At 63.4% G+C, this 57671-nt stretch carries 50 protein-coding genes (1 of these 50 running past the window's edge); 22 read left to right on the plus strand and 28 right to left on the minus strand.

Translation table 11 applies throughout. From position 1 onward, the window contains the following. On the minus strand, nt 1-299 hold a 299-nt coding region (locus BR71_RS05220), incomplete at its 3' end, for an IS5 family transposase (RefSeq protein WP_043634343.1). A gap of 432 nt (nt 300-731) precedes the next feature. On the opposite strand from BR71_RS05220, the gene BR71_RS05225 reads away from it, so the two are divergent. Continuing rightward, nucleotides 732-4619 (plus strand): non-ribosomal peptide synthetase, encoded by a 3888-nt coding sequence (locus BR71_RS05225; protein WP_043633702.1) that lies wholly within the window; start codon nt 732-734, stop codon nt 4617-4619. Between the two features lie 85 nt (nt 4620-4704). Here BR71_RS05225 and BR71_RS05230 read toward each other — a convergent pair whose 3' ends face one another. Beyond that, nucleotides 4705-5064, minus strand: coding sequence for a translation initiation factor Sui1 (locus tag BR71_RS05230; protein ID WP_043633705.1), 360 nt, complete (start codon nt 5062-5064; stop codon nt 4705-4707). 154 nt (nt 5065-5218) lie between these two features. On the opposite strand from BR71_RS05230, the gene BR71_RS05235 reads away from it, so the two are divergent. The 4 genes from BR71_RS05235 (at nt 5219) to BR71_RS05250 (ending at nt 7615) form a co-directional block, all read left to right on the plus strand. Further along, nucleotides 5219-5569, plus strand: coding sequence for a thioredoxin family protein (locus tag BR71_RS05235; RefSeq protein WP_052370351.1), 351 nt, complete (start codon nt 5219-5221; stop codon nt 5567-5569). 175 nt (nt 5570-5744) lie between these two features. Further along, nucleotides 5745-6155 carry a VOC family protein gene (locus BR71_RS05240; RefSeq protein ID WP_019102151.1) on the plus strand — a complete coding sequence of 137 codons (411 nt, stop codon included), beginning with the start codon at nt 5745-5747 and terminating at the stop codon, nt 6153-6155. Nucleotides 6156-6420: 265 nt separating this feature from the next. Continuing rightward, on the plus strand, nt 6421-6879 hold the full coding sequence (locus tag BR71_RS05245) for a MarR family winged helix-turn-helix transcriptional regulator (protein WP_043633708.1): 459 nt from the start codon (nt 6421-6423) through the stop codon (nt 6877-6879). Between the two features lie 163 nt (nt 6880-7042). After that, nucleotides 7043-7615, plus strand: coding sequence for a cysteine hydrolase family protein (locus BR71_RS05250; protein ID WP_043633712.1), 573 nt, complete (start codon nt 7043-7045; stop codon nt 7613-7615). 153 nt (nt 7616-7768) lie between these two features. Here the strand turns inward: BR71_RS05250 and BR71_RS05255 are convergent, their stop codons facing one another. Together BR71_RS05255 and BR71_RS05260 are read right to left on the minus strand one after the other, a co-directional pair. Beyond that, complete coding sequence (locus BR71_RS05255; protein WP_039755311.1) at nt 7769-8686, minus strand: bestrophin family protein; 918 nt, start codon at nt 8684-8686, stop codon at nt 7769-7771. A 226-nt stretch (nt 8687-8912) separates the two neighbouring features. Continuing rightward, nucleotides 8913-9812 carry a LysR family transcriptional regulator gene (locus tag BR71_RS05260; protein ID WP_043634348.1) on the minus strand — a complete coding sequence of 300 codons (900 nt, stop codon included), beginning with the start codon at nt 9810-9812 and terminating at the stop codon, nt 8913-8915. 127 nt (nt 9813-9939) lie between these two features. On the opposite strand from BR71_RS05260, the gene BR71_RS05265 reads away from it, so the two are divergent. Continuing rightward, entirely contained in the window at nt 9940-10698 is a 759-nt protein-coding gene (locus BR71_RS05265) for an SDR family NAD(P)-dependent oxidoreductase (RefSeq protein WP_043633717.1), read from the plus strand. A gap of 237 nt (nt 10699-10935) precedes the next feature. Next, on the plus strand, nt 10936-14784 hold the full coding sequence (locus BR71_RS22765; protein ID WP_052370352.1) for an EAL domain-containing protein: 3849 nt from the start codon (nt 10936-10938) through the stop codon (nt 14782-14784). Between the two features lie 218 nt (nt 14785-15002). Here the strand turns inward: BR71_RS22765 and BR71_RS05275 are convergent, their stop codons facing one another. The 8 genes from BR71_RS05275 to BR71_RS05310 form a co-directional block, all read right to left on the minus strand. Then, nucleotides 15003-15416 (minus strand): hypothetical protein, encoded by a 414-nt coding sequence (locus tag BR71_RS05275; protein ID WP_043633721.1) that lies wholly within the window; start codon nt 15414-15416, stop codon nt 15003-15005. A gap of 155 nt (nt 15417-15571) precedes the next feature. After that, nucleotides 15572-16636, minus strand: coding sequence for a beta-N-acetylglucosaminidase domain-containing protein (locus tag BR71_RS05280; protein ID WP_043633725.1), 1065 nt, complete (start codon nt 16634-16636; stop codon nt 15572-15574). Between the two features lie 165 nt (nt 16637-16801). Then, nucleotides 16802-21430: a PAS domain S-box protein gene (locus tag BR71_RS22770; protein WP_081862560.1), complete on the minus strand. Its 4629-nt coding sequence runs from the start codon at nt 21428-21430 to the stop codon at nt 16802-16804. Between the two features lie 133 nt (nt 21431-21563). Continuing rightward, nucleotides 21564-22796, minus strand: a complete 1233-nt coding sequence (locus BR71_RS05290) for a serine hydrolase domain-containing protein (RefSeq protein WP_043633727.1) — start codon at nt 22794-22796, stop codon at nt 21564-21566. 133 nt (nt 22797-22929) lie between these two features. Beyond that, nucleotides 22930-24165, minus strand: coding sequence for a hypothetical protein (locus BR71_RS05295; RefSeq protein WP_052370354.1), 1236 nt, complete (start codon nt 24163-24165; stop codon nt 22930-22932). 2 nt (nt 24166-24167) lie between these two features. Beyond that, on the minus strand, nt 24168-24938 hold the full coding sequence (locus tag BR71_RS05300) for an outer membrane lipoprotein-sorting protein (protein ID WP_244269590.1): 771 nt from the start codon (nt 24936-24938) through the stop codon (nt 24168-24170). 22 nt (nt 24939-24960) lie between these two features. After that, nucleotides 24961-26337, minus strand: a complete 1377-nt coding sequence (locus BR71_RS05305; protein ID WP_043633737.1) for an ABC transporter permease — start codon at nt 26335-26337, stop codon at nt 24961-24963. Further along, complete coding sequence (locus BR71_RS05310; RefSeq protein ID WP_244269591.1) at nt 26334-27041, minus strand: ABC transporter ATP-binding protein; 708 nt, start codon at nt 27039-27041, stop codon at nt 26334-26336. Before BR71_RS05310 ends, BR71_RS05305 begins: the two co-directional genes overlap by 4 nt. Before the next feature lie 349 nt (nt 27042-27390). Between BR71_RS05310 and ppk2 the strand changes: the two genes are divergently transcribed. Next, nucleotides 27391-28242, plus strand: a complete 852-nt coding sequence (gene ppk2, locus BR71_RS05315) for a polyphosphate kinase 2 (RefSeq protein ID WP_203391094.1) — start codon at nt 27391-27393, stop codon at nt 28240-28242. 14 nt (nt 28243-28256) lie between these two features. On the opposite strand, the gene BR71_RS05320 is transcribed toward ppk2, so the two are convergent. From BR71_RS05320 to BR71_RS05340, 5 genes are all read right to left on the minus strand, one after another. After that, nucleotides 28257-29027 carry an outer membrane lipoprotein-sorting protein gene (locus tag BR71_RS05320; protein WP_052370356.1) on the minus strand — a complete coding sequence of 257 codons (771 nt, stop codon included), beginning with the start codon at nt 29025-29027 and terminating at the stop codon, nt 28257-28259. 33 nt (nt 29028-29060) lie between these two features. After that, nucleotides 29061-30425 carry an ABC transporter permease gene (locus tag BR71_RS05325; RefSeq protein WP_043633743.1) on the minus strand — a complete coding sequence of 455 codons (1365 nt, stop codon included), beginning with the start codon at nt 30423-30425 and terminating at the stop codon, nt 29061-29063. Beyond that, nucleotides 30422-31060: an ABC transporter ATP-binding protein gene (locus BR71_RS05330; RefSeq protein WP_231138220.1), complete on the minus strand. Its 639-nt coding sequence runs from the start codon at nt 31058-31060 to the stop codon at nt 30422-30424. Before BR71_RS05330 ends, BR71_RS05325 begins: the two co-directional genes overlap by 4 nt. Nucleotides 31061-31434: 374 nt before the next feature. Beyond that, nucleotides 31435-31905, minus strand: a complete 471-nt coding sequence (locus BR71_RS05335) for a hypothetical protein (RefSeq protein ID WP_019104524.1) — start codon at nt 31903-31905, stop codon at nt 31435-31437. 121 nt (nt 31906-32026) lie between these two features. Further along, nucleotides 32027-32917, minus strand: coding sequence for a LysR family transcriptional regulator (locus BR71_RS05340; RefSeq protein WP_019104525.1), 891 nt, complete (start codon nt 32915-32917; stop codon nt 32027-32029). Between the two features lie 478 nt (nt 32918-33395). Here BR71_RS05340 and BR71_RS05345 point away from each other — a divergent pair, with 478 nt between their 5' ends. The 7 genes from BR71_RS05345 to rraA all read left to right on the plus strand — a co-directional run bounded on the left by BR71_RS05345 (nt 33396) and on the right by rraA (nt 41109). Continuing rightward, nucleotides 33396-33707, plus strand: coding sequence for a DUF485 domain-containing protein (locus BR71_RS05345; protein WP_019104526.1), 312 nt, complete (start codon nt 33396-33398; stop codon nt 33705-33707). Beyond that, entirely contained in the window at nt 33704-35383 is a 1680-nt protein-coding gene (locus tag BR71_RS05350) for a cation acetate symporter (RefSeq protein WP_019104527.1), read from the plus strand. Before BR71_RS05345 ends, BR71_RS05350 begins: the two co-directional genes overlap by 4 nt. Before the next feature lie 111 nt (nt 35384-35494). Next, complete coding sequence (gene acs / locus BR71_RS05355) at nt 35495-37459, plus strand: acetate--CoA ligase (RefSeq protein ID WP_043633746.1); 1965 nt, start codon at nt 35495-35497, stop codon at nt 37457-37459. 131 nt (nt 37460-37590) lie between these two features. Next, nucleotides 37591-38301, plus strand: coding sequence for an electron transport complex subunit RsxB (rsxB, locus tag BR71_RS05360; RefSeq protein WP_279625727.1), 711 nt, complete (start codon nt 37591-37593; stop codon nt 38299-38301). Then, on the plus strand, nt 38298-38945 hold the full coding sequence (gene nth, locus BR71_RS05365) for an endonuclease III (RefSeq protein ID WP_043633752.1): 648 nt from the start codon (nt 38298-38300) through the stop codon (nt 38943-38945). The genes rsxB and nth overlap by 4 nt, the downstream gene beginning before the upstream one ends. 69 nt (nt 38946-39014) lie before the next feature. Next, on the plus strand, nt 39015-40496 hold the full coding sequence (locus BR71_RS05370; protein WP_043633755.1) for a DegQ family serine endoprotease: 1482 nt from the start codon (nt 39015-39017) through the stop codon (nt 40494-40496). A gap of 124 nt (nt 40497-40620) precedes the next feature. Further along, nucleotides 40621-41109: a ribonuclease E activity regulator RraA gene (rraA, locus tag BR71_RS05375; protein ID WP_043633757.1), complete on the plus strand. Its 489-nt coding sequence runs from the start codon at nt 40621-40623 to the stop codon at nt 41107-41109. 56 nt (nt 41110-41165) lie between these two features. On the opposite strand, the gene BR71_RS05380 is transcribed toward rraA, so the two are convergent. The 7 genes from BR71_RS05380 to pcnB form a co-directional block, all read right to left on the minus strand. After that, a complete protein-coding gene (locus BR71_RS05380) occupies nt 41166-41579 on the minus strand; it encodes a GFA family protein (protein ID WP_019104533.1) in 414 nt (137 codons plus the stop codon). 227 nt (nt 41580-41806) lie between these two features. Then, complete coding sequence (gene panD, locus BR71_RS05385) at nt 41807-42187, minus strand: aspartate 1-decarboxylase (RefSeq protein ID WP_019104534.1); 381 nt, start codon at nt 42185-42187, stop codon at nt 41807-41809. 22 nt (nt 42188-42209) lie between these two features. Beyond that, complete coding sequence (gene panC / locus BR71_RS05390; RefSeq protein ID WP_019104535.1) at nt 42210-43043, minus strand: pantoate--beta-alanine ligase; 834 nt, start codon at nt 43041-43043, stop codon at nt 42210-42212. Between the two features lie 25 nt (nt 43044-43068). Further along, nucleotides 43069-43860: a 3-methyl-2-oxobutanoate hydroxymethyltransferase gene (panB, locus tag BR71_RS05395; protein ID WP_043633760.1), complete on the minus strand. Its 792-nt coding sequence runs from the start codon at nt 43858-43860 to the stop codon at nt 43069-43071. A 192-nt stretch (nt 43861-44052) separates the two neighbouring features. Next, entirely contained in the window at nt 44053-44688 is a 636-nt protein-coding gene (locus tag BR71_RS05400) for a deoxynucleoside kinase (protein WP_019104537.1), read from the minus strand. A gap of 13 nt (nt 44689-44701) precedes the next feature. Beyond that, complete coding sequence (gene folK, locus BR71_RS05405) at nt 44702-45190, minus strand: 2-amino-4-hydroxy-6-hydroxymethyldihydropteridine diphosphokinase (protein ID WP_043633763.1); 489 nt, start codon at nt 45188-45190, stop codon at nt 44702-44704. Then, on the minus strand, nt 45191-46549 hold the full coding sequence (gene pcnB / locus BR71_RS05410; RefSeq protein WP_043633766.1) for a polynucleotide adenylyltransferase PcnB: 1359 nt from the start codon (nt 46547-46549) through the stop codon (nt 45191-45193). Between the two features lie 204 nt (nt 46550-46753). On the opposite strand from pcnB, the gene BR71_RS05415 reads away from it, so the two are divergent. From BR71_RS05415 to BR71_RS22775, 5 genes are all read left to right on the plus strand, one after another. Continuing rightward, nucleotides 46754-47512 carry a hypothetical protein gene (locus BR71_RS05415; RefSeq protein WP_081862561.1) on the plus strand — a complete coding sequence of 253 codons (759 nt, stop codon included), beginning with the start codon at nt 46754-46756 and terminating at the stop codon, nt 47510-47512. A gap of 327 nt (nt 47513-47839) precedes the next feature. Beyond that, entirely contained in the window at nt 47840-48139 is a 300-nt protein-coding gene (locus BR71_RS05420) for a hypothetical protein (protein WP_043633772.1), read from the plus strand. Nucleotides 48140-48286: 147 nt separating this feature from the next. After that, nucleotides 48287-49693: an MATE family efflux transporter gene (locus BR71_RS05425; RefSeq protein ID WP_043633775.1), complete on the plus strand. Its 1407-nt coding sequence runs from the start codon at nt 48287-48289 to the stop codon at nt 49691-49693. Continuing rightward, nucleotides 49690-50715, plus strand: a complete 1026-nt coding sequence (gene murB / locus BR71_RS05430) for a UDP-N-acetylmuramate dehydrogenase (RefSeq protein ID WP_043633778.1) — start codon at nt 49690-49692, stop codon at nt 50713-50715. Before BR71_RS05425 ends, murB begins: the two co-directional genes overlap by 4 nt. Before the next feature lie 44 nt (nt 50716-50759). Next, nucleotides 50760-51377 (plus strand): HAD family hydrolase, encoded by a 618-nt coding sequence (locus BR71_RS22775; protein ID WP_052370357.1) that lies wholly within the window; start codon nt 50760-50762, stop codon nt 51375-51377. Nucleotides 51378-51379: 2 nt separating this feature from the next. Here BR71_RS22775 and BR71_RS05440 read toward each other — a convergent pair whose 3' ends face one another. Both BR71_RS05440 and BR71_RS05445 read right to left on the minus strand, forming a co-directional pair. Then, entirely contained in the window at nt 51380-51760 is a 381-nt protein-coding gene (locus tag BR71_RS05440) for an MAPEG family protein (protein ID WP_043633781.1), read from the minus strand. Between the two features lie 164 nt (nt 51761-51924). Continuing rightward, on the minus strand, nt 51925-52599 hold the full coding sequence (locus BR71_RS05445) for an energy-coupling factor ABC transporter permease (RefSeq protein WP_043633784.1): 675 nt from the start codon (nt 52597-52599) through the stop codon (nt 51925-51927). A 100-nt stretch (nt 52600-52699) separates the two neighbouring features. Here BR71_RS05445 and nadC point away from each other — a divergent pair, with 100 nt between their 5' ends. Next, nucleotides 52700-53545, plus strand: a complete 846-nt coding sequence (gene nadC, locus BR71_RS05450; protein ID WP_043633787.1) for a carboxylating nicotinate-nucleotide diphosphorylase — start codon at nt 52700-52702, stop codon at nt 53543-53545. Between the two features lie 89 nt (nt 53546-53634). Further along, nucleotides 53635-55515, plus strand: a complete 1881-nt coding sequence (locus BR71_RS05455) for a sensor domain-containing diguanylate cyclase (RefSeq protein WP_043633790.1) — start codon at nt 53635-53637, stop codon at nt 55513-55515. Here BR71_RS05455 and BR71_RS05460 read toward each other — a convergent pair. Both BR71_RS05460 and rho read right to left on the minus strand, forming a co-directional pair. Further along, nucleotides 55493-56191, minus strand: coding sequence for a CoA pyrophosphatase (locus tag BR71_RS05460; protein ID WP_244269592.1), 699 nt, complete (start codon nt 56189-56191; stop codon nt 55493-55495). The genes BR71_RS05455 and BR71_RS05460 overlap by 23 nt on opposite strands. 311 nt (nt 56192-56502) lie before the next feature. Next, nucleotides 56503-57671 carry the 3' portion of a transcription termination factor Rho gene (gene rho / locus BR71_RS05465; RefSeq protein WP_043591613.1) on the minus strand. The gene runs 88 nt beyond the window's last position, so the window shows 1169 of its 1257 coding nt (coding positions 89-1257); its start codon lies off the right edge, out of view; the stop codon is at nt 56503-56505.

Here is a 57671-nt window from a genome sequence, read left to right on the forward strand (position 1 = left end):
CGGCTCCAATCAATTTGATCGTGTTGGCGCAGTTGTATCAGCAGGGCTAGGTGTAGGCGGTCCCAAATGCCTAGCGCTTGCCAATCGCGCAGTCTTCGCCAGCAGGTCATACCGCTGCCAAAACCGAGTTCCTGTGGGAGGTCCTCCCAAGGAATGCCGGTAGTGAGAACAAACAAGATGCCGTTGAGGGCGGCAAAATCATCCAACCGCGGCCGCCCACCCCGGCGGGAACGCGGTGGTGGAGGAAGTAGTGGTTGCAATGACTTCCAGAGCTTCTGACTGACGACTTTCCGTTTCATCTTCGCCAAATGCGGGCATACGCATCTGACATCAAGAGGTTTTGTTAGCGGGTCTAAGGCGGCTAACAAACCCCTGATGCTGCGTTGCGCCGACTTGCCGTACTCAAGTACTGCCTGCGTCGGCGCGCCTTGCCCCAGCCCTAAAACTGATTTTTGTTAGCCGCTCTAGAGAGCCTGTTCAAAGCCTGCTGCGCTTCGTGGAGCGTTGCACGGTGAGTACAAGCTCAACATGCTCATGTACCACTCGACTATTCCGCTTTTTTGCTCGTTTTCGCCTTGTCTCGCTCTTGCTCGCGAGACTTTGAACAGGCTCTAAACCGCCGCAATAGCGAAACGCGCGCTTTTTCTGTCTTTGTAGCCACACCCGTATCTGCCATTGACTTAATTTTAAACACATTAAATTAACTGCAAATACAATATATTGGAAATATCATGCTAGAAGATAAATCAATCTGCCCGCTGAGCGCCGCTCAGCAAGAAGTCTGCCTGGCCATCGCTCAAGAAGGCCGCAACCTTCATTACCACCTGTGCGATGTGATCGAATTCAACGGCGATTTGCAAACGCCCTTGCTGGAACAAGCCATCAGAACCGTGTGCCAACAGGTGGACACCCTGCGCGCCACTTTCGAAACGGACCCGTCCACCGGGCAATACCGGCAACGCCTCCGCCCCCAATTGCACGACGACTATTTTTCCTGGCACGACCTGTCCGCCAAACCGGATCCGGAGCAGGCCTACTCGGCCATGCTGGAAGAACTGCTGGCCGACGATATGGACCTGGCCGGGCAACCGCTGATCCGCTATCTGATCGTCAAGCTGGCCGACCGTCGTCATCGCATGATAGAGCTGGGCTCCCACCTGGTGGTGGACGGTTTCGGCCACGCCATCTTGTTCAAACACATTACCGACGGCTATGTCCGGCTGGCGCGCGGAGAAGCCATCGAGCCGCTGCCGGCGCAGCCGCTAAGTCAGGTGTTCGAAGCGGAGCAGGCCTATCGCCAGAGCGAGTCCTATCTCAAGGACCAATCCTATTGGCGCCAGTACTGCCTGGATCTTCCCGACCCCACCCAGCTGGTGCCGGGCGAAGCTCCCCTACGCAAGCTGAACCGGCTACGCAAGGTCTTCTCCGGCGCGGCGGTGAACGGACTGCGGGAAACCGCTTCCCTGCATCGGCTCCGCCTGTCCAGCGTGCTGCTGGCGGCCTGCGCCACCTATCTTCACAGAATGACCGGACAAAGCGAGCTGGCGGTGGGCATGCCGGTGGCCGCCCGCCAATTGAAAGCCTTGCGCGAGATTCCGGCCATGGTGGCCAACATCCTGCCGCTGCGCATCTCGTTTACGCCGGAATCCACGGTGTTGTCCATCGCGGCGGACATCCAACGCCAGTTGCGGCGTCATCTGTTGCATCAGGGCTACCGCTCGGAAGCCATGATCCGCGACCTGTACGCGGAGCGCGGCCACAAGCCGCTGTTCAACACTCTGCTCAATATCGTGGCCTATGACCAGGAAGTGGACTTCGACGGCTGCGAAGCCACGGTTCAGAACGTCGCCAACGGCCCCGCCGACCATCTCGGCATAGACATCTTCGACCGCAACGCCGACGGCCGGCTGGAGATAGGCTTCAACGCCAACGCCGATCTTTACCCGCTCGAGGCGCTGGAGCTGCATTACGCGCGGATGACTTTATTGCTGGAGCGTTTCGTCGACGCGCCGGAAACCTTCGCCTCAGACTACCAACTGCTGCTGCCCGGCGAGCTCGAGCGCTGCTATCCGCTGCCGGCGCGCGCCGACGCGCCGCCTGTCTTCGCCGACGCCTTCGCCGCCTCCGCGCGGAGCCACGGCCACCTGCCGGCCCTGCGCCAGGGCGAACGCGAACTCAGCTACGCCGAGCTGGACGACCGCGCCGACCGTCTGGCCAGCCTGCTGCTGACGCGCGGCGTGCGACCCGGCGACGACGTCGCCGTCATCGTATCGCGCAGCATCGAATGGGCGGTTGCGGCGGTGGCGCTGTTCAAACTCGGCGCCGGTTATGTGCCGGTTGACCCCGATCTGCCGGAAGCCCGCATCGAATACATTCTGGCCGACGCCTCGCCGGCCGCGGTCATCGTCGCCGCCGGCGGCGCCGTCAAAACCGAGCTTGCGCCGGAGAAGCTGCTCTATCTGGACGCCGATGCGCTGGACGCGCTGCCGCCTGCCGCTCTCCCGCTCCCTCGCGTGCCCCCCTCCGCGCCGGGCTATCTGATCTACACATCGGGCTCCACCGGCAAGCCCAAGGGCGTGGAAGTGACTCACCGCAACCTGGTGCCCATCGCGGATACCGCCATCCGGGCGGCGGGGTTGCAAGCCGGCCAGCGCGTGCTGCAATTCATCGCGGCCGGTTTCGACATGTCGGTTCTGGAAATCATGATGACGCTGCTGGCCGGCGCCACCCTGGTCCTCTGCGATAAAGTCTCCAGCGCGCCCGGCAAGCCGCTAGCCGCGCTGGTGAAACGGGAAAACATCAAACTGCTGGTGATGACGCCCAGCCTGCTGGCCTATCACCAGACCGAGGACTTCCCCCGGGACACCGTCCTGATGCTAGGCGGAGAGCCGTGCACCCCGGCGCTGCTGGCGCGCTTCTCCCACTGCCGTCTGCTCAATGTCTACGGTCCGACCGAAACCTCCTTCGCCACCTCGATCAACGCCGACTACGGCGACGGCGACCTGTCCATCGGCCCCGCTACCGCCAACACCCGGCTCTACGTGGTGGACCCGCGGCAACGGCTGTTGCCGCCCGGCGCCTGGGGAGACTTGTTCATCGGCGGCCCCGGCGTGGCCCGCGGTTACCGCAACAGTCCGGAGCTGACGGCCAAAGGCTTCGTCCCCGATCTGCTGGACCCCGCCGACACCATGTACCGAGCCGGCGACCGCATATTCTTTGACCACGCTGGCCGCATTCACTATCAGGGCCGCCAGGACAACCAGATCAAGCTGCGCGGGCTGCGCATCGAGCTGGACGAGATCAAAAACGCCTTGCTAGGCTGCGGTGGCGTAGAGGACGCCGTGGCCTTGCTGCGCGATCTGCCGCACGGCCCGGCCATCGTCGGCTATGTGGCCAACCAGCAGTTGGAGCTGGACAGCGAGGGGCTGAAACAGGCGCTAAGCCGTCAATTGCCCCATCACATGATCCCCAGCGTCATCATGGTGGTGCCGGCCTTTCCGCTCACGCCCAACGGCAAGCTGGCCACCAGCGAACTGCCCACGCCGACGCTGCAGGACGACGGCGAGCAAGCGCCGCCGCGCACCCCGGAAGAAGAAATCATGTGCCGGCTGTTCGCGACAGCGCTGGAATGCGGGGAGGTCTACGCCAATCAGAATTTCTTCGCGCTGGGCGGGCATTCGCTGCTGGGTCTGCAGCTGATCAACACTATCAGGGAAACCTTCGGCGTCTCTCTGGGCATCGCCGACTTCCTGGCAGCCCCCACTCCGCGCCAACTGGCTCAGCGGCTGGAGCGGCCAGCCGCTTTCAGCGATCCCTTCGACGCCATGTTGCCGCTGCGCGTTCAGGGCGGCCGGCCCCCGCTGTTCTGCATCCATCCGGGCGGCGGCATCGCCTGGCCCTATGCCGGCCTGCTGCCCTTCCTGCCGGAGGATCAGCCGCTATACGCCATCCAGTCGCCGATACTGCGCGACCCGGACCGTGTCATTGAATCGCTGGATGAGTTGGCGGAGGAATACCGGCAGCGCATCCAGGCGGTGCAGCCGCGCGGGCCGTACCAACTGGCCGGCTGGTCGGTGGGCGGCAACCTGGCGCTGCGCCTGGCCGCCATGCTGCAGGCCGACGGCCATGAGGTCAGCTTCCTGTGCATGTTCGACAGCTACCCGCTGCAAGGCGGGCCGGCTTCTCTGAAGCTGGACGACGCCACCATCATCACCCGGATGACGCGCGCCATCGTCGGCGCGCCGCGCGCCGGCATCAAGGGGCTGAAGAGCGCCATGGAGGAAGTGCTGGGCGGCAGCCAGGTTGGCGATGAGTTTCTGACCCGCCTGGTGAACGACTCCAAGCTGATGCTGGAGCTGCTCGCCCGCTGCCGCTATCAACGCTACGACGGCGACTTGATCTTCATCCGCGCCACCACCGACATCCTGCGCCCCGAGGATCAGCAGCCGTCGCTGTGGCAGCCTTACATCTCCGGCAAGCTGATCGAGTATGAAGTGAACGCGCCGCATGAATGTCTGCTGCAGCGCCAGTATCTGGAACAGTTCGGCGCTCAATTCGCCGCCGAACTACAACGGCGGACCTCGCTCGGCGTCGGCCAGGCTCAGGCGCAGCCGGCGTAGTCCCCCAGTATCAGCCTTGGCCCGCGGCTTGCCGCGGGCTTTTTCATTCCAACGAGGGCAGGGCGCCGCGTGCGGGGAACGGCTGCTAGCCGCCTGCGCGCTTCACCGTCCAACCGCGCTGCTTGAGCAGCCCAACCACCTGTTCGCAGTGATCGCCCTGGATCTCGATCACACCGTCCTTGACCGTGCCGCCGCTGCCGCAGGCGTTTTTCAGCTGCTTGCCCAGTTGCGCCAACTCCAGCGCGTTCAGCGGCGCGCCCTGGATCACGGTGACCGCCTTGCCGTTGCGGCCCTTGGTTTCTCTGCGCACCCGCACCACGCCGTCGCCGGCCGGCGTCTCTTGCTTGCCGCATTGGCATTCGGCAACGGCGAAGCCGCACTGCGGACACATGCGGCCGTGTTCGGTGGAGTACACCAAGCCGCCGGAAACATTGCGCGATTTCATGATTTCAAACCCTGGGCCATTGACGAAACGGCCTGCATCGTCGCGGTTTTGCCCGGTTTTGGCAAGCCCGTGCCGCTACCCCCTGCATCAAAAGCGCTGGCAAACGCATCAGTCTTTTGGCATATTTAAAATTCACCCCAGCCCCTCCCAGACCATGGACCAACTCTACCGCGACCCGGCGCCGGAACGCGCCCAACTGGATGCCCAGCCCGGCGTCACCGTGCTGGAATTCGGCGCGCCCTGGTGCGGCCATTGCCAGGCGGCCCAGCCCTTGATTCAACAAGCGTTGGCGGAATGCCCCGGCGTCCGTCATCTGCAAATCGAAGACGGGCCGGGCCGCCGCTTGGGGCGCAGCTACCGCGTCAAGCTGTGGCCTACGCTGATTTTCCTGCGCCACGGCCAGGAAGCCGCCCGGTTGACCCGGCCCGCCACCGCGGCGGCCGTCAGCGACGCGCTGCGGCAATGCTTGCCGCCCGAAGCGCCTGTTTACGATATCGGGAGCTAAGAGCCTGTTCAAAGTCTCGCAAGCAAGGGCGAGACAAGGCGAAAACGGCTGAGAAAGCAGAGTGTATATGAGCATTTCAAAGATACGGTTCAACGCCGTATCGCCGACGCGCAGCAGATCGTGAACAGGTTCTGAAGCAAAGCCGGCCTCTCCCCCACCACCAGGAGTCTCTCTGATGAAAACCCTGCTGCCCTACATCAACTTCCACGGCCAGTGCGAACAGGCGCTGGCCTTCTACCGCCAATGCTTCAACGGCGAGATTGTGGCGCTGATGCGCTTCGGCGACGCGGACTTCCCCAGCCCGGACGAAGCCAAGAACAAGATTCTTCACGCGGAGTTCAAAGCCGAAGGCGTTCATTTCATGGCCTCCGACGGCATGCCGGGCCGCACGCCCGTTCTGGGAGAAAACATCACGCTGAACTTCATGCTGGACAGCGAAGCGGAGCAGACGGCGATCTTCGAAGCCCTGGCTCAAGGCGGCCAGATCAACGAACCGCTGCACGACGCCTTCTGGGGGGCCCGCTTCGGCATGCTGGTCGACCGCTTCGGCATACGCTGGATGAGCAACTGTCCGAAGCCGAGTTAAGCCTCCGCTCAATGCGGGCCGCGAGGCGGCAAGCACGGCCCTTCGAACGTGTTTACGATCTCGCGAGCCAGAGCGAGACAAGGAGAAAACGGCTGAGAAAGCGGAGTGTATGCACAGTACATGAGCATTTCGAAGCGGGACTCACCCTGTCACGTCTCACAACGCGCAGCAGATCGTAAACAGGTTCTTAAGCCGCTCGGCAACCATCCTCGCGCGGCTCCCTCCGCATTTATCTATATAAACATAGCTATGCTAAAATAGCGGAATGCCACACCTGACCGTCACACCGGAAGCCGCTTCCCGGCTGCGCCTGCAACTGATGGCCTTGACGCGCCGGCTGCGCCTGGAAGCGCAGGACGACGAACTGCCCTTCGCCCAACTCTCATTGCTCGCCTGCATCGAACGTGCCGACGGCGCAGCAACGCCGTCGGCGCTGGCTCGCGCGGAAAAGCTGCGCAGCTCCAATCTGGCCAGCCTGCTGCGCGAGCTCGAGACCGGGGGGCTGATTCTGCGCGCGGCCGATCCCGAAGACGGCCGCAAGGTCCGGATCCGTCTGAGCGAAGCCGGCCACAGCGTCCTTGAGGCTCACCGCCTGCGCAAAGACGATTGGCTGCGCGCCGCGCTGGCCGGGCTGCCGCCGCAACGCCTGGAGCTGCTGCTTGCCGCCGGCGAGGTACTGGCGGAGTTGGCCGCCGCTGAACCGCCGACCGCGCGCCAGCCTTGATCAATACGTAATTAGAGCCGCTAACAAAACCTCACAGAGAACCTGAGCCAAAGCGCGCCGACGCAGAAAACGAAGTTTCTGCGAAGCTACAGTACAAGTCGTACGACAAGGAGGCGCAACGCAGGATCAGGGGTTTTGTTAGCGGGTCTTAAGGAGCTCAGCGATGAACACCGCTTTTATTGGTTTGGACTACATCCACGACATCATGGTAGACGGCGGCAAGGTTGCCCGCTGCGCCGAGCACGCACGCCAACGCGGCGTCATCGCCGCCGCCAACCAGGCCATTGCCGAGGCGCGCCGCCGCGGCTGGCTGGTGGTACAGGTGAAAGTGGGCTTCTCGCCCTCCTATGTGGAGCAAGCCAAAAACTCGCCGCTGTTTGGCCGCGCGCACGAATTCGGCGCGCTGGACCTGTCCGGCCCCGGCACCGCCTTCCATCCGGATCTGGACGTGAGGCCGGAAGACGCCATCGTGATCAAGCCCCGCGTCAGCGCGTTTTACGCCACCTCGCTGGAAGCCGTGCTGCGCGCCCACCGCATTGAACGCCTGATCCTGTCCGGGGTCAGCAGTACCTGGGCGGTGCAGGCCGCCGCGCGCGACGCTCACGACCGCGATTATCAGGTACTAGTGCTGGAAGACGGCTGCGCCGCCGCCAGCGAAGAAGAGCATCGAACCTCGATGCGTCAGTTGGAGACGATAGCGCGCATCATTCGCCTGGATGAGCTGGCCGCGCTATAAGAGCCTGTTCAAAGTCCCGCGAGCCAGAGCGAGACAAGGCGAAAACGAGCGAAAAAGCGGAATGGTCAAGGGGTAGATGAGCATTTTGAGGGTGTACTCACCGTGTAACGCTCCGCAACGCGCAGCTGATCGTAAACAGGCTCCAAGTCCCGATCAATACAAATAAATGCCCTGCTGCTCCGGCGCCGGCGCGGCCACGTCCTCGCCCTGCATCTCGCGCAGCGAGGCCTCAATGCCGTGGCACAGCGCGGACAACGGCAGGTCGTTGCCCTCCTTGCCAAACGGCTCTTCCAGCTCCTCGCCTATCACTTCCAAGGCCAGATAGGTGTAGGCGATGAAGACGGCGATCGCCGGCGTCAGCCAGCCTATGCTGGTGACCAGGCCGGCCGGCAGCAACAAGCTGTACACGGTGACGGTGCGGTTGAGCAACACCCGGTAAGTGAAAGGGATGGGCGTGGAGGCGATGCGCTCGCAGCCGCCCAGCACTTCGGACAAGGAGTTCAGATTGCGGTCCAGCGCATGCCATTGCATATCGCTCAACGCGCCGTCGCGGCGCATGCGCGCGGTCAATTGTCCCAACCAGGCCAGGATCAACGCCGGCTTGAAGCGTCCCGCCAACGCCTTGTCCAGGATCTCCTCCGGCAGCAACCGCCGCAAATGCGCGTCGGCGTCGTCGCCGCGCAGCTGCGCCTTCAGCGCGTAAGCGAAGGCGCAACAGCCGTCTATCAAGCGCCGCGCGTCGGCGTTGTCCGGCGCCAGCGACAAGGCCTGCCGCGCCAGCGAGCGGTTGACGATCAGTAAGCTGCCCCATAGCTTGCGCGCTTCCCAGAAACGTTCGTAGCTGACCGAGTTGCGAAAGCCCAGGAAGATGGCCAGCGACACCCCCATCAGGGTGAAGGCGGGAATGCTGAGCGCCGAATCCGCGTGCTCGCTCAACCACCAGCCGCGCACAGCGGCGGCGGCGATGGAAATGAAGAAAACCAGCAACAGGCGCGGCATGATGCGCGGCAACACCGAACCGTGCCAGACAAACAGCAAGCGCAGCCAGGAAGAGGTGGATCTAACAATCATGGTGGGAATATGACGAAGTAAGAACGTGTTTACGATCTCGCGAGCTAAGGCGAGACAAGGCGAAAACCGCTGAGAAAGCGGAATGTACACACGGTGCATGAGCATTTCGAAGGGGTTTTCAACGCCGTATCGCCAACGCGCAGCTGATCGTAAACAGGTTCTAAAATGGTTGACCGGCCTACATGATAGGGCAGCTTGCCCCTGCGCCGCCATGTTTGCGCCGGATTCAGAGCAAGTGGGGCGCCAGCGCCTCCGCCAGCCAATCCATGAATATCCGTGCGCGGCGCGGCAGGTTGCGTCGATGGGCATACAGCAAGGTCACCGGCATCGGCGCGGCGCGGAATTCCGGCAAAACTTCCACCAGTTCGCCTCTGTCCAGCAAATGACGCACTCCTGACTCCGGCGCCTGGATCAGTCCCAAGCCGGCCAGGCAGGCCGCCTGGTAGGCGTCGGCGTTGTTGACGATGACGCTGCCGCTCATGGCCAGCCAATGGCTGCCGCTATCGTCCCGCCATTCCCAGCCGGCCGGGCGCGCCCCCAGGGTGGAGACATAATGGACCAACCTGTGCCGCGCCAGGTCCTCCAGGCCGGCCGGCGTGCCATGGCGCGCCAGATAAGCCGGGCTGGCGCAATTGAGCTGCCGGAAGCGTCCCAGCGGCCGCGCCACCAGGCTGGAGTCGCTAAGCTCCCCCACCCGCAACACGCAATCGAAGCCCTCGCGCACGATGTCCACCTTGCGATCGGTGCTGCTCAACTCCAGCTCCAGCCTCGGGTGGCGTTGCAGAAACTCGTCCAGGCGCGGCAACACCTGGTAACGCGCCACGCCGCTGGGCATATCCACCCGCAGCCGCCCGCTCAGCGCCTCTTCGCCGCGCTGAAACATGCCCTGCAGCTCGTCCATCTCCGCCAGCACATCCTTGCAGCGTTCGTAAAAAGCCTGGCCGTCCTGGGTCATCTGCACTTTGCGCGTGGTCCGATGCAACAAGCGCGCGCCCAGCCAGGCTTCAGTCTGTTTAACCGCCACCGAGATGCTGGCCTTGGGCAGGCCCAGGCTGTCCGCCGCCTGGGTGAAGCTGGATAGCTCGGCTACCCGGACAAAAATCTGCATTGCTTCCAGCTTGTTCATCTTCACCGCCAATTGTTATGAATATACGAACACTATAATTAAATAACCCATATTTGTTTATTGAAAACCACACAATAAACTGAGCTCATCGGGTCCAAACCTGCACCCGCCCCTACAGGAGATTCCCATGAGCAAGAAGATCGCAGTCATCACCGGCGGCAGCCGCGGCCTGGGCAAAAGCGCGGCTCTGCACCTGGCGCGCCAGGGCGTGGACGTAGTCCTCACTTATCAAAGCCGCGCCGCCGACGCCGAGGCGGTGGTTGCCGAAATCCGGGCCTTGGGCGGCAACGCCGCCGCGCTGCCGCTGGACGTCGGCCAGAGCGCAAGCTTCGGCGCCTTTGCCGCCCAGTTGCGCCAGACGCTGAGCGAACAATGGCAGCGCGCCGACTTCGACTTTCTGGTCAACAATGCCGGCATCGGCATTCACGCCGCCTTCGCCGACACCAGCGAGGCGCAGTTCGACCAATTGATGAACATCCAGCTCAAAGGACCGTTCTTCCTGACCCAGACACTGCTGCCGCTGATCGCCGACGGCGGCCGCATTCTCAACGTCTCCACCGGCCTGACCCGCTTCGCCCTGCCCGGCTACGCCGCCTACGCGGCGATGAAGGGCGGCGTGGAAGTGCTGACCCGCTACCTGGCCAAGGAACTGGGTCCTCGCGGCATCGCGGTCAACGTCATCGCCCCCGGCGCGATTGAAACCGATTTCGGCGGCGGCCTGGTGCGCGACAACGAGCAGGTCAATGCCCATATCGCCGCGCAAACCGCGCTGGGCCGCGTCGGCCGGCCAGACGACATCGGCGGCGCCATCGCCACCCTGCTCAGCGACGGCGCGGCCTGGGTCAACGGCCAACGCGTGGAAGCTTCCGGCGGCATGTTTCTGTAAAAGTCCGCCCCATATCGGCGCATGCCAAACGGCGGCGTCAGGTTTTGTCAGTCGGCCAAGTGGAAGTACTTAGCGCGCGATCCATCCCCCCGCGCAAGCCTTGCCAGACAAGGCTTGTGCGGGGGGACGCCGCGGCACGCCAACCCCGCATTACGCATTCGACATGGCGGCGGCTTGCCCCCTTCTCCGGCAGGAACTAATTTTCGATTATTCCCTGTCCCGGAAAGTAGCCGCCACATGCGCGCAGGCCTAAACCGCACTCTGTCCGCCGTCAGCGGGCTGGGCCTGCGAACTCAATTACTGCTGTTCGCACTGGCCTGCCTCCTTCCCGCCGCCGTGCTGATTGGCATCGGCGCCTATGAATCCGCCCGCGATCTGCGCGACGCCGCGCAAATGCAAACCCGCATCGTGGCCAACCAAGTGGATCAAACCCTGGCGGACAAGATCGTCGAACTGGAACGGCTGCTGGCGCAGCTGAGCCAACGGCCGCCGCTGCGCCGGCTCAACCCCGCCGAATGCGCCGACGCCTATCACGATCTCACGCTGAGTTTTCCCTCCATCACCCAGCTAACGCTCAGCAACGCCGCGGGGCAGCCGGTCTGCCGCCATGCGCAAAACCCCGCCATGCATGCGCCCCCGCCCAACCATGGATGGTTCTCCCGCGCGCTGGACGCCCCAGGGCTGATGCTCAGCGAACCGCTGCAAGAGCCCGCTACCCGGCGCTGGATCATCATGCCCAGTTATCCAGTTCGCGATGAACAAGGCCGCCGCGTGGGGCTGCTGACACTGCAACTGGATCTGCTGGCGCTGCAGTCGCACGTGCTGCCGGCCACGCTGGACCGCAAACTGACCATCGCGGTGCTCAGTTCGCAAGCGGCCTTTTTGCTGCGCTATCCGGACCCCTCGCTCTGGCACGGCAAAACCTCGTCCAATGTCGTCCGCACCATCTCGCGCATCCGCGGCAACGCCTCCGGCTTCGAACTGGGCGTCGGACGCGACGGCGTGTCGCGCCTCTACTCCTATCGCAAGTTCTCCCAAGCCGACTGGCTGATCATCGCCGCCTTGCCGGAACAGGATGTCTTCGCGTCTTACTACAACCGCCTGCGCTGGGGCGCCGCCAGCAGCATCGCCACCTTGCTGCTCTGCGGCTTGCTGGCGCAAAGCTTCAGCCGCGCGCTGACCCGCCCTGCAAGACAGCTGGCGGAGACGGCGCAAGCCGTGGCCAGCGGCGCCTCGCAGGCGCGGGCGCAGGAACTGGGGCCACGCGAACTACGCACGGTGTCTCGCCAGTTCAATCACATGCTGGACCAGCTGCAAGCTCACGAAGCCGCCATCCGCCTCAGCGAAATGCAACGCGCCGGCATCATCGACACTGCGATGGACGCCATCGTCACCATCGACGCCGATTTGAACATCATCTTGTTCAATCCCGCCGCGGAACGAGCCTTCGGCTACCGAGCCGAGCAAGTGCTTGGTCAACGGGTCGACATGCTGGTGCCGGAATCCTTTCGTTCCCACCACGCGCGGCTGATCCGCGATTTCGGCCGGAACGGCCCGATCAGCCGCCGTCTTGCGCCGGCCGGCGGGATACGCGGCCTGCGCGCCGACGGCAGCGAGTTCTATGCGGAAGCCTCGGTATCCCAGCTTGAGGTGGGCGGCCAGAAATACTACACCGCCATCATGCGCGACATCACCGAGCGCCTGAAAACGGAACAGAAGCTCAAACGCCACAGCCAACAACTGGAGTCGCTGCGCGATATGGGGCTCACCCTGCTGTCCGCCGCCAGCCCGAAGCAAACCGCGCAGGAAGCGCTGCGCATGCTGGCGCGACTGGTGCCGTTCTGGGGCGCGTCAGCCACGGTGTTCGACTGGCGACACGAGGAGATCATCTTTTTGGCGTTGGAATGCGACGCCAAAGACGAAATCCCGATCGACAGCCGCTTCCCCTTCTCCAGCTTTGGTTTAAGCGACCTGGAGCAGCTCAAACGCGGCGAGCCCAGCTTCATGCACGACATCGCCACGCAGGCGCAACCGCCCGCGCTGGTCAAATGGCTGCGCAGCCACGGCGTGCGCGCCTATCTGCGGCTGCCGCTGATGGCGGAAGGACAGTTGCTGGGGTCCCTGAACCTCGCTTTTCAGACCATCGCCCGCCACGACTTTGAACATCTGGAGGTTTCGCGGGCCTTCGCCCAACAACTAGCCATCACCCTGCAGCACTCCTTGCTGCGGCTGCGCATAGAACGGCTCAACCGCGTCTACGCCATCCTCAGCGGCATCAATATGCTGATCGTGCGCTGCCACGACCGCCAGGAACTGTTCCAGGAAACCTGCCGCATCGCCACCCATAGCGGCGCGTTCAAAATGGTCTGGATCAGCTTGATGGACCAGAGCGACGGCCAACACCGCCTCGCCGCGCTGCAAGGGCAAGCGGAACCGTCGCCCGACCCAGAGGCGCTGCTGCAGTTGTCCGCCGTCGCCATCAACAGCGGCGGCAACCTCGTCTGCAATCAGCTTGGCGCGCCGCTGCCCTACACGGCGCGCGAACAATTGCTGGCGCAAGGCATCCGTTCGCTGGCCTGCCTGCCCTTGCCGCTGCCCGGACAACACGCCGCCTCGTTAACGCTGTGCTCCAACGAGGCCAACGTCTTCGATCACGAAGAAATGCAGCTGCTATCCGAACTGGCCGGCGACATCGCTTTCGCGCTGGACCACATCGAAAAAGAGGAACGGCTGCATTTCCTGTCCTACTACGACGAGTTGACCGGCCTGGCCAACCGCAGCCTGTTCCACGAGCGCCTGGCGCAGCAAATCAGCTCCAGCCATCATGAACAACGCCGTCTGGCGGTGATCTTCCTCGACATTGAGCACTTCAAATCCATCAACGACGTCTATGGCCGCTGGGCCGGCGACCAAGTGCTGCGCCTGCTGGCGGCGCGGCTGGAATCGTTTACCGAGGAAGCCCGGCTGCTGGCCTGCGTCAAGATAGACCGTTTCGCGCTGATGATCCCCGAGGTCAAAAGCGAGGAGGACATCGCGCGACAAGTCATGCAATTGCAAGAACGCTGCGTCGCCCAGCCCATCGCCATCCTGGACAAGCAGCTGCGCGTTTCCGCCAAATTCGGCATCGCCACCTTTCCGGAAGACGGCGACAACGCGGAAAGCCTGCTGGAGAAGGCGGAAGCCGCGCTCAAACTGGCGCAAAACACCAATGAGCGCTATTTGTTCTACCGCCAGGAGATGAGCGAACGCGCCGCCGTGACGCTGGAGCTGGAAAATCGGCTGCGTTTGGCGCTGGAGCGACAGGAGTTCGTGCTTCACTACCAGCCCAAAGTGGACGCGGTGTCGCGGCAGATCATAGGCGTGGAAGCGCTGTTGCGCTGGCAGAGCCCGGAGCGCGGCCTGGTATCGCCGGCGCAGTTCATCCCCTTGCTGGAAGAAACCGGCCTGATCCTGGAGGTGGGCGCCTGGGCGCTGCGGCAAGCCGCGCGCGACCATCTGCGCTGGCAGCAAACCGGCTATCCGGCGCCGCGCATCGCGGTCAATGTTTCGCCGCTGCAATTACGGCAGGCAGACTTCTCCGAACAGCTGCAAAAAGCCCTGAGCGCAGGCGCCGCCGTGCCGGGCATCGACATCGAAATCACTGAAACCGTGGTGCTGGACAACCTGGATACTTGCGGCGAAACGCTGCGCCGCATCCGCGACATGCTGGTGGGCATTTCCATCGACGATTTCGGCACCGGCTACTCCTCGCTGTCCTACCTGGCCAAGCTGCCAACCCAGGAACTGAAGATCGACCAGTCCTTCGTGCGCGCAATGCTGGAAGATCCGGACGCGATGACTTTGACCGGCGCCATCATTGCGCTGGCCCATTCCCTGCAGCTCAAAGTGGTGGCGGAAGGCGTGGAAACCGATGAACAAGCCACCGCCTTGACTTATATGTTCTGCGATACCCTGCAAGGGTACCTATTTTGCAGGCCTCTGCCGGCCGCGGAATTGGAGCGCCGCTTCTGGCTGGAGCGGCCCGACCCGCGCGCGCCGCTGCTCAATATCGTGCAGGAGCCCGCCGTCACCCCGGCCGCCGGCTAAGAACCTGTTTACAATCTGCTGCGCGTCGGCGATACCGGGGTAAAAACCGCTTCGAAATGCTCATGTACCCTGTGCACGCTCTGCTTTTTCAGCCGTTTTCGTCTTGTCTCGCCCTTGCTCGCGAGATCGTAAACAGCTTCTAAGCACGCAAAAAAGGGAGGCCTCGGCCTCCCTTCATCCCCGTTTGGGCCGCGCTGCGCGCGCCCTCGTTCTTCAGCTTACTTGGCTGCGGAAGCCGCGGCTTTCTTGTGGGTTTTCTTGGCGGCGTGCTGCTTGTGCTGAGCCGGCTTCTTGGCGGCCTTGGCCGGAGCGGAGGCTTCCGCCTTGGCGGCTTGAGCCTTTTGAGCCGGAGCCGAAGCAGCCTGCTTGTGGGCTTTCTTGGCGGCGTGCTTCTTGTGCTGAGCCGGCTTCTTGGCGGCCTTGGCCGGGGCGGAGGCTTCCGCCTTGGCGGCTTGCGCTTTCTGCGCCGGGGCGGAAGCGTGCTTCTTCACGGCCTTGTGCTGCGCTTTCTTGGCGGCGGGCGCGGCTTTGGCAACCGGGGCGGAAGCCGGCTTGGCGGCTTCGGCGGCGAAGCCGGCGGCGGAGCTCAGGGCGAAAGCGGCGGACAGTACGATCAGGCTCAGTTTTTTCATGGTGACATTCTCCAGTCGGGTCAGGGGGGCGTCCGTCTGCTCAAGTGCTGCCGTGACGCCGGGGCTTTGGTGTTTCCTTGCTGCGTATCCTAGGCGTCCCGGCTCGCCCCCGTCTGTGAGTCAGTTGTAAAGGCATGTAACGCAAAGTAGCCTTCCTACTGAGTCTGCACCTCAAGCTCGCTGATCCGATACTCTCCATCCAGCCAGGCCACCACCTCCCGCGCGCAGGGATGATCCACCGCCGCGTAACGCGCGCGCAGCGCTACGGCGCGCTCGCCCAGCTGATCCAGCCCCACGTCTTGCAAGGTCAGCAAATCCCGCCACAACATGTCGGCCAGTTCCTCCCCAGCCACCACCTGGGCGGCGCGGCGCATCGAAGCGCCGTATTGATAGCGCGGCCCCAGCCTGTAGCTGTCCGCCAGCGTCAACGCGGGAATCAGGCTGAGCGCGGCTTGCTGCGCCGGATTGATCCCGTGCGCCGCCAGCAGCTCGGCGTTGGCCGCGGACCGGCCGGTGAAACCGCGCACATGCAGGTATTGCGACATCCGCGCGCCGTCGTTCACCGGGTAGTTGTCCCACAGCACCGGCTTGCGACCCAGCCATTTGCCCACTTGCAGCAAATGTCCAGGCGAGATTTCACGGGAGCACACCTCCTCGCCGGTCCAGAAAATGTCGATGTCCGGCGCTAGCCACTGGCCCAGTTGCTGCAGATAACCGGCGGGACGCTGGCCGAACACCCGGTCCAGTACCGGGTCGCTGGAGTAGTAGCTGGGGCAAACCAGCAAGCGTTCCACTTCACAGCGCTGGCGCACCCAGGCGACGATCTCCGCCTGGCGCTCCGCCAGATCAGGCAGATCGCCGCGCATATCGTCGAACAGGATGGCCAATTGGCGGATGCCGATGCGCTGCATTTGCTCCAGCTTGCGCGCCAGCGCCCGGCCGGCCTCGTCGTTGAAGTTCAGATACGCTTCGTAGGGGCTGAGCCCCATGCCGAAGCTGACTTCCTGCCGCTGGCAATGAACGGCGAACGCCGCTAACCGCGCCTCCTGCTCCGCCGGGTAGTCCTGTTGCCACTCGCGGCGCAGATACGCGTCCGCTTTCGGCGCGTACAGATAGAAACGATAGCCGTGCGCCGCCAGCGTGGTGACCAACAGCTCGCGCTGCGCCCAATTCCATGGCTTGCCGTAGAAGCCTTCGATAATGCCTAAAGGGATATTCATTTAGTGAAACCTTCCGCGTCCTCGATGCATCGGGGCCAGGCTGGCTCTTCGCGCCCGACCGGCAGCCGGGCTGGCCCGCCAGTCATCGGAAAATGATGACTTCATGCTATTGATTGACTCAATAAGCAGCGTCAAGTTGCATTAAAAGTCGAGAACATGCCTCGCTTATGCCATAGCCGGCAATGCGTCCAATGCCGCGCACAAGGCGGTCAGTTCGCGGCCCAAGGTCTGGATGCGGGCCGGGGTCGCGTCTTCGGCCCGCCCTTGTCTCAAAGCGGCTTCCAGCGCGGCGGCCTCGGCCTGAACGCGGATCAGCCCCAAGGACCCTGCGGCCCCTTTCAGCGAGTGGGCGATGCGGCACGCCTCCTCGCTTTCTTCCGCGCGCGCCGCGTCCTCCAACTTGGCCGCGTCGTGGCGATGAAGGTCCGCGAACTTGCGCAGCAAACGTTCAAAACGCTCCAGATCGTTCCCAACGGTGCGCAGGCCCGCCGCCAGATCCACACCGGGCAGGCCCATCAACTGCTCGCGTCGCCCGGCGACCGGCGGCGGATCGGGCGGCATGATCCCAGGCGGCGCAAGCGACGGCAGCCATTTCAACAGCAATCCGAACAGTTGCTCCGGGTCCACCGGCTTTGCCACGAAGTCATTCATGCCGGCAGCCAGACAGCGTTGGCGGTCCTCTTCGAAAGCGTTGGCGGTCATGCCCAGGATAGGGATGTGCTCCCAGCGCGGCAAAGCCCGGATCCGACGCGTCGCCTCCAATCCGTCCAGTTCCGGCATCTGCACGTCCATCAGCACCAGATCGTATACTCCGGCGGCGGCGCGCTCCACGGCCTCCCGGCCGTTGCGCGCCAGCTCGGCCTTCAGACCAACGCTGTCCAACAGCCAGAGCGCCACTTCCTGATTGATAAGGTCGTCCTCCACTACCAGCACCCTCGCGTCCGCGCGCAGCCGTAATTCGGCCTCAACCTTGTCAGGCTCCACGCCGGCCGGCTCGGCGGCAACGCTATCCCCCTCCGTCAGCCAGGCGGTCAGCCAAAACACGCTGCCGTGCCCCTCTTGGCTTTCCGCGCCCACTTCGCCGCCCATCAACGCGGCCAGGCGCTGGGTAATCGCCAAACCCAGGCCGGTGCCGCCGTATTTGCGGGTGGTGGAATCGTCCGCCTGCTGAAACGCCTGAAACAGGCTGGCCAGTTTGTCGGCGGGAATGCCGATGCCGGTGTCGCGCACCTCGAAACGCAGCAGCAGGCGCTCGCCTTCGCTCCGCAACAGCCGCGCACGCATGGTGATCGTTCCCCGCTCGGTGAATTTGACCGCGTTGCCCGCGTAATTGAGCAAAGCCTGGCGCAAGCGGGTGGAATCGCCACGCAGACACGGCGGCACGCCCGCGTAATCGATCTCCACGCGCAAACCCTTGGCCTGCGCCGGCTCGTCGATCAGGGAACGCACGTGATCGAACAGCGCGCCGATGGAAAAGTCGGTCCGCTCCAGCGACAACTTGCCGGCTTCGATCTTGGACAGGTCCAGAATGTCGTTGATGATGCCAAGCAGATGCCCGCTGGCCACCAGCACTTTTTCCAGCTTGGCCTGCTGCTCCGGCCGCGGCTGAGTGCGCATCAGCAAATGGGTGAAACCGATGATGGCGTTCAAGGGCGTGCGGATTTCATGGCTCATATTGGCGACGAAGGCGCTCTTGGCCAGATTGGCCGCCTCCGCGTCTTCCTTGGCGCGCACCAGGGCCTGCTCGGTCTCCTTGCGCCGGGTGATGTCGGTGACGAAGCCGATGATTTTGTCCGAGCCCCCCGGCCTGTCCGGCAGGTAATACGCCGTCATTTCCACTGCCACCAGCCGCCCGTCCCGGGTTCGTTGCTGGGTTTCGAACTGCGCCCGGCTTTGCTGCCGCAGGCGCTCCACGGTGTGCGCGTAGATTTCGGGCGTGGTATTGGGCACGATGTCCGATACGTTCAGGCTCAACATCTCATCGACGCCGTAGCCCAGCAGCTCCGCCGCGTAACGGTTGACGTAGATCAGCCGCCCGCTCGCCGCATCCACCCAGTGGATGCCGATGCCCACGCTGTCCATGGCGAACTGGGTGGTTTGCAGCTTGGCGCTGGTGGCGCGCACCTCCGCGGTGCGCACCGCCACCAGTTCTTCCAGGTGATGACGGTGCTGATCCAGCTCCATGGCCAGCCGCTTTTTCTGGGTGATATCCTCTTGCAAGGACAGGTAATGACTGATCCTGCCGTCCGGTTGACGGATAGGCGAGATGTGGGCGAAGTCGACGTAATCGCTGCCGTCCTTGCGCCGGTTGAACAGCTCGCCTTTCCATGGCTGACCGGCCCGCAGCGCGCTCCACAGCTCCGCATAGGTGTCCGCTGGAGTCAGGCCGGACTTGAGCAGATTGGGCGTCTGCCCCATCACCTCTTCCCGGCTGTAACCGGTATTGCGGACAAACGCTTCGTTGACGTATTCAATCCGCGTTTCCAGATCGGTGATGACGATGCTCTCCGGGCTCTGCTCCACCGCCATGGACAGCTGGCGAATCCGCTCCGCCGCCTGCCGCCGCAAGGTAATGTCGCGGAAAGCGCCGTAGACGCCGCCATCCGGCAGGCGGATCGCGTTCACCTCCACCGGCACCTCGGCGCCGTCCTTGCGCCGCAGCAGCATCTCGGCGCTCAACTGCTCGTTGGACAGCAAGCGCTGGAACAAAGACTGCGCATTATCCGCCGCGGAGCCCGCGCTGAAATCGCCCACCCGCATCGCCAGGATTTCCGGCTCGTCATAACCCAGCAACTGACAGGCCTGCAGGTTGGCGTATTGATAGCGCCCCTCCGCATCCGCCACCAACACGGCATCTGCGGCATGATCCAACACGCTGCGATAGCGCGCTTCGGCGCTGGCCAAGGCCTGGGTTTTTTCGCGCAGCGGCCGCAAATCGTTATAGGTGCCGAAAAAGCCGCAGAACGTGCCGGACAGATCGTGCATGGCGGTGACGCAGGCGTAAACCGGAATGATTTCGCCGTTGCTGGCGACCCGCGCCTGCTCGCCGGTCCAGCGTCCCTGCTGTTTCACCTGCTGCTCCAGCGCCGCCCGCTCCTCCCGGCTAACCGGATCGTCCGGAATGAAGCGTGAGATCGAGGTGCCCAGCAGTTCGCCGATCGAATACCCCATCAACTCGCCAAACGCGGCGTTGACGTACAGGATATTCTTGGATGCATCGGTCATCACCACCGGCTGCGCCGACTGATCCAGCGCCTCCGCCAACTGGTGACGCTCTTCTTCAACGGATTTGCGCGCGGAGATGTCCTCGGTGAAGATCACAATCCCCCCGATGGCGCCGTCTCGCGCGTGCCATGGCCGCACTTCCCAACACAGCCACTGCGCCGCGCCGTTCTGACGCAGAAAGCGGTCTTCCTCTTCGCGCACCACCTCCCCGGCCAGCGCCCGGCGATGAATTTCCCGCCAAGCGTCGGGGATCTCCGGGAATACCTCGTAGTGGGATCGGCCGATGATGTCCTGGCCGTCCAGTTGGTAATCGTCCAGCCAGCGACGGCTGGCCGCCAGATAACGCATATTGCGATCGAACATCGCCAGCGCCGCCGGGGCGTGTTCGATGAACAGCGATAGTCTTTCCTCGCTTTCCAACAGAGCGGTTTCCATGGCTTTTCGGTCGGACACGTCCTGCATTGCGCCCCGCACCGACACCACCTTGCCGCCCGCCAACACCGGTCTCCCGGACACTCTCACCCACTTGCGCCGGCCGGTGGCGCTGAGCAATTGCAGCTCCAGATCATAGGGCTCGGCCTCCGTCACGACGCGGCGCACCGCTTCCTCTATCCGCCGGCGATCCTCCCCATGGAAAAAATCCAACCCAATGCAGGTGTTGGCCGGAGCATCGGCCGGCAGGTCATGGATGCGGGCCACTTCCGAGGTCCAGCCGCAGTCCCCGCTTGCGGGATCAAACCACCAGCCGCCCACCCGGGCGATGGCGCTCATTTCCTGCAGCAATTGCTCGCGCTTCCCCTGCTCCGCTTCGGCGCGCTTGCGCGCGCTGATGTCCGACGCGATGCCGCACACCGCGTAGGCGCGCCCCTCGGCGTCGAACAAGGGAAATTTGTACACCAAGTAAGTATGCGGGCCATCGTCGTGCGGCACGGTTTCCTCGTATTCGCGCGCCTGACCGGTGTTCAGCACTTCCAGATCGGCCTCGCGCAACTTGGCCACCACATCGGGCGGGAACAAGTCCTCGTCGCGCAGACCGCGCATGGCCTCTACGCTGATATGGAACAAATCCGGATAGCGTTGATTGACCAGCAGATAGCGGCCATGCATGTCCTTGACGAAGATGACCGCGGTGGAGTTGTTGATGATGGCGTGCAATAAAGCTTGCTGGCGCGCCAGTTCATTCTCCGCCCAACGCGAGCGGCGACTGATGAGACGCTGGCTGAACAGGCTAAACATCAAGCCGCACAAGGCGAACAAGGCAATTGAGGCGGCATCGGACGTCCGGATAATGACGAAGCTCCACTGCGGGGGCATGAACAGATACCAGACCAGCAAAGTCGACAAGACGGTGGCGACCAGACCGCCAGTCAGCCCGCCCAGCATGGCGGATACGAAGACCGCGGGATAGAACAGGAACCAGACGTATGGGTGGATCCAGTCCCAAAACCACCACTGCGCGGCCAAGGCCAGCAAGGGCACCAGAACCCCCCCCCCCCACGCGCGCCATGGCAGGGAGGCGAGGAAAGCCCGGAATCGAGCTTTTCCCGCCTCTTGTTTAAAATCCGTCAATTCTGGGCCTCGACTCGAAAGCTGGCTTGGTTTTGTCAGTTCTCACGATAGACCATGCCCCCTACGCCGGACAAACCGCCTACTGCCGACGCAAGCGTCTGGTCTCCCCCTCGGCGTCGCGCCATTGCAGCGTTCAGCCCTCAATCAACAGAGTCTCCGGCAGCACGGCGCTGCGCGCCAGTTGCGGCGTCTGCGCCTCCACGGTCAGCGGATAGGCGATTGGCACGCCGTAACGGCGCGGGCTGCGCGCATAGCAGCCGTGCTCGTTGTAAAACAACTCCATCCAAGCGCCATCTCCACTCTCATAACGCCCCGGAACGAACAACTGCTCGTCCGGCTGCTGCCGCCCCGGCGCCGGCAGGGCTTCCCACTCCTCTCCGCTGGCGATGCGGGCCAAATCCCGTCCCAGGCGCTCCACCGGCGAGCCGAAGGCATTGGCCAACACCACCACGCCGCCCCCGCCGGGCAAGACGCTCATGAAGGAGAAAAAGCCGTTGACGTCGCCAAAGTGCTGGGCCAGCCGCAACTGGCGGCCGGCCAGCACCCAGTCCTCCCCGTAAAACCCGTAGGCGTACTCCAGAGCGCTCACGTCCAGCATCAGCGAGGCCAGCCTGGCCGGCAAGGCCTCGCCCCGCTGCAGCGCCTCCAGCCAACGGCACAGATCACCCGCGCTGGAGGCCAGATCGTAGACGCCCCACGCCACCGACATGTCCATCGGCTCCGCGTAGCGCCACGGCGCTCCGGGATGCAGGCCGCGCGCGGCCTGCGGCAGAATGACGCGGCCATCGTCGACGAAAGTGCGCTCCAGACCCAGCGGCCGAAACAGGTACTGCTGCCGATAGCTGGAGAAATCCTGATCCGCCACCCGCTCCACAATGGCCGCCAATAATAAATAGCCGGTATTGCTGTATGCGTGGGCAATGCCGGGCGGGCAAGCCGGCGGCAAAGCGTGCGCCCAATCAAGCAGTTCCTGCGGCCGATGCGCCAACCGCATCCGCGTGGGCCAATACTCCGCCGCGCTGGTGAAGTTGGCGGTGCCGGCGCTGTGATTCAGCAATTGATGCAGGCTGATGCCCGCCGCATTGGGAAAGTCGGGAAAAAACCGCTCCAGGCTGTCGCTCAGTTCCAGCCGCCCCTGGGCCACCTGCTGCAGTACCGCGGCGGCGGTAAAGCTCTTGCTCAACGAGCCGATGCGAAACACCGTGTCCGGCTCGTTGGCCACCGCCAAACCCGGATCGGCCATGCCGCCGGCCACCGCCACCCGCTCGCCGTCGGCCAGGCAGACGGCGGCCACGCCGTGCAGGCAGCCCGCCGCGTTCCAGGAACGCAGATACGTTTGCAACGCGGCCACCGTGCTCATGCCCATGCCCACCCCCTCTGTTCAGGATCGTTTCGACGACAAGCAGCGTCTCTCCGCCTCATCATCACTATGGTTTGTTTCCCCGCCGCTCGCCATGCGATCCGCGCCGCGACAGCCGCCTCCAAGCCGGCTCACGACCTCAGTAAAAGTAGTCGACCAGCAATTGCCAGACCCGCCGCGCCGGGCTCGCGCCGTAACGGCTGTCCGGCGCTCCGTCAAAACGCTGCCACTGCAAGGCCAGGTCCGCCGCGCCCAGGTGATAGCGGACCTCGGCCCAATTCATGCCGCTATGATCCACCAGGTCGAAACTGCGCATCGCGGTCAGATCCAGGTCATCCACCAGCGCATCCTGCCAATGCGCTCGCAGCAAGGCGGCACGCCGGGTGGGCAGGCCGCCGCTTGCGCCGACTCCAGCCCGATAAGCGCCATAGAGCGCCGGCTTCTCGCGCAGCGCGCGCCATTCATCGCCATCCGGTGCCGCGCCGTCCTGCTGCCCCTCCAAGGTCAGGCTCAGTTTGTTGGCGCCGGTCCAGGTCAGGCCCCCGGCCAGACGATTGCGCCAAGCAGAATCCGGCAGCCCCAGGCTTTGCCTCCAAGTAGTCTGCTGCCGCCCGCCGGCCCATTCCAGATAAACCACGGTGGCGTTGCCAAGCACGCGCGACACATTGAAGCCCAGTTGCGGAGAACGGCCTTGCTCTTGCAGCAACAGCCATTGCGGATTCAGGTTTTCAGCGAAGCGATAGCTGCCGGCCAGCAGCAGCCGCTGTCGGGGATTGCTGGCGCCCCAGTCCAGGCTGGCGCCGTCCGGATTAGGCCCCGAACCCAGCTTTGGCGACCAGATCGCGGTCAAGGAAGCCCGATCCCACAGCCGCTGCCAGCGCAACATGGCGTTGCCGAGACGGTTCTGACGCAGGCTGTCCGGGTCCGCCGACACCACCGAGCGCACGGTGCCGGCGCCGAGAAAATCAGTGGGGTTGTAGCCCACGGCCACGCCGTAGCGGGTATTGACGCGCCCCAAGTCCAGCATCGCGTCGACGCCGAACTCGCGGCTCAGATAGGCCTCCTTCAGGGTATTGACGCCGTGGTCCCGCTGCGGCGAGCCGGCAAAGCGCCAATCCAGCCGGTTGGCCAGCACGCCGCGCCAGGCCGGGCTCAGGCGGCCGTCCCAGCGCAAATCGAAAGACAGCCGCTGGCTATCGTCTCCCGGCCGCGGCGACAACGCGGACGCCTCCAGTTGAAGCTTCAGATCACGCGGCTTCTCTTCCTCCATCCGGGTTTGATCGGCCAAGCGCAACGCTTCCTCGTCCAGCGGCGCGTCGGCGCCCCGCGCGGCCGCGCACGCCAGCAGCAACCACCCAAGCGCCAGCTTCCGCATCGTCATTCGGCCCGAAAACGCGGCAGATAGTCGCGTTGCAACCAAGCTTCCGGCACCTCGCGCCAAGCGAACTGGCTGTTGCGCAACACCGTTATCCAGCGCGGATTGAGGCCGTCTATGATCACGGTTTCCGTCGGGCGCTCTCGTCCCAACACTGGCTGATACGCGCGGTAGTACGCGGTCTTCAGCAGGCTTCCGCTCTCTGCATAGAATTGCGCCTTGCGGCTGCGATAGCCATCGCGGTCCACCCACAGATCAATCGCGTGGTAGGTGACGCCGGGATTGCGCGCGCTGAGCCGCAGCTTGTAGCAAAACCGCGTCTGGCGGTCCCCGTCCTGTATCGTCTCCTCGCCGGCCAGCACCGCTTGATAATCCAGCGCCAGGTTGACAGTGACCACGTCGCCGTTGGCCGCCTGGCCCAACAGCCGCTGCTGCGGCGAAATCGGCACGCTGGCCTTGCTCGCCGGATCGAAAAACCACAGATCGTTGCCGCTTTTGAGCATCAGCTTGCCGGCGTCCCGCTTAGGGTTGATGAAACGCAGCAGGCTGCGGAACTGGCCGCTTTTCGGATCGGCGCGCGAATACACCGCCAGCGCGCTGGCCTCGTTCTGCTTGCCGTCCTTATAACTGACCAAGGACACCACCAGCCCGAAGGAGCGCTCCGGATTGCGCACCGCGTCGCTATTGGCCAGGATGGTCTGCGCGTCGGGCGCCGCCAGCGTCGTCGTCGCCCACAAGGCAACGCTCAACGCGGCCCAGCGTACCGTTCTCACTCTCTTGAAAATTCCAAGCCTGTCACGCATGACGCAAAGCCTCCACGATATTGGCCGCGGCCGCGCGCCGCGCCGGCCACCACGACGATAGCAGCGCCATTGCCATCAAACCGCCGGCGGTCACCGCCATCATCCGCCACTCGCCCCATACCCGCACCAGGATGGGGCTGGGGTCCACCTGCCCCGGCGGCAGCCAGGTCAGCCCGGCGTGATTGATCAGCCAGGCGAGCAACAACGCCAGCGCGATGCCCAGCACCCCGCCGCCAAGGCCCAGCAGACAACCCTCGCACAGGAACAGCCGCTGGATGCCGCGGCGGCGCAACCCCATTGCTCGCAGAGTGCCGATCTCCACTGTCCGCTCCAGCACCACCATATTCATGGTGTTGCCTATGGTGAACAGCGCCACGCAGGCGATCAACACCGCCAGAAAGCCGAAAATGGTGCCGAACATGCCGGTGATTTGGCCGTATTGCGGCTGCAGCGTGGCAAAGTCGTGCGCCGCCAGCGGCTGGCCGCGCAAGCGGGTGGCGAACAGCTGGCGCAAACGCGCCTCGGCCGCCGGAATCTGCGCGGTGTGCCTGAGCTGCAGCACGATGGCGGTGGCCATCGGCTCGCCCTGGCCGTACACCAGCTGCTGAGCCTGGCGCAGATGCAGGCCGACATACATATCGTCCAGCTCCTTGATGCCTTGGCTCTCCACCTTGGCCACTTGCAAGCGGGCCACATTGGGCGCACCGGCGGCGGTGGCGGCCAAAAGCTCGATCTGATCGTCGCGGCCGACGGCCGGCGGCGCCGCCGCGGACAAGGCCGCCAGATCGGCCGGCAAATCGTCGCCGCCGGCCGGAACCGGCGGCGGCGCGCAATCCTTGAGCTTGAACGCCGCGCACAATTGCAGCACTCGCGCCACACCGGTGCCGATCACCGCCGCGTTCGGCGCGGTGCCGGTCAGCGCCACCGGTTTGCGCTTATCGTTGAAGCCATAATCGTCCCAACGCCGCAGCCGGTTCTGCGCGTCCACTTCGCTGCCGCGGGCGATCACCGTTCGAGAGGCGCCGGCCGCGTAATGGCCGGCAATGCCGCCCAAGCTCAACGTGGGGGTCACCACCGTCAACATCGGCCGCAGCACCGGGTCGTTCTCGATCTGCCGCATCACGGTCCGGTAATCGCGGATGCCATAAGCGGCGGGGTTGCCGCTGCCGTACAGGAAATAATCCCGATGCTGCACCTGCAGATGGCCGCCGGCGCGCACCATGCCGGTTTGCAGCCCATATTGCACCGTGCGGTTGTAACCGCCGAACAGCAACACCGCCACCAAGCCGATAATCATCGTGGACAAGGTCGCCAAGGTGCGGCGGCGATTACGCAGCAGATTGCGCCAGGCCAGCTTCAAGGTATTCACGCCAAGGCCTCCTCTGCGTTCAGCGCGCCGACCCGGCCATCGCTGACCAGGTAGCGGTCATCCGCCGCCGCGATCACTTGCGGATCATGCGAGGAGAACACCACCGCCACCCGGCGTTCGCGCTGCAATTGGCGCAACAAGGCCAGAATGGACGCCCCGGTCTGGCTGTCCAGATTGGCGGTGGGTTCGTCTGCCAGCACCAAGGCCGGCTCGTGCACCAGCGCGCGCGCAATCGCCACCCGCTGCCGCTGACCGCCGGACAGCTGGCCGGGCCGGTTCGCAGCCTTGTCCGCCAATCCCACCGCCGCCAGCATCTCCAATACCCGCTCGCGTCGCCGCCGCGCCGGCACCCCCTGCAATTGCAACGGGTACTCGACGTTCTCAAACGCCGACAGCACCGGCATCAGATTGAAATTCTGGAAGATGAAACCGATGTGACGCGCGCGAAAATCGCTGAGCGCGTCGTCGCTCAAGCCACCCAAATCCTGATCCGCCACCATGATCTTTCCGGCATCGGCGCGGTCTATGCCGCCGATCAGGTTCAGCAAAGTGGTCTTGCCGCTGCCGGACTGGCCGGACAGCACGGTGAAGCGCGCCGAGGAGATTTTGAGGCTGACCTCCGCCAGCGCCGGCACGCGCACCTGCTCCATCCAATAACTCTTCGACACCCCGTTCAACTCCACCGCCCACATAGCTCCCCCCATCGCTCAAATCCAACGGCATCAATATGCATGAAATCGGCATAAAAAGCTTTGCCTTGCGACAAAACGCCCATGACGGGCGCCAAATGCGTGCCATCCGAGCCAAGCAATGCGCATCGACACCGGTTTTCCATGGGAGTAGCATGGTTTTATCCCCCGCAAAGGAGCTTGCATGACACAAGACAAAACCCCGCCCCAAGCCCCCCTGCCCTCGGAAGCCGTCGCCGACGCCCCCCCGCCGGCCGTCAAGCCGCCGCCGCGTCGAGCCGCCGCCCACCGCCGCACCAATGTGGAACGCGCCCACCAGGAATCGGTGCAAGCCATCGAAACCGTCAGCCAACAGCCGGTGGCCTTGCAAGTGGCCGCCGCGCCGCAGGGCAGCGCTGAGGACAGCGTCAGCGCCGAGCTGCCGGCCAGCTATCCTTACCGCACGCGGATGCGCCGCCCGGAGTACGAGCAGCAGAAACAGGCGCTGCAGATCGAGCTGCTTAAAGTGCAGAACTGGGTCAAAGAAAGCGGCCAGAAAATCGTGATCCTGTTCGAAGGCCGCGACGCCGCTGGCAAGGGCGGCACCATCAAACGCTATATGGAACACCTGAACCCGCGCGGCGCGCGCGTGGTGGCGCTGGAAAAGCCTTCGGACCGCGAGCGCGGCCAGTGGTACTTCCAACGCTATATCGAACACCTGCCCACCGCGGGCGAGATCGTGTTCTTCGACCGCTCCTGGTACAACCGCGCCGGCGTGGAGCGGGTCATGGGCTTTTGCCATCCGCACGAGTATCTGGAATTCATGCGCCAGACGCCGCAGCTGGAGCGCATGCTGGTCAACAGCGGCATCCGCCTGTTCAAGTTCTGGTTCTCGGTCAGCCGCGAAGAGCAGCTGCGCCGCTTCATCTCGCGCCGCGACGACCCGCTGAAACACTGGAAACTGTCGCCTATCGACATACAGTCGCTGGACAAATGGGACGACTACACCGCGGCCAAGGAAGCGACCTTCTTCCACACCCATACCGGCGACGCGCCGTGGACGGTGGTGAAGTCCGATGACAAGAAGCGCGCGCGCCTCAACTGCATCCGCCACTTCCTGTCCCGGCTGGACTACCCAGGCAAGGACGCGCACGTCGCCAGAGCGGCGGACCCGCTATTGGTGGGCGAACCGCACAACATGGACGCCGAGGACGGCGACGCGCCACTGCGGATTTGAATGGCCGGCGCCACTCACTCCACCCTGAAGCGCGGCAGATAATCCCGCTGCAGCCAGGCCTCGGGCACCTCGCGCCAAGCGAAGCCGCTCTTGCGCATCACCGTCACCCACTGCGGATTAAGACCATCGATGATGACGGTTTCCGTGGGGCGGTCCCGGCCCAGCGCCTGGCGATAACCGCGGTAATAAGCGGTTTTCAGCAGCTCACCGCTGGCGGCGTAGAACTGTGCCTTGCGGCTGCGATAACCGTCACGATCCACCCATAGCTCAATGGCGTGGTAAGTCACATCCGAGCGCCGCGCACTCAGCCGCAGCTTGTAGCTGGCGCGCGGCTTGCGATCACCATCGATCACGGTCTCCTCCGCCACAAGCGTGGCCAGATAGTCCAGGGCCCAGTTCACTGTCACCACATCGCCGTTCGCCGCCTGGCCCAACAGCCGCTGCTGCGGCGAAATCGGCACGCTGGCCTGGCTCGCGGGGTCAAACACCCATAAATCCTTGCCGCTTTTCAGGGTCAATTTGCCCGCGTCGCGGCTGGGGCTGACAAAGCGCAACAGGCTGCGAAACTCGCCGCGCCGCGGATCGGCCCGTGAATACAACACCAAGGAGCTGGCGTCGCTGGGCTTGCCTTGCTTGTAGCTGAGCAAATCCACCGTCAGGCTGAAAGACTTGCCGGGATTGCGCACCTCGTCGCTCCAGGCCAGTATCTGCTGCGCGTCCGGCGCCGCCCGGGCCACCCCCAGCCAAACAAACGCGATCACCCCCAAAATGTGCGGGCACTTCATGCTCCGTTCCCCTCCCTCTTCCGCCATACCGGCTCAGGCCTGCCTCAAGGCGTCTACGATGTTCCAACGCGCCGCCCGGCGCGACGGCCACCAGGACGACAGCAGCGCCACGGCCATCCCTCCCCCCATGCACGCGGCCACCATGCGCGTCTCGCCCCAGACCCTGATCAAAATCGGACTGGGCTCCACCACTCCGGGAGGCAGCCAACTCAGACCCGCGCGGTTGATCAGCCAAGCCAGCCCCAGCGATAGCAGCAGGCCGCTCAGGCCTCCAATCGCCCCCAGCAAGGCGCCCTCGCATAGAAACAGCCGCTGGATACCGCTGCGTCGCACGCCGATGGAACGCAGCGAGCCGATTTCGCGGGTGCGCTCCACCACCGCCATATTCATGGTGTTCCCAGTGGTGAATAGCGTTACGCTGGCAATGAGCGTCGCCATAAAACCGAAGATGGCACCGAACATGTCAACGATCCGCTGGTACAGCGGCTGCAGAGCGGCGAAATCGTGCGCCGTCAGCGGCTGCTCGCTCAGACCGGATTGAAACAACTGTTGCAGCCGCTGGCGCGCCGCCCCAATCTGCCCGCTGTTCTTCAACTGCAGCAGGATCGCCGTCACCATCGGCTCCCCCTCCCCATACAGCAGCCGCTGTGCCTGAGCCAAATGCAAGCCCACATAGACATCGTCCCACTCCCGAGCACCCTGCCGCTCCACCCCCAGCACCTGCAAACGAGCGACATTGGGCGCGCCGGCAGCCGTGGCCGTCAGCAGTTCGATCCGCTTGCCGTCGTCGGTTCGCGCAGGCCCAGTCAAGGCGGCCAGGTCCGGCGGCAGTCGCTCGCTCTCCACAACGGCCGCCGTGCAGCCGCGGTCGCCACCGGATAGGCACAGCCCCAGGGTTCTGGCAACGCCGCTGCCCAATACCACCGCATTGGGGCTGCTGCCGGTCAGCGCCATCGGCTTGGCCGCCTGCCGAAGGCCGTGGGCGTCCCAGCGCCGCAAACGATCCTGGCCTGCCGGCTCGCTGCCTTGCGCCAACACCGTGCGCGACGCGCCGGTAGCGTAATAGCCGGCAATGCCGCCCAGGGTCAGGGTCGGTGTGACTGTCACCAACATGCCCGCCAATACCGAATCCGACTCGATCATGCGCTGGATGCGCCGATAGTCGCGGATGCCATAGGCAGCCGGATTGCCGCTGCCGTATTGCAAATAATCACTGTGCTGCACCTGCAAATGGCCGAGCTCGCGAACGAAAGCCGTTTCCAAACCGTACTGGACCGCTCTCTGATAGCCGCCGAACAACAACACACCCGCCATGCCCACCGCCATGGTCAGGACGCTTGCCCAAGTTCGCCGACGGTTGCGCAACAGATTGCGCCACGCCAGTTGCAGGACGTTCATGCCAGCGCCTCTCCCTCCGCCAGTGCGCGGACTCTTCCGTCACGGACTTGGTAGCATTCGTCCGCCGCCGCGATCACCAGCGGATCGTGCGAGGAGAACACCACCGCCACGCCGCGCTCGCCTTGCAAGCGCCGCAGCAGCGCCAGGATGGAGGCTCCGGTGCCGCTGTCCAGATTGGCGGTGGGTTCGTCGGCCAACACCAGCGCCGGCTTGTGCACCAGCGCACGCGCAATCGCCACCCGTTGACGCTGACCGCCGGACAGCTGCCCGGGCCGATGCGCCGCCTGTTTCAACAAGCCCACCTCGGCCAGCATCTCCAGCGCGCGCGCCTTACGGCGCCCCGCCGATTCGCCTTGCAAGTGCAGCGGGTATTCCACGTTCTCCAGCGCGGACAGCACCGGCAGCAAGTTGAAACTTTGAAACACAAAACCCAAATGGCGGGCGCGGAAATCGCTAAGTTCGTCATCACTCAAGGCGGCTATGCTTTGTCCAGCAATAACGATATCCCCGCTGTCGGGGCGATCCATGCCGCCCAGCAAATGCAGGATCGTGCTTTTTCCGCTGCCGGAGGGGCCGGCCAAGACGGTGAATCTGGCTGCGGCCACTTTCAAATTCACATTCAACAAAGCCGGCACCTTTATTTGATCTAGCCAGTATTGTTTAAATACGCCACGCATTTCCGCCCCCATGAATACGCTCCATAAAAATTGGCGCCACCCATTGATGATCCAAAGCCAAGCAGCCCACCTTCCAAACGAATATATCTTAAAAAACACCACGTTTTCACCAAGGAAAAACAAAGCAATAAATCAGTAATTTAACGGTAAAATCAAATAATTAAAATCTTAAATAAAATTACAATTAATATTAAAAATTAAATAAATCATCAGACAAAAGCCGGGGAGTGGATTGACGAGCAGCGCCAAGCCGGCAGCCGCTGGCCGGCTCAAAAAGACAATGCCTCAATAAGTATTGAGGCATTGCATACGACGCTTGGGATTGCCGGGAGTCAGGAACGCTGCCGCTTCCACTCGCGCCGCGCGTCGCAGGCGGCGCGCAAAGGCGTGGACGACAGGCTGGTGGCGGCGAAATGCCCCACTTGGCGTGAAACCTTGGACAAGGCGGAACCGGACAGGCTGCCCACCTGCCAGGCATGCCGCAGCGGGTGCAGCGAGGGCGAATCGTCGCTGGCCGCGTCCAGACGCGCCTGCACATCACGGTTTACCTCGGACAGCCAGCGCTCGGTCAGCAGCATCCAGTCGCGCTGAGTATCCGCTTGCGCTTGCAACAGATTGGCGCCCACCAACAAGGTGTCATCCAGCCGGCGCTCCAGATCACCCTGCGATATCGGATAAGCCGGCGCAAAAGCCGACCACCAGCCGACACAGGCTTCGTGCTGCGCTTCCAACAAGCGCTGCTGGCCGCGCTCCACCGCGTTGCGGTAGCTCTCCATCGCGCCGATCAACCAACTACGGGTCATTGCCACTCCTTCGGTCAAACCAGGCGGCCAGCGCGCTTTCGCGCGGCAACCGCCTCAGGAGCCTGCTTACGGTGACAAAGCGTTGCGGCTGAAAAAAGACACGCAGCGTCGTAAACAGGTTCTAAGCCGCAACAGCGGGCAAACGCCACACTTGCAGCAATTCTTGCAACAAGGTTTCCAGCACCGGGTCGCCCCCCCGGTCCGATGGGTAAACAAATTGCAACTCAGCCAATTTGCGCACATCCGGCAGTACTGTCAACCTGCCTGCGTCCCGCCAGGCTTGCGCCGCCTCTTCCCGCGCCAGCGCCACCCCCACTCCGGAGGCCACCAGTTCCAGGATAGCGTCGAGATGATCGCACTCCGCTACCTTCTTAGGCGAAATGTTAAGTTCCCGCCACAACTCCGCGGTGATTTTGGAAAGGCTGGAGAATTGCGAAATGCCTATCCACGGCAATTTGCCCAATTCCTTCAAACCGCCGGCCAAACGCGGCGCCCAGGCGGCGGGCAAAACGATTCGGAACGGCAATTCCGCCAACTTGACCGTAGAGACGTTCACATAAGGGTTCTTGCCCAGGTAGAAGCCGGCGTCCAGCTCCTTCTTGCGGACCAGGTTCAGCACATCCACCGTCACGCCGTGACGCAGTTGGATGTCCAGCAAGGGATAGCGCTCCACCAAACCGGCCACCCAAGGCCCGATTTTCAGCGTGTCCGGCGTCAGCGTGATGCCTATCCGCGCCTTGCCGGACAACTGGCCCTTCAATTGTTTGGCATGGTTGATGATGCCGCTGGCCGCGCCCAGTATCGCCTGCGCCTGCGGCAACAGCTCCTGTCCGATGCGAGTGAGCGACACGCCTCCCGCGCTGCGCTCAAACAACTGCATGCCCACTTCTTCTTCCAGCGCCTTGATTTGCGCGGTGACCGCCGGCTGCGACAGATGCAGCAATTCCGCGGCCTGTGTCAGGTGCCCTTGCTGAGCGACGGTGACAAAGGTGCGCAACTGATAGATTTCCATGTTCTCCCCTGACTTGGATGCCAGACGGCGGACCGGATCGCCGCGTGCCGGTCATGGGCGGCATGACGGCGGGGCTCCGACGCCCGTTTGAGCACTACCGCGCAACGCGGCGGCATGGCGGCCTGAGCAAAGCTTGGCCGATGGCGGGTTTTTCTTGTGCGAGCCATTTTCAGCGTAATGCCGGCTAAATAACAAGCGTTTTGTGCCTCGCCACCGCCCTGTCCAAGCATTTGCGCAAAGGCGTTCGGCCGCCAAGGCAACCAGGACAAACCCCGGTCGCACTGACAACAGGACAACAATTTCACACCAGACAAAGAGTAAAAATTCTAATATAAATACTTGATTTTACTTGATTTTTGCATCGCAACATCGGTCTGAATAATTTTACGCATCAAAAAAAGCGATTAGATTCGCCGCCACAGCCTCCCTTATGTTTTTAGCAGCGGCACTCTAAGCCGCGATCACAAAGGAGGATGCAATGAACGAGGACATACTCAAGAAAGTGCAGTCCAATCCCAAATTCAAGGAACTGGTGCACAAGAAAACCAGCCTGGGTTGGCAGCTCACTTTGATCATGCTGGCCATCTATTACGGTTTCATCCTGGTGCTGGCATTCTCGCCGGCCACGCTGGGCCATCCGATCAGCGCCGGCGCCACCATGACCATAGGCATTCCCATCGGCGTGCTGATCATCATCTCGGCCTTCGTGTTGACCGGCATCTACGTCCGCCGCGCCAACACCGAATTCGACCTGCTCAACCAGCAAATCGTCGAGGAGTCCAAACAATGAAGCAACGCGTCTTGCAACTGGCCTGCGTCGCCGGCGTTCTACTGCCCTCCTTGGCCATGGCGGCCGGGGCCATTGAGGGCGATGTCAAACAACAGGCCACCAACTGGCACGCCATCATCATGTTCCTGCTGTTTGTGGCGTTTACGCTGTGTGTCACCTATTGGGCGGCTCGCCGCACCAAGTCCGCCAGCGACTTCTACGCGGCCGGCGGCGGCATCACCGGTTTTCAAAACGGCCTGGCGATCGCCGGCGACTACATGTCCGCCGCGTCCTTCCTCGGCATTTCCGCCATGGTGTTCGAAAAAGGCTACGACGGCCTGATCTACTCGATGGGCTTCCTGGTCGGCTGGCCGGTGATCCTGTTCCTGGTGGCCGAACGCCTGCGCAATCTGGGCAAATACACTTTCGCCGACGTCGCCTCCTACCGGCTGCAACAAACGCCGGTGCGCAGCTTCGCCGCCACCTCCACACTGGTGGTGGTAGCCATCTACCTGATTGCGCAGATGGTGGGGGCTGGCAAGTTGATCCAGCTCTTGTTTGGCATGAGCTACACCTCCGCGGTGCTGATGGTGGGCGTGCTGATGGTGTGCTACGTGCTGTTCGGCGGCATGCTGGCCACCACTTGGGTGCAAATCATCAAGGCGGTGCTGCTGTTGTCCGGCGCCACCTTCATGGCCATCATGGTGCTGGCCACCGTGGGTTTCAGCCCGGAACTGATGTTTGAAAAAGCGGTGGCCGCGCATAGCAAGGGCGTCGCCATCATGGCGCCGGGCAAAACGGATCCCATCGACTCGATCTCGCTGGGTCTGGCGCTGATGTTCGGCACCGCCGGCCTGCCCCACATCCTGATGCGCTTCTTCACCGTGTCCGACGCCAAAGAGGCGCGCAAATCGGTGTTCTTCGCCACCGGCTTCATCGGTTACTTCTACATCCTCACCTTCATCATCGGCTTCGGCGCCATCATGCTGGTGCTGAACCAACCGGGCATGATGGAAACCGTGGTCAAAAACGGCAAATCCGTCACTCAGCTGATCGGCGGCAACAATATGGCGGCGGTGCACCTGGCCGAGGCCGTGGGCGGCGACATGTTCCTGGGCTTCATCTCCGCGGTGGCCTTCGCCACCATCCTGGCGGTGGTGGCCGGCCTGGCGCTGTCCGGCGCCTCCGCGGTGTCGCACGACCTGTACGCCAGCGTGATCAAAAAGGGCAAAGCCAACGAGGCCGACGAAATCCGCGTGTCCAAAATCACCACCGTGGTGCTGGGCGTGGTGGCCATCGTGCTGGGCCTGGTATTCGAGAAGCAGAACATCGCCTTCATGGTGGGCCTGGCCTTCTCCATTGCCGCCTCGGCCAACTTCCCGGTGCTGTTCCTGTCCATGTTCTGGAAAGGACTGACCACGCGCGGCGCGGTGATCGGCGGCTTCATCGGCCTGCTGTCCGCGGTGGTGCTGATCGTTCTGGGGCCGACGGTCTGGGTGGAGGTGCTCAAGCACGAACACGCGGTGTTCCCGTACAAGAACCCGGCCATCTTCTCGATGACCCTGGCCTTCGTTTCCACCTGGCTGATCTCGGTGCTGGACAAATCCCGTCAGGCCGATGAGGAAAAAGCCAAATTCGAAGCTCAGTTCGTGCGCGCGATGACCGGCATCGGCGCATCCGGGGCCTCCAAGCATTGACATTGACATAAGGCCGGGCCGAGGATGTCGGCCTGCCTTAAATACCCCACCGCGCCGCTCCAGCGGTTCCGGAGCGGCGGCATGACAACAAAGCTAATCCAGGAGAAGTTTATGTCCACGCTAGAATCCGTCCTCAAGGAAACCCGCAGCTTTCCGCCTTCCGACGATTTCCGCCAGAAAGCGGCAATCTCCGGAATGGAGGCGTACAACACGCTCTGCGAGCAGGCGGACACAGATTACCTGTCGTTCTGGGGCGACCTGGCGCGCGACCTGATCACCTGGAAAAAACCGTTCACCCGCGTGTTGGACGACAGCCAAGCGCCGTTCTTCAAATGGTTCGACGATGGCGTGCTGAACATCTCCTACAACTGCCTGGACCGCCACCTGGCGGTCAACGCCAATCGCATCGCGCTGATTTTCGAGGCCGACGACGGCGCGGTCACCCGCGTCACCTACGCCGAATTGCACCGCCGCGTCTGCCAGTTCGCCAACGGCCTGAAGAGCCTGGGCGTGTCCAAGGGCGACCGCGTGGTGATTTACATGCCCATGGTGATCGAAGCCATCGTGGCGATGCAGGCTTGCGCGCGCATCGGCGCCATCCACTCCGTGGTGTTTGGCGGCTTTTCCGCCGGGGCGGTGCGCGACCGCGTCCAGGACGCCGGCGCCAAACTGGTGATCACCGCCAACGAAGGCCTGCGCGGCGGCAAGAGCGTGCCGCTGAAAGCCACGGTGGATGAAGCGCTGGCGATGGGCGGCTGCGACAGCGTCAAACACGTGATCGCTTATCAGCGCACCCAAAACGCGGTCGCCTGGAGCGAGGGCCGCGACGTATGGTGGCACCAGCTGACCAGCGGCCAGCCGGAGCAATGCGAACCGGAATGGATGAACGCCGAGGATCCGCTGTTCATCCTTTACACCTCTGGCTCCACCGGCAAGCCCAAGGGCATTCAGCACAGCAGCGCCGGCTATCTGCTGGGCGCCGCCAACAGCTTCCGCTGGGTATTCGACTACAAACCCAACGACGTGTTCTGGTGCACCGCCGACGTGGGCTGGATCACCGGCCACAGCTATATTTGCTACGGCCCTTTGGCCAACGGCGCCACTCAGGTGATCTTCGAAGGCGTGCCCACCTATCCGGACGCCTCACGCTTCTGGCGCATGATAGAGCAGCACAAGGTCAGCATTTTCTACACCGCGCCCACCGCCATCCGCTCGTTGATCAAGCTGGGCGCGGACCTGCCCAAGCAGCACGACCTGTCCAGCCTGCGCCTGCTCGGCACCGTGGGCGAGCCGATCAACCCCGAAGCCTGGATCTGGTATCACGAAACCGTGGGCGGCGGCCGCTGCCCCATCGTGGACACCTGGTGGCAGACCGAAACCGGCTCCATCCAGATTTCGCCGCTGCCCGGCGCGGTGGCCACCAAGCCCGGCTCGTGCACGCTGCCGCTGCCCGGCATCATGGCCGACATCGTCGATGAATCCGGCGCCCAGGTGGACCCTGGCCGCGGCGGTTTCCTGGTGATCAAGAAGCCCTTCCCCAGCCTGGTGCGCACCATCTGGAACGATCCGGAGCGCTTCAAGAAAACCTATTTCCCGGAAGAGTTCAACGGTCAGTACTACCTTGCCGGCGATTCCGCCAACCGCGACGAGAACGGCTATTTCTGGATCATGGGCCGCATCGACGACGTGCTGAACGTGTCCGGCCACCGCCTGGGCACCATGGAGATCGAATCCGCGCTGGTGGCCAACCCGCTGGTGGCCGAGGCCGCCGTGGTCGGCAAGCCGCACGAGGTCAAGGGCGAGGCGGTGGTGGCCTTCGTCGTGCTCAAAGGCGCGCGCCCGCAGGGCGAGGAAGCCAAGAAAGTGGCGGCCGAGCTGAAAAACTGGGTGGCGCACGAGATTGGCAAGATCGCCCAGCCGGACGACATCCGCTTCGGCGAAAACCTGCCCAAGACCCGCTCCGGCAAGATCATGCGCCGCCTGCTGCGCTCCATCGCCAAGGGCGAAGAGATCACCCAAGACGTGTCCACGCTGGAAAACCCGCAGATTCTGGAGCAGCTGCAACATCCGCTGTGATCAAGCCATCGTCCGCCGCACCCGCAGGAGCCGTCGCGCAAGCGACGGCTTTTTCACTCCTTCCGCGCCCTCATCCGCCATCCGGGAGTTGAAGCCATTCGCCGTAGCGTCGATAATTAGCGGTTTTTCAAGTGGAATCCGACAGCATGCCCGTTATCCCCCTGGTCGAAAGGATCGACGCCCTGCTGCCCCAGACCCAATGCGGACAATGCAGCCACGCCGGCTGCCGACCGTATGCGGAGGCGCTGGCGGAAGGCCGCGACCCGATCAACCGCTGCCCGCCGGGCGGCGACGACGGCATCCGGGCGCTGGCGGAGCTGCTGGGCCGGGACGTCATTCCCTTCGCCCCCGACGGCCCGCAGCCCAAACCGCGGGCGCTGGCCGTGATACGCGAAGACAGCTGCATAGGTTGTACCCTATGCATCCAGGCCTGTCCGGTGGACGCCATCGTAGGCGCCGCCAAGCAGATGCACACCGTCATCGCCTCCGAATGCACCGGCTGCGAGCTATGCCTCGCGCCCTGTCCGGTGGACTGCATCGACTTGGTTCCGGTGGCCGACCCGGCCGACGGCGAGCGCGCCCGCGTGATGGCGCGCGCCGCCCAGGCCCGCATGCGCTACGAACGACGCCAAGCGCGCAAAACGCGCGAACAAGAAGACAAGGCCAGACGCCTGGCCGAACGCGCCGCGGTAAGCGCCGCGTCGCCGCCTCCGGCCGCAGCGCCGGTCGCCGCGGCCGCTTCCGCGCCGGCGGCCGACAAAAACGAATTGATCCGCAAGGCGATGGAACGCGCCGCCGCGATGCGCGCCGCCCGCGAACAAGCAGACAAGGACAAGCCGTGAACGCCGTCAAACGCAAAGAAATATTCGCCCGTCTGCGCGACGCCAACCCGCACCCCACCACCGAACTGGAGTACAGCAGCCCGTTCGAACTGCTGATCTCGGTGCTGCTGTCGGCGCAAGCCACCGACGTCAGCGTCAACAAGGCCACGCGCCGCCTCTACCCCGTGGCCAACACCCCGGCGGCCATGCTGGCGCTGGGAGAAGAATCGCTGGCGGACTTCATCAAGACCATAGGCTTGTACAAGACCAAGGCCAGAAACGTGATCGCCACCTGTCGTCTGCTGCTGGAAAAGCACGGCGGCGAAGTGCCGCAAACCCGCGAGGCCTTGGAGGCGCTGCCCGGCGTCGGCCGCAAAACGGCCAACGTGGTGCTGAACACTGCTTTCGGTCAGCCTACCATCGCGGTGGACACCCATATTTTCAGGGTCGCCAACCGCACCCGGATCGCGCCCGGCAAAGACGTGCGAGAAGTTGAGGATAAGCTGGTAAAATACATCCCCGACGAATTCAAAATCGACGCGCACCACTGGCTGATCCTGCTCGGACGCTATGTCTGTAAAGCCAGAAAGCCTGAATGCGAGCGTTGCGTCATCGCCGATCTCTGCGAATATCCGGCAAAAACCGTTATGATTAAAGACAACTGAATCAAATACTGGAAAAACTCCGGTTCCGCCCTTATTTTCCGCATAGACATCAACCTAAAAGGATAGCCTGTGACAACGTATCTGCGCACCCTGGTTGGCGCCTTGCTCGCAGCCTCGTTGCTGTCCGGCTGCGACAAGGTCGAGCGCTTCTTCAAAGGCAACTCCCAACCCGCGCCGGTCGCCATTCCCGCACAACAGGATGGCCGCGTCGCCATGCTGCTGCCGGACTTCACTCAATTGGTCACCCGCGACGGACCGGCGGTGGTGAACATCCAGGCCAGCCGCGAAGAAAGCGGCGGCGCCCAAGCCAGCAACCTCCCGATTCCCGTACCGGAAGACGATCCGCTGTACGACTTCTTCCGCCGCTTCATCCCCAATCATCCGCCTCAGCGCGAACAGCCGCAGGAAGAAAGCGTCTCCTTCGGCTCCGGTTTCATCATCAGCGCCGACGGCTACATCCTGACCAACGCCCACGTAGTGGCGGACAGCCAGCAGGTCAAAGTCATGCTGACCGACAAGCGCGAGCTGCGCGCCAAGCTGGTGGGCGTGGACAAGCGCACCGACGTGGCGCTGCTGAAAGTGGCGGCGGCGGACCTGCCGGTGGTCAAGATAGGCAGCCCGGCGGACTTGAAGGTCGGCGAATGGGTAGCCGCCATCGGCGCGCCGTTCGGCTTCGACAACACCGTCACGGCCGGCATCGTTTCCGCCAAGGGCCGCAGCCTGCCGGACGAGAACTTCGTCCCCTTCATCCAGACCGACGTGGCGATCAACCCCGGCAACTCCGGCGGCCCGCTGTTCAACCTGCGCGGCGAAGTAGTGGGCATCAACTCGCAGATTTACAGCCGTTCCGGCGGCTTCATGGGCATTTCCTTCGCCATCCCCATCGACTTGGCGATGAGCGTGGTCGATCAGCTCAAGGCCAAGGGCAAGGTCAGCCGCGGCCAGTTGGGCATCAACATCCAGGAAGTCACCCAGGAACTGGCGCAGTCCTTTGGCCTTCAGCGCCCCAGCGGCGCGCTGGTGGTGCGCGTCGATCCCAAGGGACCGGCCTCTCGCGCCGGCCTGCAAGCCGGCGACATCATCCTGAAGCTGGACGGCAAAGCGATAGAAAGCTCCAAGGATCTCCCGGTGCAGGTTGGTTCCTTGCAACCGGGCACCAAGATCAAGCTGACGGTGTGGCGCAAGGGCGTGGAGAAGGAGCTGGAAGCCACGCTGGCGGAACTCGCTCAGGACGCGCCAAGCACGCAGCAGCCTCAGGAGGAAAACACGCCGCAGGGCTTCCAGTTTGGCAAACTGGGGCTGACGCTGAGCGAACTGACGCCTAATCAGCGTTCGGAGCTGGGCGTGCGCGGCGGCTTGCTGATCCAGAAAGCGCAAGGCCCCGCCGCCCGCTCCGGCCTGCAGGCGGGCGATGTGATCCTGGGCTTGAACCAGGTGGAGGTGTCCACCATCGCCCACTTCGAAAAAGCATTGGCCAGCGCCAAAGGCCATATCGCCCTGCTGGTGCGGCGCAACGAGGCCGTATTGTTCGTGCCTCTGCGGCTGGAATAACCCCCACCTCAATACGCAACGCCCAAAGCCGCCGCCAGGCGGCTTTTTCATTTCTCCGGCATATCGCCCGCGCGCTCGCGCTGCTAGGATTAAGCTTTCGCCATCCGCCCACAGGAGAGCCGCCATGGACTTTCACACAGCCGATCTATGCGATCAGTTCGACGAGCAACTACAGGTGTTGACGCCCGCGCTGCAACGCTACGGCGGGCAGACCCGCTTTTACGGCCGCATCGAAACCCTGAAGCTGTTTGAGGACAACAGCCTGGTGCGGGAAGCGCTGAGTCAGAACGGAGCCGGCAAAGTGCTGGTGGTGGACGGCGGCGGCTCGCTGCGCTGCGCGTTGCTGGGCGATCAACTGGGCGTGCTGGCGGTGGCCAACGGCTGGGCCGGCGTGGTGATCAATGGTTGCATTCGCGACTCCGCCGCCTTGAACAAGCTGGCGCTGGGCATACGCGCGCTAGGCGTCCATCCGCGAAAATCGGTGAAGCGCGGCGAAGGCCAGCGCAATCTGAGCGTGGAGTTCGGCCAGGTGCGCTTCAGCCCCGGCCACTGGTTGTACGCAGACGAGGACGGGGTGGTCGTCGCGCCGGGCGCGCTGCACCCCGCGCCGTGACGCGAGGGCTCCTTCAGCCCTCTTCGCTCTTGTTCGCAGGAGCGTAAACGCGCGGTTCAAGCCTCGCTGCGTTGATAGATGGGCAGTTCTTGCTGCGCGGCGGGGCTGCCCCAGGGCAGGTGATGCTCCCACCAGATATGTCCGGCCGGCGCCACCCGTTCCGGATGGTCCAGCGAAGACACGGTGATATCGAGCTCCTCCGGGTCCGATTCGTGGCGGTAAGTCAGGGTGGAGCCGCAATGCGGGCAGAACCCCCGGCTGACCGCCGCCGAGGAGTGATACAGCACCGGTTTTTCACCGCGCCAGTCCAGATCGGCCACGCGAACGGTGAACCAGGTCACGAAGGCCGCGCCGCTGGCTCGGCGGCAGCTTTTGCAATGGCAGTGCACCACATCGTAAGGCTCGGCGCGCAAACGGTAACGCACCGCGCCGCACAGACAACCTCCAGTCAGATTCTGGCTCGCGCTCATGATGCCTCCCTCGCTGCTGGGTTGACGATGGATTAAGAAACGGCCGTCCCCGCCAGCCCAAACCGGCAGTCAGACACCTCCGCTTTTTAAATATGATTCACCGCCGCCGCCAACGACAAGCTTAACCGCCAAATTAAGCGGGCCGCCGCCGCCAAGCTGATGCTGTGCCGCAACAAAACACAACGGCCGCCCTGAGGCGGCCGCTAATGGGCGAAACCGGAGACGGATCAGGCCGCCTGCGTCGGGGTTGCGCCCTTGACCTCGGTCATCTGGTTGTCGGCGTCGACGAATACCAGCTTGGGCTGATGATTCTTCAGCTCCGCGGCCTCGTACTGGGCGAAGGAGGCGATGATCAGCAGATCTCCCGGCGCGGCGCGGCGCGCGGCGGAACCGTTGACCGAGATGGTCCCGGAACCGCGCTCGGCCTTGATCGCGTAGGTGGCGAAACGCTCGCCGTTGGTGACGTTCCAGATCTGCACTTCTTCGTACTCCAGAATATCCGCCGCTTCCAGCAGGTTCTCGTCAATCGCGCAGGAACCGATATAGTGCAACTCGCTGTGCGTGGTGGTTACACGGTGGAGCTTGGATTTGAGCATATTGCGCTGCATGATTGCATCCTTCGTCCGCTGATCAGCGGAACACTTCGATGTTGTCGATCAGGCGGGTGCGCCCCAGTCGGGCGGCCGCCAGCACGACCAGGCGTTTTTCGCCGGCGTGCGCCACCGCCAGGGTGTCGGCCTGGCGAATTTCCACGTAATCCACTATCCAGCCGGCTTGGGCCAGATCGTCGCGCGCGGCCTGTTCCAGCGCCGCGTAGTCATGATCGCCATCCTGCAGCCGCTGCCGTATCTGCTCCAGATTGCGGTACAAACGCGGCGCTTCGGCGCGCTCTTCCGCGCTCAGATAACCATTGCGCGAGGATAGCGCCAGGCCGTCGTCGGCGCGGCCTGTGTCCACCGGCACGATCTCAATCGGCGAATTCAGGTCGTCCACCATTGCTCGGATCACATGCAGCTGCTGGAAGTCTTTCTTGCCGAAGCAGGCCAGATCCGGCTGCACGATGTTGAACAGCTTGGTCACCACGGTGGCGACACCGCGGAAGTGGCCGGGGCGGAAAGCGCCGCACAGCTCGTTCTGAATATTCGGCGGCTCCACGTTGAAGTCCTGACGCACGCGCGGATACAGCTCCTGCTCCTCGGGGAAGAACAAGGCATCCACGCCGGCAGCGCGCAGCTTATCGCAATCGGCGTCGAAGGTGCGCGGATAGGCGCCGAAGTCCTCGCCCTGGCCAAATTGCAGCCGATTGACGAAGATGCTGACCACGACCTTGTCGGCGCGTTCACGCGCCGCCTTGACCAGGGCCAGATGGCCTGCGTGCAGATTGCCCATGGTGGGCACGAAGGCGAGCTTGCCCGCCTGGCGACGCCAGGCGCGCATCTCCGCCACGGTACGAATGATTTCCATTATTTGATGTCCTGGGCAGAGCCGATCAGAAAGTATGTTCCGCCGCCGGGAAGGACTTATCCTTCACCGCCTGCACATAGGACTGCACCGCGCCTTGGATGCTGCCGGCCTCAGCCATGAAGTCCTTGACGAAACGCGCCTTCTTGCCGGGGTACACGCCCAGCATGTCGTGCAGCACCAGCACCTGGCCGGACACATCGACGCCGGCGCCAATGCCTATGGTGGGCACGGAAATCGACTCGGTGATCTCGCGCGCCAGTTCCGCCGGCACGCACTCCATCAGCACCAGACTGGCGCCGGCTGCGGCGTGCGCCTTCGCGTCGTTGACGATGCGGCGCGCATCCTCCTCGCTCTTGCCCTGCACTCGATAGCCGCCGAAAGTGTTGACGAACTGCGGCGTCAGGCCAATGTGGGCGCACACCGGCACGCCGCGCTCCACCAGGAAGCGTGTGGTATCGGCCATATAAGCGCCGCCTTCCAGCTTCACCATGTGCGCGCCGGCCTGGATGATGCGGGCGGCGTGGGCGAAGGCCTGCTGCGGGCTTTCCTGATAAGCGCCGAAAGTCATGTCGCCCAGCACCATGGCCTGCTTGGCGCCGCGCGCCACGCAACGCACGTGGTAGAGCATTTCTTCTTCGGCCACCGGCAGCGTGGAGTCTATGCCCTGTACCACCATGCCCAGCGAATCCCCTACCAACAGAATTTCCACCCCGGCTTGCTCCAGCAAGGTGGCGAAGCTGGCGTCGTAACAGGTCAGCATGGCGATCTTTTGCTCTTCCTGAGCCATTTTCTGCAGGGTGTTGACGGTAATTTTCATGCCCGTTCTTCCTCGTTCAGTCGTCCATATCAACCGGCGGGGCGCTTAAAGCCTGTTTACGATCTGCTGCTCATCAGCGATACGGCGTTGAAAACGGTGACGCACCCTTTGTACATTCCGTTTTCTCGGCCGCAAGGCCTTGTCTCACTCTAGCTCGCTAGATCGGCAAACAGGCTCTGAGCGCGCGGCGGCTCAGACGCTCTTGTTGAAATAGTTACGCTGGCCTCGCGCTTCGCTGATGCAGCGGATCAGCAGTTCGAAGTCCTCGTCTCCATCGACCAGATTCAGGTGATCGGTATTGACGATCAGCAGCGGCGCGGCCTCGTACTGATGGAAAAATTCGCTGTAGGCCTGATGCACGCGCTTCAGATAGCCTTCGGGGAAATTGACTTCGTACTCCGCCGCCCGCGCGGCCACCCGGCTCAACAGGTTTTCCTCGGACGCCTGCAAATAGATCACCAGATCCGGCACCGGATGTTCCGGCATCGCCAGCGACGCCAGGCGCTTGTACAGCGCCAATTCGGCCTCGTCCAGATTGATCTTTGCGAACAGCGCGTCCTTCTCGAACAGGAAGTCCGACACCAGCGGGCTGGCCAGCAGTTCGCCGTTCAGCATGCTCTTGGCCATATCGGCGCGTTGCAACATGAAGGACAGTTGGGTGGACAGGCCGTGAGCCGGCAGGTTGCGGTAGAAGCGCGGCAGGAAAGGATTGGCGGCGGGGTCTTCCGCCAGCATGCGCACGCCCCAGTATTCCGACAGCCGGCGCGCCAGAGAGGATTTGCCCGCGCCGATCGGCCCTTCGACCACGACATAACGCAATTGACTCATCGCTCGCTTCCTCTTAGCTAGTTGTTTCGAGACGCTCCACGCCTTGATCGGCGAGTCCGGCGGCCAGTTCGCCGGCCGTGCCCAGCTCCGGCAGCGTCAGATCAGGAGCGATCTCCGCCAGCGGGATCATGACGAAGCCGCGCAAATGCATGCGCGGATGCGGCAGGGTCAAGTCTTCGTCGCTCTGGGCGACGCCGCTGTAATACAGCAGATCCAGATCCAACACCCGCGGCGCATTGCGGAAAGTGCGCACCCGGCCAAACTCGGCCTCGATCGCCAGCAGCCTGCGCAGTAATTCGCGCGGAGCCAACGCGGTGCCCACTTCCGCAACGGCGTTGATGAAGTCCGGTTGATCGGCATAGCCCACCGGCGCGGTGCGGTACAAGGCGGACTGCCGCGTCAACTCGGTATCGGGCAAGGCGGCGATGGCGGCCAGCGCGGCGCGGATTTGCGCCGCCGGCTGTTCAAGGTTGCTGCCCAGCGCGATGAAAGCCTGCGCCACTTAGGCCTCTCCGCCGGATTCGCCCGCGGCTTTGCGGCGATTGGCGGGACGGCGGCGGCGGCGTTTCTTGGCCGGATCCGGCTCGCCGCTGGCCTTGGCGATTTCCAGCAGTTGCTCGCGCTCTTCCTCGTCGGCGCGCTGGAAGTCGTTCCACCAGCCCACCAACTTCATGTCCACCTCGCCGGCCTCTCCGCGCAGCGCGAAGAAATCGTAAGCGGCGCGGAAGCGCGGCTGCTCCAGGAAGCGATAAGCGCGCTGGCCGCTGCGGCTGTCGAAACGCGACTGCAACATCCAGATTTCGCGCATGGTCACGCTGAAGCGGCGCGGAATGGCAAAATCGTTGTCCTGCTCGGACTCCACGTCGGCAATCGCTTGCGCCAGCGCGTACACCGCGCGGTCGCCGGCGTTCAAACGCTTCTGCCAACGCTGATACACCTGCTTCCACAACAGGGTGGCCAGCAGGAAACCCACCGACACGGGCTTGTCGGCGCGGATGCGCTGATCGGTGCTCTCCAGACCCAGCTTCAAGAACAAATCGTCGCCCTTGTCGTCCAGCACTGCGTCCAACAGTGGAAACACACCGCGCGCCATGCCTTCCTCGCGCAGCTTCTTCAGGCAGCCGTAGGCTTGGCCGGACATCAGCAGCTTGAGCATTTCATCGAACAGGCGCGCCGGCGGCTCCTTCTTCAGCAGATAAGCGTGGGTGCGGATGGGCTTGCGGGTGGCGTCGTCGATCTCGAAACCCAGCTTGGCCGCCAGGCGAACCGCGCGCAGCATGCGCACCGGGTCTTCCTGATAACGGCGGGCCGGCTGGCCTATCATCACCAGCTTGCGGGCGCGCAAGTCCTTGACGCCGTGGTGATAGTCGATGACGGTTTCGTCGGACGGATCGTAGAACAGCGCGTTCACGGTGAAGTCGCGACGGTGGGCGTCCTCTTCCTGGCTGCCGAAACTGTTGTCGGCCATGATGCGGCCGGTTTCATTAGTGTCGTCCACAGAGCCGCCGCGGAAGGTGGTCACCTCGATGGTTTCCGGCCCCATCATCACGTGGACGATGCGGAAACGCCGGCCAATGATGCGGGAACGGCGGAACACCCGGTGCACTTCCTCCGGCGTTGCGTTGGTGGCAACGTCGAAATCCTTCGGTGACACGCCCAACATCAAGTCGCGCACGGCTCCGCCCACCACATAGGCGGAAAAACCGGCCTCCTGCAGTCGGGTGGTGACTTTCAGCGCAGCGGAGCTGAGCTGGTCTCGGCGGATGCCGTGTTGCGGCAGAGGAATCACGCGCGCCTTGGTGCGGCGCTTGCCCATGCCGGCGGGCAGGTCCAGTACTTTACGGATAAACTTGCGGATCATTATGAGAAAGATAGTCGACTTGGAATGCCAGGATTCGCAAGACTAGTAGGTAGTCAAGCCGGCGATTATATCCCTATTCTTTGCAGAAAATACAATTCGCCGCCATATCCCGCCCCATGGCCGCCTCCACGGCCGCCAATTGCCCCCTATCGATGATAGGCATACAATCGCTGCCGATTCGCCGACTCCGACAAGACCCCTCCCGTGCGCCCTACTCTCAGCTTTCATCTCCAGACCATTCCCAACGTGCCCGCCATCCGCCAGCTTTATGAGCTGGATGGCGAAATCGGGGAGGCCGACGTCGCCGATTTCGTGCTGCAGCGCTGCCGCGCCCAAAGCAGCACCGACTTCATTCCCTTCCATTTGCACCGCGTGGTTGCCATCGCCGGCGTACTACAACAGGATGGGCACACCCGTCTCGTCCAGCGGCTTGCCGTCGATGCCGGCGACGAAGCCGCGATGCTGGCGGACTGGCTCACCCTGCTGCGCGACAGCCGGGCGCAGTTGATCAGTTGGGACGGCTCTCGGCTGGACTTGCCGGTGTTGCTCCATCGCGCGCTGGCCTTGGGCTTGCAACTGCCGGAACAGCTCCGCGCCGGCCGGACGCCGGACGCGCATTGCGCGCTAAGCGAGATCCTGAGCGGCGGCCATGCCGAACTGGCCACTCCGTTGGGCGAGCTGGCCCGTCTGTGCGGCCTGCCTGGAGAAGCCGAACTCAACGGCCCTCGGCGCTGGGAACTGTATCGAGCCGGCAACGCCGACGCGCTCGCCGAACACAATGCCCGCCAGGCCGCCAGCTGCCACCTGCTGTGGCTGCGCCAGCAATGGGTGGAAGGCGCGCTGACCCCGGCCACTCATCAGGCCTGTAGACAAAGCTTGCGCGCCGTCATCGCTGCGCAACCGGAGCCGCACTGGCGCGGCTGGCTGGCCGAGTGGCGCGAGGAGGCCGCGCAAGGGGATTGACAGCCAAAAGCCAAAAGCATAGGCTGACATGCATGCGCCGATTTGACACAGCTTGCGGGCGCTTAACAAATGCCAGCTAAAGCGTCAAACCGGTGAACCCGCTTGCGCTCTTAGTCGTAGGCGGGTTTTCTTTTACCCGTACAGGCAGTTAAGCAGACCAATCGCTTCGGATCGATGCATGAGCCGCGCCCCGTTTCCGTTTCGGGCATGCGCGGCAGGCGCCGAGTTAATGACAACTTGCAGGGCGCCCAAAAATCCTGCTAAAGCGTCGCCGGCGAAACCCAGAACCGGCGCGCCAACTGCGACCGAACCCTCTGGAGAACCGCCATGTACGACTGCCTGCAAGATAGCTATACCGATTTCTCTTTTGCCAATTTCGACGCTGTGGGAAGACCTCGCCCCCTTTGCGGCAGCCTGAGCGCCTCTCCGCTCACGCCGGCCGACACCCCCGCCCTGCAACAGCTGGCGGATTTCGCCCATGAGCTGGGCTATGAACTGGAACGCAACGGCGAACAGCTAACCGTACAGGACATTTCGCTGGCGGACGCGCTCAGCATCAACGCACGCTTTGGCGGCGAGTTGCTGATCAGTTGCGATCTGCGCCGCGACCCGCCTGCGCGCTTCTGATCTGGAGGCACCGCGCTCCCGCTTCGCCGGGGGCGCTTCCGCGCGTCCGTCTTACTCTTGCCGCCCCATTGTCATGGCGCGGCAAAGACAAGGCAGCCCCGCAGCCGGTATAATGGCCAGTTCTCCGAGCCATCCCGCCCTACTCCCATGCTGTTTGAAATCAATCGCGCCCCGCGCGGGGCCGTGCTGCTGGAAGCCCGTCAAATCAGCCGGCTGGCCTTGCCGATGATGATCGCTCAGATCGCGCAGGTGGCCACCGCCTTCGTCGACACCGTGATGGCGGGCCGCGTCAGCACCGACGACCTGGCCGCCGTCTCCCTAGGCGCCAGCGTTTTCATCACCTTCTACGTCACGCTGATGGGCATCGTCACCGCGCTCAACCCCATACTGGCCCACCAGCTGGGGGCCGGCGAGCACGACAAATTCAAGGACACCGCGCGCCAGGGGCTGTGGTTCGGCCTTCTGATCGGCCTCTTGGGCGCGGCGATGATGGTGGCGCTGGAGCCGGCGCTGCGGCTGTGGCTGCACCTGCCGCCGGAAGTGACCGACAAGGTGATGCTGTTCATCACCGGCGCCGCGGTGGGCATGCCGGCGGCGATGACCCACCGCGCGCTGCACGCCTACGCATCCAGCCTGGGCCGCCCCAAGGCCATCATGGTGGTCAGCCTGTTGGCGCTGGCGCTGAACATTCCGCTCAACTATATCCTGATCCACGGCCTCTTCGGCCTGCCCAAACTGGGCGGCGCCGGTTGCGGCTGGGCCACCGGCATCGTGTTCTGGTTCAACTGCCTGGCCCTGCTCGCCTATGTCAGCTGGCATCGCAATTTCCGCCAGTTCCGCCTGCTGGAGCGACTGCGCGGTCCGGATTGGCGCATGTACCGCGGCTTCCTCAAGCTGGGCGTGCCAATCGGCCTGTCCTTCTTCGTGGAAGTCAGCCTGTTCTCCTTCATCGCGCTGCTGATCGCCGAACTGGGCACCGTGGTGGTCGCCACCCATCAATCCGTGCTCAATTTTTCCAGCATCATCTACATGTTGCCGCAAAGCGTGGCCACGGCGATGTCCGTGCGCGTCGGCCATCATGTCGGCGCCGGCGATTACCGCGCCGCACGCTTCAGTTCCGGTGTAGGCCTGCTGCTGGGCTTGAGCATGGCCTTTTGCGCGATGCTCGCGGTGTTGCTGTTCCGCGAACCCATCATGCGCATGTACACGCCAGACCCGCGCGTGATCGCGATGGGCTCCACCCTCTTGCTGTTCGCGGCGGTCTACCAGTTGACCGACGCCGCCCAAACCATCGCCTCCGGCGCCTTGCGCGGCTACAAGCTGACCACGGTGCCGATGATTATTCACATCCTGTCGTTCTGGTGCGTTGGCCTGGGTCTGGGCATCACCCTGGGCCTGACCGACTGGCTGACCAAGAAGCCCATGGGCGTGTTCGGCTTCTGGACCGCTCTCGTCATCAGCCTGAGCGTGGCCGCGCTGTTCCTGACCCGCTATCTGGCGAGCGAAAGCCGCCGCCGCCTGTATCGACAACTTCAACCGGAACCGGCGCAATGAGCCTGACCTTCAGCCACCACTATCCGCTCAAACCGCTGAACACCTTCGGCATGGATGCGCGCGCGCGCGACTTCTGCCAGCTGGACTCGCTCTCTGATCTGCCGGCGCTACTGGAAAGCCCGGCCTACCGCGCCGGCCCCGTGCTGTGGCTGGGCGGCGGCAGCAATCTGCTGTTCACCCGCGACTATTCCGGCCTGGTGGTCAAACTGGGGCTGCGCGGCATCCGCCTGCTGGAAGAAAGCGGCGACGATGTGATTGTCGAAGCGGCCGCCGGCGAAAACTGGCACGGCTTCGTGCTCCACACCCTGAGCCAGGGCTGGTACGGACTGGAAAATCTGAGCCTGATCCCCGGCACCGTTGGCGCCAGCCCAATCCAAAACATCGGCGCCTACGGCGTCGAGGCCAAGGACCACATCCATCAAGTGGTCTGCGCCGACCTCGATCATGGCGGCGCCGCACTGACGCTGGACAAGGCCGACTGCCGCTTCGGGTATCGTGACAGCGTGTTCAAACACGATGCCGCCGGCCGACTGCTGGTCACCGCGGTGCGTTTCCGCTTATCGCGCACGGCTCGGCTGCGCACCGGCTACGGCGATATCCAGCAAGAACTGAACGCCGCCGGCATCGCCGCGCCCACGCCCCAAGACGTCAGCGACGCGGTGATTCGCATCCGTTCCAGCAAACTGCCCAACCCGGCCGAACTGGGCAATGCCGGCAGCTTCTTCAAAAACCCGGTTCTGCCGGCGGAGCAGGCGCAAGCGCTGCTGGCGCTCCATCCCGCGTTGCCGCACTACCCGGCAGCCGACGGCAAGGTCAAGCTGGCCGCCGGCTGGCTGATCGACCAATGCGGACTGAAAGGCTATCGCGACGGCGACGCCGGCGTGCACGCGCGCCAGGCGCTGGTGCTGGTCAATCACGGCGCAGCCAGCGGCGACCAGATGCGCGCGCTGGCCGACAAGGTGCGCGCCGAGGTCCGTCAACGCTTTGGCGTGGAGCTGGAGCCGGAGCCCATCATTCTCTAAACAGCTGGCGCGAAACCCTCGCGCTCTCGACAAAAGGCGAAACGATGAATTCAAGCGTAGATGTGCTGGTATTCGATCTGGGCGGAGTATTGGTGGACTGGAACGGCATCGATCCGCTGGTGCGGCTTTCTCAGGGCAAGCTGAACCCGGAACAGGCCCGACGCTTCTGGATGGAAACGCCGTGGATCGCCGAACTCGACACCGGCGCCTGCACGCCGGAAGCGTTCAGCGCCGCGATGGCGGAACACCTGGGACTGGACATCGACGCGATGGAAATGACCGCGCAACTGGACAGCTGGCTGCGCGGCGCCTTCCCCGGCGCGGCGGAGATGCTGGCCCAGCTTGGCGCGCGCCATCGCCTGGCCGTGCTCAGCAACAACAACGCGCTGCACTGGGACAAAATCGAACGTGAATTCGATCTGCTGCACCGTTTCGACCGGCTATTCGCCTCCCATCTGATCGGCCTTCGCAAGCCGGATGACGAGGTATACCGTCATGTACAGCAAGAGTTGGACGTCCCCCCTCACCGCATCGCCTTTTTCGACGACAACATAGAATGCGTGGACGCCGCCCGCCGCGCCGGCTGGCAAGCGTTTCACACCAAGGGCTTGGACCAGGTGCAGGCCGCTCTGCGCGCCAACGGCTGGCTGGACGCCGTCTAGCGCTAGAACAGGCCGCCGGCCTTGCAGAAGATCGCCACCACCGTCAGCAGCCCAATCAGCCAAGACAATGAGCGCAAGCTGGCCTGATCAGCCAGGTACAACAAGCCGTGCGCAACCCGCGCCGCGATGAAGACTGCGGCGGCGGCATTCAGAAATGCCAGCGGCACATGCATTCCCCACCCCACCAGCACCGCGGCGGCGAAGGTTGGGAACGCCTCCCAGGCGTTCTGCTGCGCCCAATTAGCCCGCTGCCGATAACCGCTGGCCTGGGCCATCGCCTCACGCGGCTTGTGGTTGTCCACCCGCGAACCGGCCTTGGCCACCCCGGCCCAGATCAATGGCAGCAGAGCGGCCAGCAAAAGGCTCCATAACGCGAACGGCATATCATTCTCCTATGTTGATCCAGCCTCGAACAAAAGCTGCTTAAGAAATTGCGAGTTAAGCGAGACAAGGCCTTGCGCCCAAGGACACGGAATACGCGGTTGGCTCATCGGCAGAATGAAGCATGCTCGCCGCCCTCAAGGCGAAACGGATGATAAACAGCTTCTCACGGCGCGCGGCGCCTATGTCCCAGATAGCGCCCGTCGTCAAAGGTGGCCACCCATTCCGGCCGGTAAACCACCAGCACCGCAGCCAGCAAACCCGTGGTGAAAGCCTCCGACCATGACAATAAAAAATAGAACGGAAGCGTCTCTTCAAGCAACTGGTCCCAGGGATAGGCGCCAGCCAGCCCCAAGGCCAACAAGCCGGACAGGCCAGCGGCGAACATGCCGGCTCCGCCGGCGAGGAAGCCGTTGACGAAGACATAAACGAACAGATTACTGGGCAAGACGCGCTGACTCAAGCGTAGCGCCGCGGCGGACAGCGCCACCGGCGGCGCAATCATGCTCAAATAATTCAGACCCAGCGCCAGCGGATCGGCTTGTCCGCTCAAAGCCAGCGCCAGCAAGGGCAGCGCCAGCGCCAGCAAGGCCAGCCAGGGCCCCATCATCAGGGTGAACAAGCCGGCGCCCAGCAAATGGAAAGACAAGCCAGGCGCCACGCCGCCTCGCAACAGCCACAGGGCCAGCGCCAACACACAGGCGCCCATCCAGGCATTGCAGGCAGGCAAGGGCAAAGCGCGCCAGGCCACCTGCCGCGCCGCCAGCGCCAGCAAAGACAAAGCCCCGCCATTGCTCAGCCAAAGCGCGACGTCGGGAAAAAATGATGCGGGCAAATCCATGACCTACCTACTGGCTTTATTATCCATTTCGAATGATACCAGAGGGTGCGCACCAACCCGTCTCCATTGGGTACAATGACGTTTTATTGGAGAGTTCCGCATGCCCGCTTTGCCCGCCCCCCACCTGATCGCCCAGCACGTCGCCGCCGCCCTGACCGAAGACATCGGCCGTTGCGACTGGACCGCCCTGCTGATTCCCGAACACAGCGCCGGCGCGGCGCGGGTGGTCGCGCGCGAAGCGGCTACCTTGTGCGGTCAGGCCTGGTTCGACGAATGCTTCCGCCAGGTTGACCCTGATTGCCAGGTGGAATGGCTGGCCGCCGAAGGTGAGCAAGTCGCCGCCGGCGCCGTGCTGTGCAATATCTCCGGCCCGGCGCGCGCGCTGCTAAGCGCGGAGCGCTCCGCGCTCAACTTCCTGCAAACCCTATCCGCGGTCGCCAGCGAAACCCGCCGCTACGTCGACGCCGTGGCAGGCACCCGCGCCCGGATTCTGGACACGCGCAAGACCATGCCCGGACTGCGACTGGCGCAGAAATACGCGGTGACGGTGGGCGGCGGCGACAATCAGCGCATTGGCCTGTTCGACGGCATCCTGATCAAGGAAAACCACATCATGGCCGCCGGCGGCATCGCCGCCGCGCTGCGGGCCGCGCAACAGCTGGCCCCCGCCGACGTCAGCCTGCAGATCGAGGTGGAAACGCTGGAACAACTGGAGGAAGCGCTGCGCCATGGCGCCAAGCTGGCGCTGCTGGACAATATGTCGCTGGAGCAAATGCGCGAGGCGGTGCGCTTGACCGCCGGCCGCGCTCTGTTGGAGGCCTCCGGCGGCGTGGACTTCGACACCGTGCGCGCGATTGCTGAAACCGGGGTCGACCGCATTTCCGTGGGCAAGCTGACCAAGGATATCCAAGCCGTCGATCTCTCGATGCGATTCACCACGGCCTGACGCCCCCGGACCCGCCCGCTGGTGCGGGTTCCTGTCATACTTCGCCGCCTAGCGCTATAACTGGTTCATAACCCCCAATAACGAGCGTCATGGACTTCAACCTCCGCAAACGGAACAAACGCCCGGCACGCTATGCGATCTGGGGCTCCATTTTCTTCCTGCTAGCGACTCTGGCGTTGGTGGCTCTGGAACTGCTCAACACCTACCAACAGGAAGAGGAAAACGCGCTGCGACAGGCTAACGGCCTCAGTCAATTGCTGGCCGAGCGGCTGGCCGCCGGCGTCAGCGAAGCCGGGCTGATCCTGCAAAACACGAGTCAACTGCCCCAAGTCCAAACCCTGCTGCACACCGGCAAAAGCAGTGAAGACGGACAACAAAAACTGTATCAACAGCTGCAACAGCAACTGCAGCTGGCGCCCTATCTGAGCCGAATCGAAATCATAGACAGCGCCTGTCAGGCCATCTTCACCAGCCGCCAGGCCGCCATCGTGCGGCAGCCGCACAATGAATTCTGCCGCTGGCTGCATAGAAACGAAGACCCGGAAAACAGTTACACCGCCGCCCAACACAACCCCGAGCAACACGGCATCGTTCTGGCCAGCAAGCTGCGCGACGACAGCGGAAATGTCATAGGCATGGCCGCCGGCGTCATCGCCAACAATTTTTTCCAGGACGAAGTCTCTCGCGTCACCGTGGGTGAACACGGGGAAATCCTGGTGCTGGACCAACGCCAGCTGATGGTGGCGCGCTGGCCCAAACCGCCCAAGGGGCTGGAACGGCAGTTCCGGCCGCTCCAGCCGGCCAAACTACTCAGCCGCGACGGTAATCAGGCGCAATTCAGCGCGCCGTCCAATATCGACGGCGTCACCCGCTTGTACAGCCAAAGCCAGACGGGACGCTACCCGTTTCAAGTGGCGGTGGGCATCGCCCGCAAGGATTTCACCCGCTCCGTGCAGGAAAAGGCGACGCTGGCGCTGCTGGGCTGGCTGTTCATCGCCGGCATGACGCTGCTGGCCTTGCGCAATTATCTTTCCAATCTGCGTCAGCACACGCTGCTGAGCCGTAGCACGGACCTGATCCGGCAAAGCGAGGAAGAAGCCAAGCTGATTCTGGACACCGCGCCGCTGGCGCTGCTGTTGGTCAATCCCAAAACACGCCGCATTCAGCGCGCCAACGCGCTGGCGCGAGCCATGCTTCAGTTGCCGCCGCGCGCGCCAGGGACCAAGGAAGATTCGGACATTCTCAACCTGCCTTTTCGGCTGCAGCCGCTGGAACAGTGGCTGGAAGCCGGCCAGGAAATCGAGAGTCAGGAAATGGAGCTGGAACTGGAGGACCACAGCCGGCTCTGGGTCATTGTCTCCCTGCGTCCCTTGGGCGAGCGCACCCCGCCGTCCACCTTAGTGGCGCTCTACGACATCTCCAGCCGCAAAGAGCTGGAAGAGCAATTACAGGAAAGCAACCAGCAGCTGAGCGAAATGGCGGCCACCGACCCGCTGACCCATCTATACAATCGGCGCTACGCCGACATGATGCTCAAAGACGAAATCAGCCGCTGCGAACGCTATGGACAGTCATTGACCATCGCGGTATTCGACATTGATCACTTCAAGCAATTCAACGACCGGCACGGCCATCAGGCCGGGGACAATGTGCTGGTGGCCGTGGCCAACGCGCTGACAGACACCACGCGCAACACCGACATCAGCGCCCGGGTGGGCGGTGAGGAATTTCTAGTGATTTTCCCCTGCACCCGGCTGCGCGACGCGCAAAAAGTGATGGAACGGGTGCAAGTGGTGTTGAGTCAGACACGCTTCCCGCTGGTGGATCAGAGCGTGACCTTCAGCGGCGGATTAACCGACTGGAGGCCTCACGACACGCCGGAACTGATGCTGGCGCGCGCCGACCGCCTGCTTTACGAAGCCAAGGTCGCCGGCCGCAACATTCTGTTCAATGATCTGGACATGACCTGAACGGCGCCCCATCCTGCCCCGCGACGCCCAAGGCGTCGGACAGCAGCCACAGCATCGCCGCGGTGGCGCCCCAGATGCGGTGGCTCTGCCAGTCCAGCGACAGATAAGCTCGCAGCTGGCCGTCGTCCCCCTGATGGCTGTGGCGCTGATAGGCCCCGGTATCCATCAAAAGCGGCAGCGGCGCCTCGAACACCTCCGCCACCTCTCCCGGTTCCGGGCTGAGCTCGAACGGCGGCAGCACCAATCCCACCACCGGCGTCACCACAAAGCCGGTAATCGTCACATAGTCCGGCAAACGTCCCAGCAGCCGGACATGGCTCTCCGCCAGCCCGGTCTCCTCTCGCGTTTCGCGCAGCGCGGCGCGCTCGGCGGAACCGTCGTCCCGCTCCAGCTTGCCGCCCGGAAAGCTGACCTGGCCGGCATGCGCCGGCAGATTTTCAGCGCGCCGGGTCAACAACACCGTCGGCCCCTCGCTATGCCACACCAGCGGCACCAGCACCGCCGCCGGCCGCAGCCCGCCATCGGCCTGCCGGAAACTGAAATCGCCCACCCTGCCGGTAAAGTCATAAGCCGAAAGCCGACCGGCGATCCAGTCGGCCGCTTCTCCCGCCTCCATCGACCACATATTATTGTCCCCTGCCGTCATCCACTCGCCGGGCCAACACGCCAGCGGCATCCTTGCTCCATCTTAGGCCAAATCACGACCTCTCTGTCGGCGCCGCCATGGCTATTAACAAAAAACCCGCGCGCCAAGCACCTGAACGGCGCCGGCGGACGCGGGCAAAAAAAATGCCAGGCGGCGAGCCTGGCACATGGCTGAGCATTTCTGCTTGAAACACTCTTAGAGTCTGTTCTTCATCTGCTGCGCTTCGTGATACGCCCCACGGTGAGTACCGCTTCGAAATGCTCATGTACCACATGACCATTCCGCTTTCTCAGCGGTTTTCGCCTTGTCTCGCTCTTGCTCGCTAGATTTTGAACTGGCTCTTAGCGGCGCATCGAGTCGAAGAACTGCTGGTTCGACTTGGTGGCCTTGATCTTGTCCTGCAGGAATTCCATCGCTTCCAGATCGTCCATCGGGTAGAGCAACTTGCGCAGCACCCAGATCCGCTGCAACTGATCCTGCGGAATCAGCAGTTCTTCGCGGCGAGTGCCTGAGCGGTTGATGTTCAGCGCCGGGAAAATGCGCTTCTCCGCCATGCGGCGCTCCAGATGGATTTCGCTGTTGCCGGTGCCCTTGAATTCTTCGTAGATCACATCGTCCATGCGGCTGCCGGTATCAATCAGCGCGGTGGCGATGATGGTCAGGCTGCCGCCCTCTTCCACATTACGCGCAGCGCCGAAGAAACGCTTGGGGCGCTGCAGCGCGTTGGCGTCCACGCCGCCGGTCAGCACCTTGCCGGAAGCCGGCACCACGGTGTTGTAGGCGCGAGCCAGGCGGGTAATGGAATCCAGCAGAATCACCACGTCCTTCTTGTGCTCCACCAGGCGCTTGGCCTTCTCGATCACCATCTCGGCCACTTGCACGTGGCGGGTGGCGGGCTCGTCGAAGGTGGAAGACACCACCTCGCCCTTGACCGAACGCTGCATCTCGGTCACTTCTTCCGGACGCTCGTCGATCAACAGCACGATCAGCACCGCTTCCGGATGGTTGGCGGTGATGGCGTGAGCGATGTGCTGCAGCATCACGGTCTTGCCGGACTTCGGCGGGGCCACCAGCAGGCCGCGCTGACCCTTGCCGATCGGCGAGATCAGATCAATGATGCGGCCAGTGATGTTCTCTTCGGCGCGGATGTCGCGCTCCAGCTTGAATTGCTCGGTGGGAAACAGCGGCGTCAGATTCTCGAACAGAATCTTATGCTTGGAGTTTTCCGGCGCTTCGCCGTTGACCTTGTCCACCTTGACCAGCGCGAAATAGCGCTCGCCGTCCTTCGGAGTGCGGATCTCGCCTTCGATCGAATCGCCGGTATGCAGGTTGAAGCGACGAATCTGCGACGGGCTGACATAGATGTCGTCCGGGCCGGCCAGATAGGAGGTGTCTGGGCTGCGCAGGAAACCAAAACCGTCCGGCAGCACTTCCAGGGTACCTTCGCCGAAAATGCTCTCGCCTTTTTTGGCCTGGTTTTTCAGCAAGGCGAAAATCAAGTCCTGCTTGC

This window comes from Chromobacterium haemolyticum DSM 19808 (assembly GCF_000711885.1).
In the GTDB taxonomy this organism is placed as follows: Bacteria; Pseudomonadota; Gammaproteobacteria; order Burkholderiales; family Chromobacteriaceae; genus Chromobacterium; species Chromobacterium haemolyticum.

Coding starts and splice junctions, on each gene's coding strand:
- BR71_RS05225 (WP_043633702.1), top strand. CDS start 732: ATGCTAGAAGATAAATCAATCTGCCCGCTGAGCGCCGCTCAGCAAGAA.
- BR71_RS05230 (WP_043633705.1), bottom strand. CDS start 5,064: ATGAAATCGCGCAATGTTTCCGGCGGCTTGGTGTACTCCACCGAACAC.
- BR71_RS05235 (WP_052370351.1), top strand. CDS start 5,219: ATGGACCAACTCTACCGCGACCCGGCGCCGGAACGCGCCCAACTGGAT.
- BR71_RS05240 (WP_019102151.1), top strand. CDS start 5,745: ATGAAAACCCTGCTGCCCTACATCAACTTCCACGGCCAGTGCGAACAG.
- BR71_RS05245 (WP_043633708.1), top strand. CDS start 6,421: ATGCCACACCTGACCGTCACACCGGAAGCCGCTTCCCGGCTGCGCCTG.
- BR71_RS05250 (WP_043633712.1), top strand. CDS start 7,043: ATGAACACCGCTTTTATTGGTTTGGACTACATCCACGACATCATGGTA.
- BR71_RS05255 (WP_039755311.1), bottom strand. CDS start 8,686: ATGATTGTTAGATCCACCTCTTCCTGGCTGCGCTTGCTGTTTGTCTGG.
- BR71_RS05260 (WP_043634348.1), bottom strand. CDS start 9,812: ATGAACAAGCTGGAAGCAATGCAGATTTTTGTCCGGGTAGCCGAGCTA.
- BR71_RS05265 (WP_043633717.1), top strand. CDS start 9,940: ATGAGCAAGAAGATCGCAGTCATCACCGGCGGCAGCCGCGGCCTGGGC.
- BR71_RS22765 (WP_052370352.1), top strand. CDS start 10,936: ATGCGCGCAGGCCTAAACCGCACTCTGTCCGCCGTCAGCGGGCTGGGC.
- BR71_RS05275 (WP_043633721.1), bottom strand. CDS start 15,416: ATGAAAAAACTGAGCCTGATCGTACTGTCCGCCGCTTTCGCCCTGAGC.
- BR71_RS05280 (WP_043633725.1), bottom strand. CDS start 16,636: ATGAATATCCCTTTAGGCATTATCGAAGGCTTCTACGGCAAGCCATGG.
- BR71_RS05290 (WP_043633727.1), bottom strand. CDS start 22,796: ATGGGCATGAGCACGGTGGCCGCGTTGCAAACGTATCTGCGTTCCTGG.
- BR71_RS05295 (WP_052370354.1), bottom strand. CDS start 24,165: ATGCGGAAGCTGGCGCTTGGGTGGTTGCTGCTGGCGTGCGCGGCCGCG.
- BR71_RS05310 (WP_244269591.1), bottom strand. CDS start 27,041: ATGGGGGGAGCTATGTGGGCGGTGGAGTTGAACGGGGTGTCGAAGAGT.
- BR71_RS05320 (WP_052370356.1), bottom strand. CDS start 29,027: ATGAAGTGCCCGCACATTTTGGGGGTGATCGCGTTTGTTTGGCTGGGG.
- BR71_RS05325 (WP_043633743.1), bottom strand. CDS start 30,425: ATGAACGTCCTGCAACTGGCGTGGCGCAATCTGTTGCGCAACCGTCGG.
- BR71_RS05335 (WP_019104524.1), bottom strand. CDS start 31,905: ATGACCCGTAGTTGGTTGATCGGCGCGATGGAGAGCTACCGCAACGCG.
- BR71_RS05340 (WP_019104525.1), bottom strand. CDS start 32,917: ATGGAAATCTATCAGTTGCGCACCTTTGTCACCGTCGCTCAGCAAGGG.
- BR71_RS05345 (WP_019104526.1), top strand. CDS start 33,396: ATGAACGAGGACATACTCAAGAAAGTGCAGTCCAATCCCAAATTCAAG.
- BR71_RS05350 (WP_019104527.1), top strand. CDS start 33,704: ATGAAGCAACGCGTCTTGCAACTGGCCTGCGTCGCCGGCGTTCTACTG.
- acs (WP_043633746.1), top strand. CDS start 35,495: ATGTCCACGCTAGAATCCGTCCTCAAGGAAACCCGCAGCTTTCCGCCT.
- rraA (WP_043633757.1), top strand. CDS start 40,621: ATGGACTTTCACACAGCCGATCTATGCGATCAGTTCGACGAGCAACTA.
- BR71_RS05380 (WP_019104533.1), bottom strand. CDS start 41,579: ATGAGCGCGAGCCAGAATCTGACTGGAGGTTGTCTGTGCGGCGCGGTG.
- panD (WP_019104534.1), bottom strand. CDS start 42,187: ATGCAGCGCAATATGCTCAAATCCAAGCTCCACCGTGTAACCACCACG.
- panC (WP_019104535.1), bottom strand. CDS start 43,043: ATGGAAATCATTCGTACCGTGGCGGAGATGCGCGCCTGGCGTCGCCAG.
- panB (WP_043633760.1), bottom strand. CDS start 43,860: ATGAAAATTACCGTCAACACCCTGCAGAAAATGGCTCAGGAAGAGCAA.
- BR71_RS05400 (WP_019104537.1), bottom strand. CDS start 44,688: ATGAGTCAATTGCGTTATGTCGTGGTCGAAGGGCCGATCGGCGCGGGC.
- pcnB (WP_043633766.1), bottom strand. CDS start 46,549: ATGATCCGCAAGTTTATCCGTAAAGTACTGGACCTGCCCGCCGGCATG.
- BR71_RS05420 (WP_043633772.1), top strand. CDS start 47,840: ATGTACGACTGCCTGCAAGATAGCTATACCGATTTCTCTTTTGCCAAT.
- BR71_RS05425 (WP_043633775.1), top strand. CDS start 48,287: ATGCTGTTTGAAATCAATCGCGCCCCGCGCGGGGCCGTGCTGCTGGAA.
- murB (WP_043633778.1), top strand. CDS start 49,690: ATGAGCCTGACCTTCAGCCACCACTATCCGCTCAAACCGCTGAACACC.
- BR71_RS22775 (WP_052370357.1), top strand. CDS start 50,760: ATGAATTCAAGCGTAGATGTGCTGGTATTCGATCTGGGCGGAGTATTG.
- BR71_RS05440 (WP_043633781.1), bottom strand. CDS start 51,760: ATGCCGTTCGCGTTATGGAGCCTTTTGCTGGCCGCTCTGCTGCCATTG.
- BR71_RS05445 (WP_043633784.1), bottom strand. CDS start 52,599: ATGGATTTGCCCGCATCATTTTTTCCCGACGTCGCGCTTTGGCTGAGC.
- nadC (WP_043633787.1), top strand. CDS start 52,700: ATGCCCGCTTTGCCCGCCCCCCACCTGATCGCCCAGCACGTCGCCGCC.
- BR71_RS05455 (WP_043633790.1), top strand. CDS start 53,635: ATGGACTTCAACCTCCGCAAACGGAACAAACGCCCGGCACGCTATGCG.
- BR71_RS05460 (WP_244269592.1), bottom strand. CDS start 56,191: ATGCCGCTGGCGTGTTGGCCCGGCGAGTGGATGACGGCAGGGGACAAT.